The organism is Xanthomonas sp. WCS2018Noco2-27 (assembly GCF_031843525.1).
Lineage (GTDB): Bacteria > Pseudomonadota > Gammaproteobacteria > Xanthomonadales > Xanthomonadaceae > Xanthomonas.
Window position 1 is genome coordinate 1 of sequence record NZ_JAVTIK010000010.1, and the last position, 56,488, is coordinate 56,488.

The 56,488-nt window shown below is 64.5% G+C and carries 52 protein-coding genes, 3 other RNA genes and 1 pseudogene (1 of these 56 cut by a window edge); 26 read left to right on the forward strand and 30 right to left on the reverse strand.

All coding sequences use genetic code 11. The features are described 5' to 3' along the window. Positions 1-13: 13 nt before the first annotated feature. The 4 genes from RQH86_RS15640 to RQH86_RS15655 all read right to left on the reverse strand — a co-directional run bounded on the left by RQH86_RS15640 (position 14) and on the right by RQH86_RS15655 (position 4,679). Positions 14-1,453 (reverse strand): UdgX family uracil-DNA binding protein, encoded by a 1,440-nt coding sequence (locus RQH86_RS15640; RefSeq protein WP_311239095.1) that lies wholly within the window; start codon positions 1,451-1,453, stop codon positions 14-16. Positions 1,454-1,817: 364 nt separating this feature from the next. Continuing rightward, positions 1,818-3,062, reverse strand: a complete 1,245-nt coding sequence (locus RQH86_RS15645) for a putative DNA modification/repair radical SAM protein (RefSeq protein ID WP_311239094.1) — start codon at positions 3,060-3,062, stop codon at positions 1,818-1,820. Positions 3,063-3,422: 360 nt separating this feature from the next. After that, positions 3,423-4,229, reverse strand: a complete 807-nt coding sequence (locus RQH86_RS15650; RefSeq protein WP_055847870.1) for a class III extradiol ring-cleavage dioxygenase — start codon at positions 4,227-4,229, stop codon at positions 3,423-3,425. A 39-nt stretch (positions 4,230-4,268) separates the two neighbouring features. Then, entirely contained in the window at positions 4,269-4,679 is a 411-nt protein-coding gene (locus tag RQH86_RS15655; protein ID WP_311239093.1) for a DoxX family protein, read from the reverse strand. 106 nt (positions 4,680-4,785) lie between these two features. On the opposite strand from RQH86_RS15655, the gene RQH86_RS15660 reads away from it, so the two are divergent. The 5 genes from RQH86_RS15660 (at position 4,786) to RQH86_RS15680 (ending at position 11,324) form a co-directional block, all read left to right on the forward strand. Next, positions 4,786-5,682, forward strand: a complete 897-nt coding sequence (locus RQH86_RS15660) for a LysR family transcriptional regulator (protein WP_311239092.1) — start codon at positions 4,786-4,788, stop codon at positions 5,680-5,682. Positions 5,683-5,992: 310 nt separating this feature from the next. Then, complete coding sequence (locus tag RQH86_RS15665) at positions 5,993-6,562, forward strand: flavodoxin family protein (protein WP_115513992.1); 570 nt, start codon at positions 5,993-5,995, stop codon at positions 6,560-6,562. Between the two features lie 626 nt (positions 6,563-7,188). Next, positions 7,189-8,184 carry an aldo/keto reductase gene (locus RQH86_RS15670; protein WP_311239091.1) on the forward strand — a complete coding sequence of 332 codons (996 nt, stop codon included), beginning with the start codon at positions 7,189-7,191 and terminating at the stop codon, positions 8,182-8,184. Positions 8,185-8,409: 225 nt separating this feature from the next. After that, positions 8,410-9,105, forward strand: a complete 696-nt coding sequence (locus RQH86_RS15675; RefSeq protein WP_311239090.1) for a glycosyltransferase — start codon at positions 8,410-8,412, stop codon at positions 9,103-9,105. 149 nt (positions 9,106-9,254) lie between these two features. Further along, positions 9,255-11,324, forward strand: a complete 2,070-nt coding sequence (locus RQH86_RS15680; protein ID WP_115554680.1) for a M13 family metallopeptidase — start codon at positions 9,255-9,257, stop codon at positions 11,322-11,324. 614 nt (positions 11,325-11,938) lie between these two features. Here the strand turns inward: RQH86_RS15680 and RQH86_RS15685 are convergent. Beyond that, positions 11,939-12,859, reverse strand: coding sequence for an oxygenase MpaB family protein (locus RQH86_RS15685; RefSeq protein ID WP_311239089.1), 921 nt, complete (start codon positions 12,857-12,859; stop codon positions 11,939-11,941). 545 nt (positions 12,860-13,404) lie between these two features. Between RQH86_RS15685 and RQH86_RS15690 the strand changes: the two are divergent. Further along, positions 13,405-14,094, forward strand: a pseudogene (locus tag RQH86_RS15690) (hypothetical protein). A gap of 203 nt (positions 14,095-14,297) precedes the next feature. Here the strand turns inward: RQH86_RS15690 and RQH86_RS15695 are convergent. The 5 genes from RQH86_RS15695 to RQH86_RS15715 all read right to left on the reverse strand — a co-directional run bounded on the left by RQH86_RS15695 (position 14,298) and on the right by RQH86_RS15715 (position 18,903). Next, complete coding sequence (locus tag RQH86_RS15695) at positions 14,298-14,588, reverse strand: hypothetical protein (RefSeq protein ID WP_311239088.1); 291 nt, start codon at positions 14,586-14,588, stop codon at positions 14,298-14,300. A 29-nt stretch (positions 14,589-14,617) separates the two neighbouring features. Continuing rightward, the gene (locus RQH86_RS15700) at positions 14,618-16,213 is read right to left on the reverse strand and encodes an APC family permease (protein ID WP_055847846.1); all 1,596 of its coding nucleotides are present in this window, start codon (positions 16,211-16,213) and stop codon (positions 14,618-14,620) included. A gap of 195 nt (positions 16,214-16,408) precedes the next feature. Next, a complete protein-coding gene (locus tag RQH86_RS15705) occupies positions 16,409-16,792 on the reverse strand; it encodes a hypothetical protein (protein WP_311239087.1) in 384 nt (127 codons plus the stop codon). Positions 16,793-16,837: 45 nt separating this feature from the next. Continuing rightward, positions 16,838-17,614, reverse strand: a complete 777-nt coding sequence (locus RQH86_RS15710) for a LytTR family DNA-binding domain-containing protein (protein ID WP_311239086.1) — start codon at positions 17,612-17,614, stop codon at positions 16,838-16,840. Continuing rightward, entirely contained in the window at positions 17,611-18,903 is a 1,293-nt protein-coding gene (locus RQH86_RS15715) for a histidine kinase (RefSeq protein ID WP_311239085.1), read from the reverse strand. The genes RQH86_RS15710 and RQH86_RS15715 overlap by 4 nt, the downstream gene beginning before the upstream one ends. Positions 18,904-19,242: 339 nt before the next feature. Between RQH86_RS15715 and RQH86_RS15720 the strand changes: the two genes are divergently transcribed. Further along, a complete protein-coding gene (locus RQH86_RS15720) occupies positions 19,243-20,451 on the forward strand; it encodes an FAD-dependent oxidoreductase (RefSeq protein ID WP_311239084.1) in 1,209 nt (402 codons plus the stop codon). A gap of 44 nt (positions 20,452-20,495) precedes the next feature. On the opposite strand, the gene RQH86_RS15725 is transcribed toward RQH86_RS15720, so the two are convergent. Then, on the reverse strand, positions 20,496-20,690 hold the full coding sequence (locus tag RQH86_RS15725) for a hypothetical protein (RefSeq protein WP_311239083.1): 195 nt from the start codon (positions 20,688-20,690) through the stop codon (positions 20,496-20,498). A gap of 507 nt (positions 20,691-21,197) precedes the next feature. Between RQH86_RS15725 and RQH86_RS15730 the strand changes: the two genes are divergently transcribed. Continuing rightward, positions 21,198-21,704, forward strand: coding sequence for a ferritin-like domain-containing protein (locus tag RQH86_RS15730; protein WP_311239082.1), 507 nt, complete (start codon positions 21,198-21,200; stop codon positions 21,702-21,704). 573 nt (positions 21,705-22,277) lie between these two features. On the opposite strand, the gene RQH86_RS15735 is transcribed toward RQH86_RS15730, so the two are convergent. After that, the gene (locus tag RQH86_RS15735) at positions 22,278-22,460 is read right to left on the reverse strand and encodes a hypothetical protein (RefSeq protein WP_311239097.1); all 183 of its coding nucleotides are present in this window, start codon (positions 22,458-22,460) and stop codon (positions 22,278-22,280) included. 68 nt (positions 22,461-22,528) lie between these two features. Next, the gene (locus RQH86_RS15740) at positions 22,529-23,809 is read right to left on the reverse strand and encodes a sigma-54 dependent transcriptional regulator (protein ID WP_115529002.1); all 1,281 of its coding nucleotides are present in this window, start codon (positions 23,807-23,809) and stop codon (positions 22,529-22,531) included. A gap of 540 nt (positions 23,810-24,349) precedes the next feature. Between RQH86_RS15740 and RQH86_RS15745 the strand changes: the two genes are divergently transcribed. The 3 genes from RQH86_RS15745 (at position 24,350) to cydB (ending at position 27,344) form a co-directional block, all read left to right on the forward strand. After that, on the forward strand, positions 24,350-24,631 hold the full coding sequence (locus RQH86_RS15745; RefSeq protein ID WP_311239081.1) for a hypothetical protein: 282 nt from the start codon (positions 24,350-24,352) through the stop codon (positions 24,629-24,631). A 296-nt stretch (positions 24,632-24,927) separates the two neighbouring features. Further along, positions 24,928-26,337: a cytochrome ubiquinol oxidase subunit I gene (locus RQH86_RS15750; protein WP_311239080.1), complete on the forward strand. Its 1,410-nt coding sequence runs from the start codon at positions 24,928-24,930 to the stop codon at positions 26,335-26,337. Continuing rightward, positions 26,328-27,344: a cytochrome d ubiquinol oxidase subunit II gene (gene cydB / locus RQH86_RS15755; protein ID WP_311239079.1), complete on the forward strand. Its 1,017-nt coding sequence runs from the start codon at positions 26,328-26,330 to the stop codon at positions 27,342-27,344. The genes RQH86_RS15750 and cydB overlap by 10 nt, the downstream gene beginning before the upstream one ends. A gap of 108 nt (positions 27,345-27,452) precedes the next feature. On the opposite strand, the gene RQH86_RS15760 is transcribed toward cydB, so the two are convergent. After that, the gene (locus tag RQH86_RS15760) at positions 27,453-27,638 is read right to left on the reverse strand and encodes a hypothetical protein (RefSeq protein ID WP_055850226.1); all 186 of its coding nucleotides are present in this window, start codon (positions 27,636-27,638) and stop codon (positions 27,453-27,455) included. A gap of 136 nt (positions 27,639-27,774) precedes the next feature. Continuing rightward, positions 27,775-28,416 carry a DUF6766 family protein gene (locus RQH86_RS15765; RefSeq protein ID WP_311239078.1) on the reverse strand — a complete coding sequence of 214 codons (642 nt, stop codon included), beginning with the start codon at positions 28,414-28,416 and terminating at the stop codon, positions 27,775-27,777. 249 nt (positions 28,417-28,665) lie between these two features. On the opposite strand from RQH86_RS15765, the gene RQH86_RS15770 reads away from it, so the two are divergent. Next, positions 28,666-29,532: an SDR family oxidoreductase gene (locus RQH86_RS15770; protein WP_311239077.1), complete on the forward strand. Its 867-nt coding sequence runs from the start codon at positions 28,666-28,668 to the stop codon at positions 29,530-29,532. 521 nt (positions 29,533-30,053) lie between these two features. Here RQH86_RS15770 and RQH86_RS15775 read toward each other — a convergent pair. Next, positions 30,054-30,683 carry a DUF4142 domain-containing protein gene (locus RQH86_RS15775; RefSeq protein WP_311239076.1) on the reverse strand — a complete coding sequence of 210 codons (630 nt, stop codon included), beginning with the start codon at positions 30,681-30,683 and terminating at the stop codon, positions 30,054-30,056. Between the two features lie 255 nt (positions 30,684-30,938). Between RQH86_RS15775 and RQH86_RS15780 the strand changes: the two genes are divergently transcribed. Continuing rightward, positions 30,939-32,102 (forward strand): zinc-dependent alcohol dehydrogenase, encoded by a 1,164-nt coding sequence (locus tag RQH86_RS15780; RefSeq protein ID WP_311239075.1) that lies wholly within the window; start codon positions 30,939-30,941, stop codon positions 32,100-32,102. A 115-nt stretch (positions 32,103-32,217) separates the two neighbouring features. Here RQH86_RS15780 and RQH86_RS15785 read toward each other — a convergent pair whose 3' ends face one another. Beyond that, complete coding sequence (locus RQH86_RS15785; RefSeq protein WP_311239074.1) at positions 32,218-32,385, reverse strand: hypothetical protein; 168 nt, start codon at positions 32,383-32,385, stop codon at positions 32,218-32,220. Positions 32,386-32,858: 473 nt separating this feature from the next. On the opposite strand from RQH86_RS15785, the gene RQH86_RS15790 reads away from it, so the two are divergent. Together RQH86_RS15790 and RQH86_RS15795 are read left to right on the forward strand one after the other, a co-directional pair. Next, a complete protein-coding gene (locus tag RQH86_RS15790; RefSeq protein ID WP_055847802.1) occupies positions 32,859-33,110 on the forward strand; it encodes a YkgJ family cysteine cluster protein in 252 nt (83 codons plus the stop codon). A 9-nt stretch (positions 33,111-33,119) separates the two neighbouring features. After that, on the forward strand, positions 33,120-33,335 hold the full coding sequence (locus RQH86_RS15795) for a hypothetical protein (RefSeq protein WP_115529010.1): 216 nt from the start codon (positions 33,120-33,122) through the stop codon (positions 33,333-33,335). A 243-nt stretch (positions 33,336-33,578) separates the two neighbouring features. Here the strand turns inward: RQH86_RS15795 and RQH86_RS15800 are convergent, their stop codons facing one another. From RQH86_RS15800 to paoC, 4 genes are all read right to left on the reverse strand, one after another. Continuing rightward, complete coding sequence (locus RQH86_RS15800) at positions 33,579-33,896, reverse strand: hypothetical protein (protein WP_311239073.1); 318 nt, start codon at positions 33,894-33,896, stop codon at positions 33,579-33,581. Positions 33,897-34,213: 317 nt separating this feature from the next. After that, the gene (locus RQH86_RS15805) at positions 34,214-34,426 is read right to left on the reverse strand and encodes a hypothetical protein (protein ID WP_055847794.1); all 213 of its coding nucleotides are present in this window, start codon (positions 34,424-34,426) and stop codon (positions 34,214-34,216) included. 321 nt (positions 34,427-34,747) lie between these two features. Beyond that, positions 34,748-34,823: non-coding RNA, sX9 sRNA (locus RQH86_RS15810), on the reverse strand. A 228-nt stretch (positions 34,824-35,051) separates the two neighbouring features. Next, complete coding sequence (gene paoC / locus RQH86_RS15815; protein WP_311239072.1) at positions 35,052-37,265, reverse strand: aldehyde oxidoreductase molybdenum-binding subunit PaoC; 2,214 nt, start codon at positions 37,263-37,265, stop codon at positions 35,052-35,054. A 461-nt stretch (positions 37,266-37,726) separates the two neighbouring features. Between paoC and RQH86_RS15820 the strand changes: the two genes are divergently transcribed. The 4 genes from RQH86_RS15820 to RQH86_RS15835 are packed head-to-tail and all read left to right on the forward strand — an operon-like array spanning position 37,727 to position 42,447. Then, positions 37,727-38,464, forward strand: a complete 738-nt coding sequence (locus RQH86_RS15820; RefSeq protein WP_311239071.1) for a DUF3348 domain-containing protein — start codon at positions 37,727-37,729, stop codon at positions 38,462-38,464. Positions 38,465-38,474: 10 nt separating this feature from the next. Continuing rightward, positions 38,475-41,132, forward strand: coding sequence for a DUF802 domain-containing protein (locus tag RQH86_RS15825; RefSeq protein WP_311239070.1), 2,658 nt, complete (start codon positions 38,475-38,477; stop codon positions 41,130-41,132). Next, positions 41,129-41,794: an OmpA family protein gene (locus RQH86_RS15830; RefSeq protein ID WP_115514018.1), complete on the forward strand. Its 666-nt coding sequence runs from the start codon at positions 41,129-41,131 to the stop codon at positions 41,792-41,794. Before RQH86_RS15825 ends, RQH86_RS15830 begins: the two co-directional genes overlap by 4 nt. Beyond that, positions 41,791-42,447: a DUF2894 domain-containing protein gene (locus tag RQH86_RS15835; protein ID WP_311239069.1), complete on the forward strand. Its 657-nt coding sequence runs from the start codon at positions 41,791-41,793 to the stop codon at positions 42,445-42,447. The genes RQH86_RS15830 and RQH86_RS15835 overlap by 4 nt, the downstream gene beginning before the upstream one ends. Positions 42,448-42,814: 367 nt before the next feature. Here the strand turns inward: RQH86_RS15835 and RQH86_RS15840 are convergent, their stop codons facing one another. From RQH86_RS15840 to RQH86_RS15850, 3 genes are read right to left on the reverse strand one after another with little or no spacing between them, the layout of a single operon-like run. Beyond that, complete coding sequence (locus tag RQH86_RS15840) at positions 42,815-44,092, reverse strand: DUF3526 domain-containing protein (RefSeq protein ID WP_311239068.1); 1,278 nt, start codon at positions 44,090-44,092, stop codon at positions 42,815-42,817. Then, positions 44,092-45,528: a DUF3526 domain-containing protein gene (locus RQH86_RS15845; RefSeq protein WP_311239067.1), complete on the reverse strand. Its 1,437-nt coding sequence runs from the start codon at positions 45,526-45,528 to the stop codon at positions 44,092-44,094. The genes RQH86_RS15840 and RQH86_RS15845 overlap by 1 nt, the downstream gene beginning before the upstream one ends. Positions 45,529-45,538: 10 nt before the next feature. Then, complete coding sequence (locus tag RQH86_RS15850; RefSeq protein WP_311239066.1) at positions 45,539-46,279, reverse strand: ATP-binding cassette domain-containing protein; 741 nt, start codon at positions 46,277-46,279, stop codon at positions 45,539-45,541. A gap of 578 nt (positions 46,280-46,857) precedes the next feature. Between RQH86_RS15850 and RQH86_RS15855 the strand changes: the two genes are divergently transcribed. Continuing rightward, the gene (locus tag RQH86_RS15855) at positions 46,858-48,717 is read left to right on the forward strand and encodes a M14 family metallopeptidase (RefSeq protein ID WP_311239065.1); all 1,860 of its coding nucleotides are present in this window, start codon (positions 46,858-46,860) and stop codon (positions 48,715-48,717) included. Positions 48,718-49,034: 317 nt separating this feature from the next. Here RQH86_RS15855 and RQH86_RS15860 read toward each other — a convergent pair whose 3' ends face one another. Further along, positions 49,035-49,973, reverse strand: coding sequence for a LysR substrate-binding domain-containing protein (locus tag RQH86_RS15860; RefSeq protein WP_311239064.1), 939 nt, complete (start codon positions 49,971-49,973; stop codon positions 49,035-49,037). Positions 49,974-50,097: 124 nt separating this feature from the next. Between RQH86_RS15860 and RQH86_RS15865 the strand changes: the two genes are divergently transcribed. From RQH86_RS15865 to RQH86_RS15875, 3 genes are all read left to right on the forward strand, one after another. Then, on the forward strand, positions 50,098-50,499 hold the full coding sequence (locus RQH86_RS15865) for a Rid family hydrolase (RefSeq protein WP_311239063.1): 402 nt from the start codon (positions 50,098-50,100) through the stop codon (positions 50,497-50,499). 88 nt (positions 50,500-50,587) lie between these two features. Next, positions 50,588-50,719, forward strand: a complete 132-nt coding sequence (locus tag RQH86_RS15870; RefSeq protein ID WP_311239098.1) for a hypothetical protein — start codon at positions 50,588-50,590, stop codon at positions 50,717-50,719. A gap of 582 nt (positions 50,720-51,301) precedes the next feature. Next, entirely contained in the window at positions 51,302-52,039 is a 738-nt protein-coding gene (locus RQH86_RS15875) for a DNA/RNA non-specific endonuclease (RefSeq protein WP_055847762.1), read from the forward strand. Positions 52,040-52,255: 216 nt separating this feature from the next. On the opposite strand, the gene RQH86_RS15880 is transcribed toward RQH86_RS15875, so the two are convergent. The 4 genes from RQH86_RS15880 to RQH86_RS15895 form a co-directional block, all read right to left on the reverse strand. Then, complete coding sequence (locus tag RQH86_RS15880) at positions 52,256-52,591, reverse strand: hypothetical protein (protein WP_115529022.1); 336 nt, start codon at positions 52,589-52,591, stop codon at positions 52,256-52,258. A 49-nt stretch (positions 52,592-52,640) separates the two neighbouring features. Continuing rightward, positions 52,641-52,871, reverse strand: a complete 231-nt coding sequence (locus RQH86_RS15885) for a DUF1653 domain-containing protein (protein ID WP_055847756.1) — start codon at positions 52,869-52,871, stop codon at positions 52,641-52,643. A gap of 279 nt (positions 52,872-53,150) precedes the next feature. Then, positions 53,151-53,339, reverse strand: a complete 189-nt coding sequence (locus RQH86_RS15890; RefSeq protein WP_311239062.1) for a hypothetical protein — start codon at positions 53,337-53,339, stop codon at positions 53,151-53,153. Positions 53,340-53,580: 241 nt separating this feature from the next. Continuing rightward, positions 53,581-53,650: non-coding RNA, sX9 sRNA (locus RQH86_RS15895), on the reverse strand. Between the two features lie 158 nt (positions 53,651-53,808). On the opposite strand from RQH86_RS15895, the gene RQH86_RS15900 reads away from it, so the two are divergent. Beyond that, on the forward strand, positions 53,809-54,024 hold the full coding sequence (locus RQH86_RS15900; RefSeq protein WP_311239061.1) for a hypothetical protein: 216 nt from the start codon (positions 53,809-53,811) through the stop codon (positions 54,022-54,024). A 138-nt stretch (positions 54,025-54,162) separates the two neighbouring features. On the opposite strand, the gene RQH86_RS15905 is transcribed toward RQH86_RS15900, so the two are convergent. Further along, positions 54,163-55,962 carry a chloride channel protein gene (locus RQH86_RS15905; RefSeq protein WP_311239060.1) on the reverse strand — a complete coding sequence of 600 codons (1,800 nt, stop codon included), beginning with the start codon at positions 55,960-55,962 and terminating at the stop codon, positions 54,163-54,165. Positions 55,963-56,083: 121 nt separating this feature from the next. Between RQH86_RS15905 and RQH86_RS15910 the strand changes: the two genes are divergently transcribed. Then, positions 56,084-56,157: non-coding RNA, sX9 sRNA (locus RQH86_RS15910), on the forward strand. Positions 56,158-56,344: 187 nt separating this feature from the next. Then, positions 56,345-56,488: the beginning of a hypothetical protein gene (locus RQH86_RS15915; protein WP_311239059.1), read on the forward strand. Its footprint extends 405 nt past the window's final position; the window shows 144 of its 549 coding nt (coding positions 1-144); the start codon lies at positions 56,345-56,347; its stop codon lies beyond the right edge, outside the window.

Below are 56,488 nucleotides of genomic sequence, written 5' to 3' on the forward strand. Positions count from 1 at the left end.
GCACGCGCTTTTTTTATGCCTTGGCCAGATCGCTTGCCGCACTCGGCGGCGCCAACAATAGCCGCAGGTCCTCCACAAAGCCGCGATAACCTTCCTCGCGCGCCGCCTCGGAGCCTTGTCGCAGCACCCAGGACGGATGCACCGTCGCCAGTACCGGCGTGCCGTCGTCCAGCCGTTGCCACTGCCCACGCTGCTGCATCAAACGAAAGCCCGGCCCCAGTACTGCCTGTGCCGCAGTCGCTCCCAGACAAACGATGTGTGCGGGCCGCAGCTGCGCGCGCTCGGCCTGCAGCCAGCCACTGCATGCCTGCACATGCGCACGTTCCGGATTGCGATGCAGGCGCCGTTTGCCGCGTTGCTCGAAACGAAAATGCTTGACCGCATTGGTCACGTAGAAGGCCTGGCGATCCACGCCCAGTTCGCCGAGCGCCATGGTGAACAGACGCCCGGACGGGCCCACGAACGGACGCCCGCTGAGATCCTCTTCGTCGCCGGGTTGTTCCCCGATGACCATCACCGATGCATCGTCCGGCCCTTCGCCGAACACCGTTTGCGTCGCCGGTTGCCACAGCTCGCAGCGGCGACAGTCGCGCGCGGCCGTACGTAACTGCGCCAGACTTTGCGTTGCAACTTCCACGGCAGGCGCGGGCGCCGCTGGCACGCGCCGCCGCACCGGCTCGGGCGCACGCTCGGCCATCTCGCGTACGCGCACACCCGCCTCGCGGATCAACTCCGGCAACAGCGCCGCTTCGGGCAGGTTTTTCCAGTATTTCTGCGGCATTTCCTGCCGCATCATGGTGGGGTTGAGCCGCGCAGGATTGAAGATGTGCGCGTAGTACGTGCGCCACAAGGTCTCCTGCGCGTCGTCGGCCGGCACCTGCGACCGTACCGCCGCATCGCCAAACGACAACGCCTCGCCATCCCAGCGCACGCTGCGGTATGGCGTAAGGATTGCCCACTGCATGCCGGCAAACCGCCGCGCGAAGAATGGCGCCACCAGATCCACGATGCAGTGCTCGGGTTCGAACCAGGCCACGAAATCTTCCTCTTCTCCAGGCAACCGCCGAAAGCGCACGAATGCCTTCATCTTGTGCGTATCGCGCTGCACCGCCTTTTGCCATTGTCGAAGCCGGTGTACATCCACATCGGTGGCGCGCTCCAGCAGCGCCTTTTCGCCAGAAGCGATTCGCCACAACAACCGGTACAGCACCGCGTGCCGCTGTGGATCGCGATGACACAACACCGATGCAGCCAGCTGCATGAAGTCCGCCGACACCCGCGGCGGCGGCACGGTCAGCGGCAACTCCAGCAACCCCTGCCCCATCAACAACCCGCCCTGCGCCCCACCGTTCCACGCCACATCGTCCGGTTCTACCTGCGCACACCACCCCGCCCGCGCCAACGCACGCCACGCCTCGAAACTCCACGGTGGTTCGACCTCAGCGCTGAACATTACGTACACCCGACCTCAAGATTTCCGATCCGGCCGTCGCTTCGTCGCCGGCACTCTGGTTGTGTCTTGCATCTTTACTGCTGTTTTTTTGCAGTGGTATCGCTGCTATCGCTTTGTCGCTTTGTCGCTTTGTCGCTTTGTCGCTTTGTCGCTCCCGCGCAGGATTGCATCAGGCGATGGCGGTTTTGGTGACGTTTGCCAAGACACGTCACCCGCGCCGCAAGGCGCCCAACCGCTTGAAACATGGATCCGGCGACCGAAGTTGGAGATTCGTAGTAGCCATCAAGAACGTCCAGCTCATACCTGCGGGCGCACCCTCATCCGCCCTTCGGGCAGCTTCTCCCGATGGGAGAAGGCAGGGGCATCAATCGAACAAACTTGCCTGCCGCGGTGCGGGCGCCAACTGCGCACGTAACCGCGCCGGATCATCCAGCCGCTGGCGCGGATGATGATCCAGCACACTCACAAACGGCAGCAGCTTCTTCATCGGCACCCGCAGCCGCGCCAGATCGCCCACCCGCAACCGTGCATGCTGGCGCGACAACAGCAGCCGCTCCACATTGCGGGTACCCAACCCTGGCACCCGCAACAACATCTCACGCGGCGCCACATTCAGATCCACCGGAAACCGCTCCGGGTTACGCAGCGCCCAGGCCAGCTTGGGATCCACATCCAGGTCCAGCATGCCGCTGGATTGTGCAGGCGCGATTTCCTCTACCGAAAATTCGTAGAACCGCAGCAACCAATCGGCCTGATACAGCCGATGCTCGCGCTGCAACGGCGGCGCCTGCAACGGCAGCTTGGACGATGCATCCGGGATCGGGCTGAAGGCCGAGTAATACACCCGCCGCATGCGGTAATTGCCATACAAATTATGGCTGGTGTCCAAAATGGCGCGGTCGTTGGCATCGTCGGCGCCAACGATCATCTGCGTACTCTGGCCTGCCGGCGCAAAGCGCGGCGGCTTGGCCCGGCGCACCTTTTCGGCCTTGCGCTCCAGCTGGTTTTCTTCGATGCGCCAACGTAGCTCGCCCATCGCAGACCGAATGCCGCCGACGCTTTTTTCCGGCGCCAGCAAGGTCAGGCCCTGCTCGGTCGGCAACTCCACATTGATGCTCAGACGGTCCGCATAGCGGCCAGCCGCAGCCAGCAGCTCGGGTGCGGCGTCGGGAATGGTCTTGAGATGGATGTAGCCGGCAAAACGATGCACCTCGCGCAACTGCCGCGCCACTTCCACCAGCTGTTCCATGGTGTAGTCGGAGTTGCGGATGATGCCGCTGGACAGGAACAGGCCTTCGATGTAATTGCGCTTGTAGAAATCCAGCGTCAGCGTGACCACTTCTTCCGGCGTGAAGCGCGCGCGGCGCACATTGCTGGACACGCGATTGACGCAGTACGCGCAGTCGAAGATGCAGAAGTTGGTCAGCAATATCTTCAGCAGCGACACGCAGCGGCCATCGGGCGTGTACGAGTGGCAGATGCCCATGCCCTCGGTACTGCCGATCCCGCCGGTACCGAGCGAATTGCGCTTGTTCGCCCCACTGGAGGCGCACGAGGCATCGTATTTGGCGGCGTCGGCGAGGACGGCGAGCTTGTCGAGGATTTTCACGCGGGCAGCATGCAGCGAGGGCGTCTCAGCCTATGAGACTGCACCGCAGCAGATCGTGAATGCTTCAGAGCGCTGCGGGGCAGCGGTGATGCCTCAACGCTGCGGTGTTGCGGTCATGCCTCAACACTGAGGTGTTGTGGTGATGCCTCAGCACTGAGATGTTGTGGTCATGCCTCAACACTGCGGTGCTGCGGTGATGCCGTCAGCGCTGCGGTACGGCCGAATGCTCTTATCGCTGCGGCGTCGCATTAATGCACTCGACGCTGCGGGACGGCAGTCACGCCGTTACCGCCGTCGGCCAAAGGGCCGCCGTGAGTGCTCCAATGCCGCCGCGGCAGCGGCACTGCCTTCACACCCCGATCAAGCGGCAATCGCGGCATCGCCGTCGAAGCGATATAGATCCATCGCCAGAAAGCCCAGATCGATCCCGGCATCGATCCGCTGCGCGCCGAGTTGGTCGCCACCGGCTGCACCCATCGCGACATAGAGCGGCAACAGGTGCTCGTCGCTGGGATGCGCGCGCTCGGCGTATGGCGCCTGTCGGCGATAGTCGAGCAGCGCGGGGATGTCGTTCTCCAGCAGTTTGCGCTCGGTCCATTCGATGAAGGGGCGCACATATGGCGCCTCGCGCTCCACGCTGTAGCCGTGGCGAAAATCGTGCAGGTTGTGGGTGATGCTGCCCGAGCCGATCACCAGCACGCCGTCGTCGCGCAGCGGCGCCAGCGCGCGCCCCACCGCAAACTGGTGGGCAGGGCCGAGTTCGGGCTGGATCGATACCGACACCACCGGGATGTCGGCCGCCGGGTACAGCAAGCGCAGCGGCACCCACACGCCGTGATCGAAGCCGCGTTGCGGGTCCAGCTGCGGATGCAGGCCGGCCTGTTCCAGGCGACGGGTGATCTGCTGCGCCAGCGCAGGCTCGCCGGGGGCGGGATACTCCAACTCGTACAACGGCGCAGGAAAACCGCCGAAGTCGTGAATGGTCGCCGGCCGCGCGGCAGCGCTGACCAGCGGGCGACGGCCCAGCCAGTGCGCGGTGGCGACAACGATCGCGCGCGGCCGTGGCAGCAGCTGCCGCAGTTCTTCCAGGCGCAGCCCGACCTGGCCAGGCTGCAACGCCGTCATCGGCGATCCATGCGAGATGTACAACGATGGCATGCGGCTCATGCGTGGCTCCTTAAATGACAGGCTTCAAAATGACAGGCTTCAGCGCGCCCGCTTCAGCGCAAGCGCGCCATCGCCCAGCAGCGATTGCACGATCAGTAACACCGCCCACAGCGCCGGATATTCCCAACCGCCACCCGGGTTGGAGAAACCGAACCCGTTGGCGCCATGCACGCTGACGATGGTGCCCAGCAGCAACGGCACGCCCAGCAGCGCCACCCAGCGCGCGTAAAGGCCCAACAGCAACGCCAGGCCCAGGCCGAGTTCCAGCGCCATGCTGAGATAGGCCAGCGCGGCGGGCAGGCCGAGCGACTGGAAGTAGCCCACGGTGCCGGCCGGGGTGAACACCAACAGCTTGGTCAGACCGTGCACCAGAAACAGAGTACCCAGGCTGATACGCAGCAGTGCCGCGCCGTAGGCAGCAGTCCCAGGCGGTGCGAGGTGGGTGGACATGACGGGCACTCCGTTGAGGACCCACACAGCCTATTACTTACTAAAATCTGATAAATACATCGGATTCGGATAATTTATTGCAACCAAAGAAACAATCGGAGCGGTCATGGATACCCTCGATGCGATGCGCGTGTTCACCGCGGTGGCCGAACGCAGCGGCTTCAGCGCCGCCGCCGATGCGCTGGACCGTTCCACCGCCAACGTCACCCGCCAGGTCGCCGCGCTCGAACAACGCCTGGGCACGCGCCTGCTCAACCGCACCACGCGCCGGGTCAGCCTGACCAGCGCCGGCACGGCGTACTACCAGCGTTGCCTGCAGTTGCTGGCCGATCTGGACGACCTGGAAGCCACCATCGGCGCGCAGGCGCTGGAGCCGTCCGGTGTGCTGCGAGTCAATGCGCCGGTGAGCTACGGCATCGAGCGTCTGGGCGCGCTGCTGCCCGGCTTTCGCGCACGCTACCCGCAGGTGGAGCTGGACCTGTCGCTGACCGATCGCCTGGTCGATATGGTCGAAGAAGGCTTCGATGTGGCCATCCGCATCACCCGCCAGCCGGCGCCGATGCTGATCGCGCGGCAACTGGGCAAGGTCCGGCTGCTGCCCTGCGCAGCGCCGGCGTATCTGGCGCGCGCCGGCACGCCGAAGCACCCTTCCGACCTGGCCGGCCACGAATGTCTGCTGTACCAATACTCGCCCAGCGGCGACGAGCTGCGCTTCCATGGCCCGGACGGCGATGTCGATGTGCGTATCCACGGCGGGCTGCGCGCCAACAACGGCCACGTGCTCAATGCGGCCGCGCTGGCCGGCCAGGGCATCGTGATGCAGCCGGACTTCCTGGCCGATGCGCATATCGCCAGCGGTCGCCTGCTGCGCATCCTGCCCGGCTACCAACTCGGCGAGATCGGCATCTTTGCGGTGTACGCCAGCCGCAGCCATCTGGCGCCGAAGGTGCGCAGCTTCATCGACTACCTGCTCGAATGCCTGGCCGAGCCGGCGGCCGGCTAAGCGCGGTTGGCAATACGCGTCAGTTATCGTCGGTTGGAGTGGGTGGCGCGCCTGGCACACGCCGCACCTGACGCCGGCTGCTGGCTAAAGCGGCCGGCAACACGCGCCAGCAATCCTACGTTGGTGTGGGTGGCGCGCTCAGAACCAGGACATGTGAGCACCGAACGCCGGCTGCGCCTGTCCGGTGGCTGTGCAGTGGTTGTATTGGCCGCCCCAAGCGGCCGCGGCAACAGTTCGTCCCGCACGTGGTCATTCATCTGTCGCGGCTGGTGTGCGCACAATCGGCCTCCCTCGTTCAGCAGGAGCGTCCATGAGCAAGATCGCCATCGTGTATTTCAGCGGCTACGGCCACACCGTCAAGCAGGCCGAAGCCGTGCATGCAGGGGCCGCCAGTGTCGGCGAGGCCACGCTGTACCGCATCGACCAGGACGGCAAACTGCCCGACGACGCCTGGGAGGCGATCGGCGCAGCCGACGCGATCATCTATGGCAGCCCCACCTACATGGGCGGGCCGGCCTGGCAGTTCAAGAGGTTTGCCGACGACAGCTCCAAGCCGTGGTTTGCGCAGGCATGGAAGGACAAGGTAGCCGCCGGCTTCACCAACTCTGCCTCGGTGAACGGCGACAAGTACGCCACCATCCAGTATTTCTGGACCCTGTCGCAGCAGCACGGGCAGGTCTGGGTCGGCACCGGTCTGCCGCCGTCCAACACCAAGGCGCACGGGCCGCAGGACATCAACTGGACCGCCGGTTGGGGCGGCGCGCTGGCAATCTCGCCCTCGGACGCATCGCCGGACGAAGCCCCGCGCAGCGGCGATCTGGAAACTGCAAAGCTGCTCGGCAAGCGTGTCGCCGAGTTCGCCAACAAGCTCAAGGGCTGAGGCCACCATCGCAGCGCCCGCGCGTTTGGGCCGGCTTGAGGCGGCCCGATACGCGCGGGCGTTGGTTTGTTTGACGGTACGGTTGCAGGCGTGGCGCCGAGAGCAGGCGTGCAGCTTGGCCGATGTCGTTGGCATTGACTGCGTCGTGTGACCACGCTGGCGGATCGCTGGGGCTGCGCGCACTGCACTCAGTGATACCTAAATCGCGTGGCAATGCTAGATCGCGCCGTGCGTCGAAACAGCATGATGTTCTGCAACATCGCGCGTGCAGTGTTCGACATCAGGCCAGAGTGCCCATGGCGGCGTCTGTAACGCGTCACGCGTGATGGGTGATACGGGGAGCGCAACGCGACGCAGACGCTGTGTGTCGCCACAGGTCATCGAATGCTGCAGCAAACGCTGTTCACTACGCGACGCTGCCTTGCAATCAGTACCCTCAACAACTGGACTCTCGCTGAGCGCATCCGCCGTTAAACCGTGGAAACCGCACGTCGCTGCAATTCCCAAGCAAAAAGGCATCGCCACCCCAACTCACCGGCCTCAAGCATTCGCGCGTGGGCTACATCGCGCTAACGCACGCCGCGCCACTCTCCCCGCCTACCTCGCTGCACGGAGCTTCCCCCACCATGCAAACCCGCACACTTGGCCGATCCGGCCCCACCGTTTCCGCACTCGGCCTCGGCTGCATGGGTATGAGCGCGTTCTATGGCGATCGCAGCGATGAGGCCACCTCGATCGCGGTGATCCATCGTGCGCTCGACCGCGGCATCAGCCTGCTCGACACCGCCGACATGTATGGCCCGCACACCAACGAAGTGCTGGTGGGCAAGGCGATCGCATCCCGCCGGCACGAAGTGTTTCTGGCCACCAAATTCGGCATCAAGCTCGACCCCAACGACCCATCGGTGCGCGGCATTGATGGCAGCCCGGCCTACGTGCAGTCCGCCTGCGAGGCCAGCCTGCGCCGTCTTGGCGTGGAGCACATCGATCTGTACTACCAGCACCGCGTGGATCCCAACGTGCCGATCGAAGACACCGTCGGGGCGATGGCGCGTCTGGTCGAACAGGGCAAGGTGCGCTTTCTCGGGCTGTCGGAAGCGGCCGCAGACACCATCCGCCGCGCACATGCCGTGCACCCGATCACCGCGGTGCAGACCGAATACTCGCTGTGGTCGCGCGAGCCGGAAGACAACGGCGTGTTCGCTACCGTGCGCGAGCTCGGCATCGGTTTCGTGCCGTACTCGCCGCTGGGCCGCGGTTTTCTCACCGGCGCGTTCTCATCGCCCGACGACTTCGACGCGGACGATTACCGCCGGCATTCGCCGCGTTTTCAGGGCGACAACTTCACCCGCAATTTGCAGTTGGTGGAGCAGGTCAAGGCGATCGCCACCGACAAGGGCATCACACCCGGGCAACTGGCACTGGCCTGGGTGCTGGCGCAGGGCCAGGACCTGATCCCGATCCCCGGCACCAAGCGTCAGGCATATCTGGACGAGAACATCGCCGCGCTGGAGGTGGCACTGATGCCCGACGAACTGGCGCGCATCGATGCGATTTTCCCGGCGCAGGCTGCGGCCGGTACGCGTTACCCCGAAGCGATGATGGGCGCAGTCAACCGCTGAGCCATGACCGCGAGACCGCAGCGATCGCTGCGGTTTCGCGCTGGGCGACTGAAAGCGTCTGTGCACAGCGCCGGAGCGAAGAAATACACGTGGGGCAGACATGCGTGCCTCGCCCCGACGGCCACGTCCGGCCGAGCACGCTATGGCTGTGCCGATCGCATGCACTCACGCCATCGCACCACCGTTGCTTGCACACTCGGCGCATCATCGCTCACACCACGTCCCATGCTGTCCTTCGTGATTCCCGCGCATAACGAGGCTGCACTGATCGGCGAAACGCTGCAGTGCCTGCATACCTGCGCACAGGCGATGCACCTGGACTACGAAGCGATCGTGGTGGCCGATGCTTGCGAGGACGACACCGCACGCATTGCGCGCGACAACGGCGCACAGGTGCTGGAGGTCGAGCTGCGGCATATCGCCGCCACCCGCAACGCGGGCGCACAGGCCGCACAAGGCGAGCGCCTGCTGTTTCTGGATGCCGATACCTTGATCAACCCGCAGGTGGTCGGCGCCGCACTGGCCGCGCTGGAGGCCGGCGCGGTGGGCGGCGGTGCACAGGTGCATCTGCAGGGCGACCGGGTGTGGTTCGAACGTGCAGCGCAGGCTGCGTTCGGCTGGTTCTTTCGCGTTGCCGGCATCGCGCCCGGCTGCTTTCTGTTCTGCACGCGCGTGGCCTTCGTCAGCGCGGGCGGCTTCGATACGCGGTACTACGCCGGCGAAGATGTGGCCTTGAGCCGTGCGCTAGCACGGTGCGGGCGCTTTGTGATCCTGTGCCAGACCGTGCACACCTCCGACCGCAAGCTGCGCAGTTTTTCCAAGCGCGAGCACCTGGGCTTGCTGCTGCGTTTCTTGTGGCGCGGGCGCCGCATGCTGCAGACCCGCGACGCGCTGGGTTTTTGGTATCAGCGACGGCGCTGAACCGAGCGTGTCCACGACGCGCCAGGATGCCTGGGCGCCTGCCCTCAAATCGGGACGTGGCACCGCATGCCACTTACACTGCGGTCCTTGTTCCTGTTTCCGAGTTGCGCCGCATGGCTTCTTTGCACCGCCCTGTCCTGATCGCTGCCATGGCTGCTGCGGCATTGACCACTGCAGCCTGTCACCGCGATGGCGCGGCGCCAGCGGCCGACACCCGCACCACGCCCGCCCCCAGCACGCCCAAGCTCGGTGATTTCGGCTTCGATATGGCAGGCATGGATCGCAGCGTGGCGCCGGGCAACGATTTCTTCAGCTACGCCAGCGGCAACTGGGTCAAGACCACGCAGATTCCCGACGACCGCTCCAGCTTGAACAGCTTTGTCAGCATCGCCATCGACACTGAGCGCCACAGCCGCGACATCATCGAAGGCGCTGCCGCCAACGACCGCGTCACCGGTGAGGACAAGCAGATCGGCGACTATTACGCCGCCTATATGGACGAAGCCAGCATCGAGACCAAGGGCGTGCGGCCGGTGCAGCCGGAGCTCGACGCCATTGCGCAGCTGGAAGACAAGCAGGCGCTGGCACGCACCCTGGGCGGGCAGCTACGCGCCGATGTGGACCTGCTCAACTCGACGAATTTCTACACCGACCGTCTGTTCGGCCTGTGGGTCTCGCAGGATCTGCACAACCCCGGCCGCTACGCGCCGTACCTGGTGCAAGGCGGCCTGGGCATGCCCGAGCGCAGTTTCTACCTGGACGGCGGGCGCATGGCGCGGCTGCGCGATGCCTACCGCGCCCACATCGTCAAGTTGCTGGAACTGGCCGGCATCGACGATGCTCCGGCCAAGGCCGAGCGCATCCTGGCCCTGGAAGTCGCAATCGCGCGCGTGCACGCCACGCCCGAGCAGACCAACAACGTGCAGGCGGGCGCAAATGCCTGGAAACAGGCCGATTTTGCGCGGAACGCTCCCGGCCTGGACTGGCCGCTGTTCTTCGATGCCGCTGGTCTGAAAGCGCAGCAGGACTTCATCGTGTGGCAGCCGCAGGCCGTGCGCGGGTTGTCGGCGTTGGTGCAGTCCGAGCCGCTGCAGACCTGGAAGGACTATCTGCGTTTTCGAGCGCTGGATCGTGCATCGCCGTATCTGTCCAAGGCGTTCGCTGATGAGCAGTTTGCGTTCTACGGCACCACCCTGGAAGACACGCCGCAACAACGCCAACGCTGGAAGCGTGGGATCGATGCCACCAACGCCGCATTGGGCGAAGCGGTCGGCAAGCGCTACGTGCAGAAGTACGTCAGTGCGCAAACCAAGACCCGCGTCGAAGAGATGGTCAAGAACCTGATCGCTGCATTCGGTAAGCGCATCGATGCGCTGGAGTGGATGACGCCGGAGACCAAACAGCACGCCAAGGCCAAGATCGCCGGATTGACCGTGGCGGTGGGCTACCCGGACAGCTGGCGCGACTACAGCGCGCTCGACGTGCGCCGCGACGATGCGCTGGGCAACGTGGAACGCGCCGGCCTGTTCGAGTATCGCCGCAACATCGCCAAGCTGGGCAAGGCGGTCGATCATCGCGAGTGGTACATGCTGCCGCAGGAGGTCAACGCGTTGAATGTGCCGCTGGAAAATCGCCTGCTGTTCCCGGCCGCGATTCTGCAACCGCCGTTCTTCGACCCGGCCGCCGACGATGCGGTGAACTACGGCGCGATCGGCGCGGTGATCGGGCATGAGATCAGCCACAGCTTCGACAACACGGGCGCACTGTTCGACGAACACGGCGAGCTGCATAACTGGTGGACGCCGCAGGATCTGAAGAAATTCGAGACCGCCGGCAATGCGCTGGCCGCGCAGTTCGGCGCGTACAAGCCGTTCGACGATCTGGCGGTCAACGGCAAGCTGACGCTGGGCGAAAACATCGCCGACGTTGCCGGCCTGGCCACCGCGTACGACGCCTACCAGTTGTCGCTGCAGGGCAAGCAGCCGCAGACCATCGATGGCTTCAGCCCGGATCAGCGCTTCTTCCTTGGCTTTGCGCAAGCATGGCGTGGCAAGTACCGCGACGCCGCACTACGCAACGCCGTGCTCACCGATGTGCACGCGCCCGGACGCTTCCGCGCGCAGACCGTGCGCAATCTGGATGCGTGGTACCCGGCTTTCGATGTGACGCAGGATCAACAGCTGTATCTAGCGCCCGAGCAGCGGGTCAAGATCTGGTAAGTGCTGGCGTTGGTCGTGAAGCGGCGATGTAAACGCAACTGTCAGCGTGCCTGCCGTCATCGGATGGTCATGCTGCTCACTCGGCCATCGCTCACAACGCGGCCTGTGCAGTAGGTTGCAGTGTCGGCCTGATGTCGGCCCGATATGCCTGGCGTTGTCGCTCAATGCGCGCTATTCCCTCAGCCAAACGCATCTCTCGTTTGGAGAGGGTCTTGGCTGCTGATTGCTCTTTACTGGCGTTGTCGCTCCACGCGCGCTATTGCCTCACCCAAACGCATCTCTCGGGGGAGAGGGTCTTGGCTGCCGATTGCTCTTTACATGCAGGTCAATCACCGCGAGAGAGGACGTTGCAGGCCGCTCGCTCAGGCATACCGCAGGTCAAATCGCTGCGTGAGACAAACTTGGTGCCGGATGCGCAGGCACATCGCAGGTCATTCACTGCAGGATTGATCGGTTATTGCAGCCTTGTGAGAAGACGCCGCAGACAAGCCCCTCTCCCACCGGGAGAGGGGTTGGGGTGAGGGTCGGTAGTCGCGGCGATGTAACCGCACCCGCAGCGCCATGCAGCACTAAACCAGCACGCAAGCCGCACACAACTCCCACCTGCCAAACCGCTACTCAGGCCACTGCAGCAACGTCGCCGGTTCCAACTGCATGCGCCGGCAGGCACGGGCCGATAAGCCGTCGCGCAACGCGGTGCGGAACAACGGCGACAGGCTACGCAGCAGGCGGGCGGATGCGCGTGCCTGTGCGCGCTGGGTGGTGGTACGGCCCAGCATGTCGCTGGCCCAGACCGGCAACAACGCAGTGCCGGCACCGAGGAACACGCCGCGCGACAGCCCTGCCGCAGGTACCGGCAGCTGGATGCTGGTGAGGATGTCGAGCACCTCGCGCGAGCGTGCGTCCATGCGCAGCTCGCCGCGCACCGACGCAAAATACGCCTCTACCTCGGCCTCGCTGGCGGGCACGTCGGTGGCGCCGAGGGCTTCGGCCACGCGTCGCGCTTCGTCGTAATAGCGGTCGGCAATGGCACTCGGTACGTCACGGCAATAGCGCCGGCAGCCCTGCAGAAATCCGTAGGCTTCGGTGACATGCACCCAGGTCAGCAGCGCAGGATCGTTGGCCTCGTACGGCACGCCGTCGGCGGTGTGGCCGCGGATATGCGAATGGATACGGCGCACGCGCGCGATCAGCTGTGCGGCTTCGGCCTGCGGCGCGTAAGTCGTGCCGGCAACGAAGTTGGTGGTGCGCCGCAGCCGACCGACCAGATCGGCGCGGAAGTTGGAGTGGTCGTAGACCCCGGCCAGCGCGCGCGGGTGCAACAGTTGCAGCATCAATGCGCACAACCCGCCGGACAACATGCCGGGAAATTCGGAGTGCACGCGCCAGGTGACGCTGTCGGGCCCGAAGATGCCGGGATCGCCGAGCGGCTGATCGTATTCGATGGTGCTCTGGCCACGCGGAAACGCGCCCAGCACCCAGCGGCGGATCTGTTCGGCGGCGGGGGCTGTGAGGGTACGCAGGACGGCTGACATGCCGCCATGATACGGATGCGCCTGCATGATCACGTCAGTGCGCGGCTAGCCTGCCACAGCTGCCTCATCCACCGGTCAGCCACAGCGACGCGCCGTCGTTTTTGTTTAGCCGGCTGCGTGGGCGCAGCGCCCGCGCTTGGAGCCACCATCACCTCATAGAGCAGTCGTCAGGTGGACGCGGACGGCGCGGGCGCGCCGGACGCGTCCGCAGTGCAGTGCCAATGATGAGCACCGGCCGCGCTCACGCCGAGGCGGCGCCGTCGTCTTGGTAGCCGCGCTCGCCCACCCCCGCCGACGCGCCCCACTCCCCAGCCTGCAAATCCCCAGCCTGGCCAAGCCAGTCACGCGCGGGATCGCCGCAGTAGCAAGTGTGCAGTGCAACAAGAGTGGCGATGCAACGCGCGCGCGATGCCATGGTACTGCAGACAAACCGCCTGAATTCAGCGTTTTGTGCGCAAGTGCGCAACTTTGCGCGGCCACAGGTTCGCCGCAGGCATTGCCATGCACAGCGAAAGTGCTAGAACTAGAGCCGTCCGACCTCTGTCATGCATCGCAAGGCGCGTCGGTCGCTCCAGGGCACCGGCAACCGCCGATGCAGCAAGTCGTTCGTACCAGTCATCCGTTAGGAGCTTGTCATGATCGCTTTGTTTCAGGGTTTAGGCCTGCTATTGCAGGACAACGCACTCCATCGACGCTCCTTCGACGAGCAGGTCGTTTACTGGCGCGACAAGACCGACACGCAGCTCGACGAAGAGCTCGATCTGCTCAAGGTGGCCAAAAAACAATGGGTGATCGCCTCGATCATCGGCTGGCAGGCGATTTCGCTGGTGCTGCTGGGCGTGATCACGCATCAGCTGTGGCAGAACGACTACCACCTGACCTTCAGCCGCGTGGTGATCATCTTTACCTCGTGGGCGTCGATCCTGTTCATCATGTGGTACATCGCCGATCTGTTCGATCACAGCGCCGGTTTCGAGCGTTGGTTGCGCGCCTTCAACAGCCGCGCGCGGGTGGCGCCGGATGCAGACTCGGTCGAGTGCGTTGCCGACGCGCTGGACATGACGCGTCGCTACCCGGAAGTGCTGCACTACAAGCAGGAAGTGACCTCCAAGCGCGAACTGCGCCACGAGGACATCGTCAACATGCGTGAGATGGGCCGCCTGCGTCGCTACACCGAATTGCTGCGCGACCTGGACCGCTTCGATGGCGCGCCACGGCTGGTGGCCAACGCCTGAAGCATTGCGCACAGATCGCAAACCAGAACGCGCGATTGAACTGCAAGACGGCCGAAGGAATTCCATCGGCCGTCTTGCATTTGAACACCGACCAGTGCCCTGATCCTGACGCACGCCAGGTCCTTCGAGTCGCTGTGTCATGGCCCTACTGCGCCTTTGAAGCAAGAGTTGCATGACGCGGTGGCGCCAGCATGTTCGAACGACTAGAACTCAATCACACGAACCGGGCCTGCAAACTCATCGGACAGTAGCTGCGCCAAGGACACAGCATCCTCCAGAGACCCGTCCGGGCCATGCGCCGCTGTGAGCATGAAGTACGGTGCCGAACCATCTCCCACGCACAAGTCATCGATCAGGTCCTCGATGCGGTCGGCATCGACGCCGACCACACCGACGTAGTTGACACCTTCAGCGATCCAGTCGGCGACCAGAGCGGCTAGCCCTGACCGTTCGCCGTGCAGTGAATGCAGGACGATCTTGCGTGGATTCCGCATTGCGCTTCAGGCCAGGTGCGCAGCCCTACTCAAGCCCGCGCCACCGCCTGCTCCACCGACGGGGTGCGCCAGCCGCTGCGGACGCCCCAGATGTAGAACACCACGCCGACTGCGGCGACCACCGCCAGGTCGGTACCGTAGCTGAGGTAGCCATGGCCGCCGAAATCGCTGCTGCCGGCCCAGGACAGCAGCGCAATGATCGGCAGGTAGCAGATCATCCAGGCCGCGCCCTTGAGATTGCGGCGCAGATCCGGCCAGCCCTGCTTGGCCTGGTAGTAGCAGTACACCGGCAGCGCCACGACCATCAGCAGGATGATCTCGCCGGTCAGCGGCCAGCGCGCCCAGTACAGCAGCTCGGTCGCCATCACGAACGCGACGCCGGCCAGCACCGGCAAGGCGGCGATGCGCAGCGGGCGATGCAGTTCCGGCGCGTGGCGACGCAGCGCCATCGCACTGATCGGCCCGGTGAGATAGGAAATGATCGTCGCCACCGAGATCACAGCCGCCAGCGTGCCCCAGCCGCGGAAGAAGAACAGGAACACGAACGACACCGCCAGGTTGAAGAACATCGCCATGCGCGGCACGCCCCACACCGGGTGCAGCTTGCCAAGCGCGGCCGGCATGGTGCCGTTCTTTTCCATGCCGTACACCATGCGCGCGGTGGTGGCGGTGTAGGTAATGCCGGTGCCGCTGGGGCTGACGAACGCATCGATGTACAGCAGCATCGCCAGCCAATGCAGATTGACGATGATGGCCAGCTCGGCGAATGGCGAGCGGAAATCGATACCGTGCCAGCCGGCCTTGGCCAGCAGATCCGGCGGCACCGCGCCGATATAGGCCACCTGCAGGATCACGTAGACCACCGTGGCCAGCGCGATCGAGCCGAGCACCGCGAACGGAATGCTGCGGCCCGGGTTACGTGCCTCGCCGGCCAGATTCACCGGGCTCTGGAAGCCATTGAAGCTGAAGACGATGCCTGCGGTGGCTACCGCAGTGAGCACTGCTGCCAGGTCGATCACATGGGCATCGCCATGGATGCCGACGCTGAAGTTTTCGCTGTGAAAGCCACTGGCGATCAAGGCCACGCCGGTCGCCGCCGGCACCACCAGCTTGAACACCGTGATCAAGGTGTTGGAGCGCGCAAACAGCTTGACGCTCCAGAAATTGAGGAAGAAATACACCAGCACCAGCACCGCCGAAATCAGCAGCCCGGGCACCGACAACTCGCCAGCTCCGCCAGGTGCCTGCACATACAGACCCTGCGCCCAGGCCCACGGCCACGAGGCCATGTACTGCACCGAGGCTTCGGCTTCGACCGGGATGACCGAGACGATCGCGATCCAGTTCGCCCAGCCGGCGATGAAGCCCACCAGCGAGCCGTGCGAGTAATGGCTGTAACGCACCATGCCGCCGGATTCGGGGAACATCGCGCCCAGTTCGGCGTAGGACAGCGCGATGGTGGTGATGATCGCCGCGCCCAGAATCCAGGCCCAGACAGCGCCCGGACCGGCCAGCCCAGCCGCGCGCCAGGCGCCGAACAACCAGCCGGAACCAATGATCGAGCCCAGCCCGGTAAGCATGAGCGCAAAAGGGCCGACGTCGCGGCGCAACGAATGTTCGGACATGAAAAGCCTGACAGTGAGGGCGCCGCAAACCGGCAACAAGCCGACAATGATCGCAGAAGCGGCCGCTTGTCGTCAGTGCGTATTCAGGCTCTACGCGACGCCGCGATGCGACGGCGCGCGCACCCGTGCGCCCGTCGCAGTTGTTGCTTGCACTACGCAACACTGCCGCGCTGCCGCGCTGCCACGCGCCGCGGCTTACCCGTGGCACTCGGCAGCGGGCACGCTGCGGTCCACGCAGGTGTGGGCTGCCGCCGGAAGACCGCGTAGCGCGCGGACCTGCCCGGGCAGCAGCGCAAAGCTGTCCAGCGTCTTGCGCGCACACACCGGCGCCGGTGTGCCGCCGCTGGCCGTGGCGGCGGTCGTGGCAGCCGGGCACTGCTCTTCATAGATCAGGTAATGGCACTGGCCGCTGCTGCTGGCCAGGCAATGCACATTGGTCTCGGCGTCGGTGACCAAGGTCTTGCTGAAAAGCACGTCGCGGCCATCGCTGGTGGCGCGGGTGATCGAAGTGGTGCCGTTGCGTTCGTGGCAGCCGGCCAGGGCGAGCAGGCAATACACCAGGGAGGCGATCAGGCGCATGGAAGCAGTCCTTTCTTGTCGATGCGGTATGGGGGAGACGGGGGATTACATGCCGCGGAACAGGCTCATAAACGGCTGGCTGACGGTGAGCGTTTCGCTGCGCCCGCGCAGCGCCAGCCGGCCCTTGCCGGTGTCGTCGCGCACTACCGAAGCCACCGCCTTCATGTTGACGATGGTGGAGCGGTGGATCTGCTTGAACACCTGCGGATCGAGCACATCGAGCAACTCGCGCAGCGGGGTACGCAGCAGCGCCTCCGCGCCGGCCGTCATCACCGTGGTGTATTTCTGATCGGCCTGGAAATACGCCACCTCATCCAGTGCGATCAAACGCGTCTCGCGGCCGCTGGTGGCAGTGAGCCAGGCCAGTGGCGGCGCGACGCCGGGCGCTGCCGGGCGTGCAGAGAGACGCTGCAAGAGCGCTTCCAGCAAGCTGCCGTCCGGCTGCCCGGCGGCGGCGCGTTGCTGCACGCGTTGCCAGGTGGCCTGCAGACGTTCGCGGTTGATCGGCTTGAGCAGGTAGTCCACCGCACCGTGTTCGAACGCATCGATGGCGTACTGATCGTAGGCGGTGACAAACACCACCTGCGTGCGCGGGCTGACCTCGCGCATCGCGCGTGCCACCTCGATGCCGGTGAGGCCGGGCATGCGGATATCCAGAAACACCACATCCGGCTGCTGAGTGGCGATGGTCTCCAGCGCGCTGGCGCCGTCTTCGCATTCGCCCACCACCTGCAGTTGCGGGCACACCTCGGCCAGCAGCGCGAGCAAGGACTGCCGCAGCAGCGCTTCGTCTTCGGCAATCACCGCACGTAGCGCGCTCACGCCTGCACCTGCTCGGTGGTGGCGGCGTCAGGCAGCGGCGGCGGGCGCGGCGCGGCCGGTTGCGCCGGCAAGGGCAGCGTGAGCGTGGCCGCCACACCGCTGGGGAAATTGGACACGATGGCAAAGCTGGCGGTGCCGGCATAGATCAACTGCAGCCGCTCGCGCAGATTCTTCAGCCCGATGCCGGTGCCGTGGCTATGGGTGTTGAACCCCTGGCCGTCGTCGGCAACGGTCAGTGTGGCCTGGCGCTCGTCCAGGCAGCGCGCCAGGATCCACACGGTACCGCCGCCGGGCTTGGGCTCCAGCCCGTGCTTGATGGCGTTTTCCACCAGCGTCTGCAACATCATCGACGGCACCTGCAGGGCGCGCAGCTCGTACGGCACTTCCACCTGCAGCGCCAGCCGCGTGCCCATGCGGATGCGCAGGATTTCCAGATACGCCTGGGTGCGTTCGAGCTCTTCGCCCAATGTGGAAGTGGCATCGTCCGCGCTGGGCAGCGAGCGGCGCAGGTACTGGATCAAGTGGCCGATCATGATGTCGGCGCGCGGCGGGTCGGTGCGCGCCAATACCTGGGCGCTGGCCAGCGTGTTGTAGAGAAAGTGCGGCTCCACCTGCGCATGCAGCAGGTTCAAGCGCGCCACGGCCAGTTCCTTCTCCATCACCGATTGCTCGGCGGCGGCCTGCTCGTCGCGACGCTGCTCACCGACCCGGCGCACCACCGCGCGATTCATCGCTTCGGCATTCTCGAAGTTACTGCCTTCGTCCACCGCAAACAGGTCCACCCAGGCGCCGGCATCGGGCTCGCACAACACGGTGACGCTGCTGGTGCCCTGCCCCGGCGCAATCGTCACCAGCACCTGGTTGTGGGTAATGGCAAAGCGCGCAAACAGATTCCAGCGCGAAGGCTTGCGGCCTGCGTATGGGTCGAAGCGGCGGATCTTGGCACGGATCAGCAAGCTGCCCGGCGCGCATTCGACATCCTGCACGCGAGGCAGCGCACGCACCGCCTCTTCCACCACCGCAAAGCTGGCCTGCGCCTCCAGCGGCACTTCGATCTGGCGGCGCTGACGCGTGGACAAGGTGTCGTGGTCCAACCGTCCGGCGATCAGGCGGACGCGCCGCACATGGGTAATCGCGCTCATCAACGCCAGCGTCAACAGCACCATGCAGATCAGGCCGAAGAACGCGCCGGTAGAGCCGAACAGCTGTGCCCACATGCTGCCCGCCACCACCAGCGCTGCAGCCCAGGCGAACACGATACGCACGATCAGAAAGACGCTGGCAGACACGGTAGGGACTCGTCGGAGATGGGACGGGAGCGAGCATAGCCGGCACGTGCGGCTGCGAAAGCCCCGGGCGACGAATGGCCGTCAGCGCCACCTCAAGTACCGGGATCGCAGGACGAAACCCGACCTGGCTGGTCGGCAGGCCAAGGCCTGCGCGGTATGCTCGACACACGCAAGCAACAGACCGCTTGCCTGGTTGCCGTAAAGCAGGCGGCCTAGCACGCTGTCGTGCCAGGTCGGCGTGCGTTGCCATCGGGTGGCCCCGCTGTGTTGCTGCGGGACGCCGGCGCGTCTTACATCGCAGTCGGTCGACCACCCTCCACACCACCGCGCAGGAGTCGCATGCACCGCCGTCATTTTCTGCACAGCGCAGGCCTTGCGCTTGCGGCCGCTTCGACCGGCAGTTGGGCCGCCACCGGCAAGGCGGCCATTGCGCCGTCCACACCGCTGCCGCCGCCCGATGCATTGCCGATTCCCTTCGCTGCCACGCCCGCACTGACGCCGATGCGCGCATCGGTCGATCGCATCATCGCCATCGACGGCTGCACGCGGCCGTTCCGCGCGCAGGGTCCGCGCATCGAGGCAGAACGCATCGGACGCAAGACCGTGGTGCACAACTACGGGCACGGCGGCAGCGGTTGGTCATTGTCGTGGGGCGCGGCCGAACACACGTTGCGACTGGTGCGCGCGGCCGATGCAAACGTGCGCGAGCTGGCAGTGATCGGCTGCGGCGCGATTGGGCTGACCACGGCGGTGGCAGCGCAACGCGCCGGCCTGCGCGTGCGCATTTATGCCCGCGAGCGGCTGCCGGACGTGCGCTCGTTCTATGCCACCGGCGTGTGGTCGCCGGATTCGCGCGTCTGCACCAGCGAGCACGCCACAGCCGATTTCAAGACGCGCTGGGAAGAGATGGCGCGGATCTCGTTTCGCCGATATCAGACCCTGCTCGGCCTGCCCGGCGAGCCGATCGAATGGCGCGATGGCTATGCCTTGTCGGATGTGCCGTTCGATCAACCGGTCACCTCGGCCGAGGCGCACGAACCAGACTACCCGCCACTGGAACGCACGCTGCTGCACGACCTTGGCCCGCGCTCGCAAGCACTGACTGCCGGCAGCCACCCGTTCCCGGTACCGTTCGTGCGGCGCTACAGCCAGCTGACCTTCAACATCAGCGCATATGCGCGGCTGTTGCTACAGGATTTTCTGCAGGCGGGCGGCGAGCTTTACACACGCAGCTTCGACGATCCGCGTCAGTTTGCCGACCTGCGCGAAAAAATCGTGATCAACGCCACCGGCTACGGCGCGCGTGCACTGCTGGGCGACGACAGCGTGATTCCGGTGCGTGGCCAGACCGCACGCCTGCTCCCGCAACCGGAGGTCACCTACGGTCTGGTCTGGCGCGGCCACAATCTCAACGTGGTGCCGCGTCGCGACGGGCTGCTGGTACAGGCGCAGGGCGCCAACGACTTCAATAATGCCGATGCAACTCCCGACCGGGCCGCAACCGAAGCGGCAGTACGCACGCTGGCGCAGTTGTTTCCGACGACCTGAGTCAAGCGGGTCGTCGCGGTGCTATGCACGGCGCCTTGAATGCCTCACCCATCGCCGAGTGAGGCATTCAAGGCGATGGCCAGTGCGGCATCGCCGTTGATCAGCGCGTCCCAGCGCAAGCGCACGCCCTTGCGTTTTCCTTTCTCGACCAGCTTCAACCCGTCGGGGTCAATGATCAACGTATATGCCTGGTCGCCGATCTGTAGTTCGCGACGTAACGGTTTATCCAGCGGAGTCATAGGACATCTCGTGCAGGTGTGTGAACTGCGTTGTAGCGCATCCGTCTATGCCGCATGCACACACGCCACCCACATGCATGCCATCGCCGATATGTTGCCTGCGCATGGCCTGTCGTTATCTCAGTAAGACGGCATTCGTAGTAATGCCGCGTCGCATCTATACAGCCCGATGCAGGCGACCGCGATGCACGCACGATCATGTAGAAGCATCTGCTAGCCAGCTGGCGTGCTCTAACGCGCGCCCACGCGAGCGATTCGTGCACGCACTCGTTACGGCACAGGCCGCCATCGCATCGGGATCACCGTTTCCACTAATCGCGCTAACACTCGCAAGACTAGCTTAGCGATCACGCGATACGGCCTGAGGCCAGACGCTTTGGCCGGCTGGCTAATCACGTATCAGAAAACCATCGTGCTCGCGTTTGTCGAACGCGAGCAACCAAAACGCGTAACCGCCAGGCGGCGAACGCGACATTTCAAACCTCTGACCAACAACGGGAACCACCCATGGCGATCAAGACGATCGAAGAACTTTTCATCCACGAGCTGTCGGACATCTATAGTGCCGAGAAACAACTCACCAAATCGCTGCCGCGTCTGGCACGTGCGGCGACCGAGCCGAAATTGAAAGCCGCGTTCGAAACCCATCTTGAAGAAACCCAGGGTCAGATCGAACGCATCGACCAGGTGGTCGAGGTGCTGGGCATCAAACTCAAGCGCATCAAGTGCGCGGCGATGGAAGGCCTGGTGGAAGAAAGCCGCGAAGTGATCGATGAAATCGAAGCCGGCCCCGTGCGCGACGCCGCACTGATCGGTGGCGCACAGAAGGTGGAGCATTACGAGATCGCTTCGTACGGCACTATTGCGGCAATGGCCAAGCAACTCGGCTATAGCGATGCGCTGCCGCTGCTGCTGGCCACGCTGGAAGAAGAAAAGGCCACCGACGAAAAGCTGACCCTGCTTGCCGAACAAGGCGGCAACCAGAAAGCAGCCAGGACCAGCAAGGCGGCCTGATCGACCATGCGGGGCGGCGCTATTGACAGGGGCGGCGCTGTGCATCAAGGACAGCACCGTACCGCCAGTGGAAGCGGCACGCGCTCTACACCACAGCACGCACGCTTTTCAGCGCGCGTGCTGTGGCCGGGTTCGCCACTTGGCGGCGTAGCATGGGCACGGTGCGTATCGTTCGGCGTCCACCGCTCTTCAGTTCGGCGATAGAAACGCTTTACTGGACGATTCAATCGTTTGGTTGGCGTCACTCAGCTCTTCGAGATTGACTGCAAACGTCCGTGGGTCATATCCAGCTCGTTTCCAGTATCTGCACAAGGTCACTATCTACCAATGCATAGTGCGGACAGGCCAGCTTCCGCACGAAGCGTGCTTCCATCTCCTGAGACAGCACCACCTCGTCACGCGAAACCTTCGACTCCGAAGGGCGGTTATACGAGTAGGGCCACCACTGAAGCATCGATGGGCTTGTGCATCTGGATGCAGTTGATCTGCACGCGCAGGGCTTCCGCATCGGCACGACTGCTAACCGTCACCAGATCGCAGACCCAGCACACCCAGTCAGAAGAGCACGACGGATCAGTGGTCGCCAGGCGGCAGTGCTGCCGGCGATGCCTCGGGGTGCGGGTCGTCGGCCAGTTGCTGGGCACGCTCTTGCTCGCCCAGCTGGTTGAGCAGTTCAGTGGCGGACTGATGCGCGTTACGCAGCGTCTCCATTGGCTTGGAGGTGTCGCTGCGCAAGGCGTACAACGCAAAACCCATCACGTTGAGACGGTTACGCAACTGATGCAGCAGCTCGCGCTGCCGTCCCTGCAATGCAGCGTCCGTCACTACGCGTCCTTGTCGCTCAACCGGTTGTGCAGCGTCCGCACGCTGATCCCCAACTCGCGTGCCGCCGCCTTCTTGTTGAAGCGCGTACGTGCCAGGGCCGATTCGATCATGGCGTCCTCGGCCTGACGCATGGTCCAGCCGGCCGGAATCAGCAACCCGTCTTCGTCGGCCTGCGGCACGGTCTGCTCCACATCCGGCGCAGTCAGCAGATCGCCGTCCGAGCGCAGATACAGATAGTGGATGAACGAGCGCAGCTCGCGCACGTTGCCCGGCCAGGTGTGATACGCCAGATAGCGCAGCAGCGACTTGGTCGGCAGCTTGCGCTTGCCGTATTTGACGTTGAGTTCGTTGATCACGCGCAGCCCCAGCACGCGCGCATCGCCGCGGCGTTCGCGCAGCGCCGGCACCTGGATCGGGTACTCGTTGAGGCGGTAGAACAAATCCTCGCGCAGCACCGCGTGCTCACGCTGCACATGCTGATGCGTGGCCGCAACCACGCGGGCATCCAGCGCAATCTCTTCGTTGCCGCCAATACGCATGAAACTACGCGACTCGATCGCCCGCAGCAGATAGACCTGCAGCCGCTTGGGCATTTCGCCGATCTCATCCAGAAACAGCGTGCCATCGGCGGCCTGTTCCAGGAATCCGGCGTGACGACGGTCGGCGCCGGTGAAGCTGCCGCGCTCGTGGCCGAACAGCTGGCTGGCCAGCAACTCTTCCGGAATCGCACCGCAGTTGACCGGCACGAAGCGACCGCGACGGCCGGACACCCGGTGGATGGCACGAGCGACCAGATCCTTGCCGGTGCCGGTCTCGCCAGTCACCAGCACATTCAAATCGGTCGGCGCCACGCGCACGATGTCCTTGCGCAACAGCACGATGCTGTCGCTATTGCCAATGATGCCCAGATTGCCCTGCTGCGCCTCACGCAGGCCACCCAGCACGCGCTCCAGGCGCTCCGGCGCGAACGGCTTGGTCAAGAACTCGCTGACGCCGAACTGCTGCGCGCGGCCCTGGGTTTCATAGGCGTAATCGCCCGACACCACCACGATCTTCGGTGTGTGGTCCGGGTCCAACCGTTCGATGAGATCGAAACCGCTGCCGTCGGGCAGGCCAACGTCCACGACCAATAGATCGGGGAAATTGCTGTCCAACCAACGGCTGGCTTCGCCAAGAGTGTGAATACCCTTGGCACGGAAGCCGCTATCGGTGGCTAACTCCACCACCTGATCGCAGAACTCCACGTCGTCGTCGATGATGGCGCAGGAAAGACGGTCCATGAGCGCTTCTGTCCGCAATGACTAGTACATGTTCAGTTGAGAATTGTGACGGCGGCGCGAAGAGTGCGCCTGCGTATCACCACGAGATTGCACGCTGCAGTCACGACCATCGTGATCGAACGGCGCCCTTCCCCCCCTAAGTCGAGCTCGCCGCGTCATACGCGAAGTACGCACGGCTGGGCCTGAATTTGCCAGTGCCAAGCGTCATGGTCGGGGTCGGTCGCCGCGCCGTGCATGCCGAAACGCCAAACAGTGCAAGGTTTGCCAGCACGGTTGCCGCGCATTCTTGGAGTGCGCAGCCGGGCTGAACTCAATGGATCAGTTCGCTTGTGCTGTTGCATCGCAACCGGTGGTTTGGCCGGAAGTGATGTGAGCTGATGCCGACAGCTGTATTAAACCAGCCGGCCAGTGAACGTAGTGGCCTGAGACGTGATCCACTGCCGGCGCGTGCCGTGTGGAGACGGCGTGCAGGCCATCCTCACAGCAACGTACTTTCAACGCGCAAACATTGCTCCCTGACCTAGCCGAGCGAGGTGTCTCATGCATGCAGTGTCGGTACATCGCCACGCCGATGTGCAAAACGAATTGACGTATTGGCGGGACCAGCATCGGCGTGGCCAGCTTGGCTATCACTCCTTCGATGGCATCCCCGAAAGCACCGTGCGCGCCGTCTGCGATGCCTACAACGCGCAGCCGGATCTGACCGAACATCAGGCGATCAAGGCAGTGCGCGACGCACTGTGTCTTACCCCGGGTTCGACCAATGCGGCCCTTGCCGACTGGTTGGCACCACGCTGCCTGCGGCACTTACGTAGTACGTAGTCGGCGCGCCGTTGTAGGCAACCCTACGGCAGGCACGCGGATAACGGGCGCGGCAACGCGGCACTGCCACCTTGCAGTTGCGCTCGCTATGCCAGATTAACCTTCAGTGCCGCATGCGCACACGCTTGCGGTCCGCAGCATGACGAGGCGCAACGCAATAGCGCAGCGCTTTCCCGAGATGCTGACGTTGTACGTCAGCCCCGATCCCACGATCACGATCACCAATGACCATCACCTTTGCCACGCCAGTGTCGCCGTGAACGTACCCACGCTCGTCCGGCACTAGGGAGATCCCTGTGGAAGCGCTGTTGTTGTCCCGCATCCAGTTCGCCTTCGTCATTTCGTTCCATGTGTTGTTCCCCGCCTTCACCATTGGCCTTGCGAATCTGCTGGGCTTTCTGGAATGGCGTTGGCTACGCACGCACGACGAGGGGTGGAAGCGGCTGTACTTTTTCTGGTTGCGCATCTTCGCCGTCTCCTTCGGCATGGGCGTGGTCAGCGGCATCGTGATGGCGTTCCAGTTCGGCGCCAACTGGCCGGAGCTCAGCCGCATTGCCGGCAGCGTGATCGGGCCGCTGCTGAGCTATGAAGTCCTCACCGCGTTTTTTCTGGAAGCGAGCTTTCTTGGCGTGATGCTGTTCGGCTGGGGTCGCGTGTCGGAGAAGCTGCACTTCTTTGCGACCTGCATGGTGGCGATCGGTACGCTGGTGTCCACCTTCTGGATCCTGTCGTCCAACAGCTGGCTGCATACGCCGCAGGGCTACGCGATGGTCAATGGCATCGTGCATCCAGTGAGCTGGATGCAGATCATCTTCAACCCATCGTTTCCGTATCGGCTTGCGCATATGGCGCTGGGCTCGTTCATCACCACCTGCTTCGTGGTGGGCGGTGTGGCGGCGTATTACTTGCGCAAGGGCGTGCATCTGACCGAGGCGGCGCGCATGTTGCGGCTGTCGGTGGCCTTTGCGGCCATCGTGCTGCCTATCCAGGTCATGGTCGGCGACCAGCACGGCCTCAACACGCTCGAACATCAGCCGCTCAAAGTGGCGGCCATGGAAGCGCACTGGCATAACGAAAAAGCCGGCGCCGGCGTGCCGCTGGTGGTGTTTGCGTTGCCCAATGCCGAGGCCGAGCGCAACGACTATGAAGTCGCTATTCCGCGTCTGGGCAGCCTGATCCTGACCCACAGCATCGATGGCGAGATCACCCCGCTGACCTCGGTGCCGCGCGATCAGCGGCCACCGGTGGCGCCGGTGTTCTTTGCGTTCCGCATCATGGTCGGCCTGGGTATGGCGATGCTGTTGCTGTCGTGGATTTCCGCCATCGCCTGGTGGCGCGGCCGACTGCATGCAAAAGCGCTGATCCTGGCCTGGAACGTGATGCTGCCGGCCGGCTTTATCGCCCTGGTCGCCGGCTGGTTCGTCACCGAGATCGGGCGACAGCCGTGGGTGGTGTATGGACTGCTGCGCACCGCCGACGCGGTGGGCCCGCAATCGACAGCCACCGTGGCGGTGTCGCTGCTGGTGTATGTGCTGGGCTACGCGTTCGTGTTCGGTTTCGGCATCTTCTATCTGACCAAGCTGGTCCGCGCCGGCCCGCAGCCCAGTCACGACGGCCCGGACGTGGCCGGCGGCGAACACACCCCAGCACGCCCGTTGTCGGCAGCAGACACCGCGTTGGAGCAGGAGAACGCACCGTGGAACTAAGTTACTGGTTGCCGGTGGCGTGGTTCGGCGTCATCGGCTTTGGCGTGCTGATGTACGTGGTGCTCGATGGCTTTGTGTTGGGGTTGGGCATGCTGGCGCCTTTCGCACGCGACGAGCAGGAAGTGGACCTGATGATGAACACTGCCGCGCCGATCTGGGACGGAAACGAGACCTGGCTGGTGCTCGGTGGCGCAGGGTTGTTCGCGGCATTTCCAGCGGCGTACGCGGTGATCCTGTCCGGGCTGTATCTGCCGGTGCTATTGATGGTGATGGCGCTGGTGTTCCGCGGCGTGGCCTTCGAGTTCCGCTTCAAGGCGCAGCGCTCGCGACGGCTGTGGACGCTGTCGTTCATCGCGGGCTCGATCCTCACTGCATTCGCGCAAGGCATCATTCTGGGTGCGCTGGTAGAAGGCATGGCGTTGGAGAACGGGCGCTATATCGGCGGAGTATTCGGCTGGTTCAGCCCGTTCACCATGCTCACCGGCGCGGCCTTGGTGTTTGGCTATGCGCTGCTCGGCAGCACCTGGCTGATCCTCAAGACCGAGGGGCGCACGCACACCCTGGCGCGTCAGCTGACCAAGCCGCTGGTCGGTGTGGTGGTGACTTTCTTGGTGCTGGTCAGCGCGTGGCTGCCGTTCCTGAGCTCGCACGTGATGGCGCGCTGGTTTGCGGGTGGAAACTTCTGGTGGTTGTCTCCCATTCCGGTGGTGACCGCGGCAGTAGCACTGGCGCTGTGGCGTAGCAGCGACAGCTCACGCAGCGATGCCTCGCCGTTCTTGCTGACGCTGGCGATCTTCGTGCTGGGCTTCATCGGGCTGGTGCTGGGCATGTGGCCGTATCTGGTACCGCCGAGTTACACCATCTGGCAGGCGGCCGCGCCACCGTCGTCGCAGATCTTTCCGATGGTTGGCCTGATCGTGCTGTTGCCGCTGGTGTTGGGATATACGGTGTGGTCGTATCGCGTGTTCCGCGGCAAGATCGCGGCGGATGTGGGCTATCACCATTGAGCCCGCTCCAGCGCTGCGCGGCGTGGAGTGCGGGCATGACATCACAACGCGGCAGATAGCACAACGTCAGCATTTGCGGGCGCTGTGCTATCCAATTGCGAGAAGATCTCAGCGCTTTTCCGATCCATCCGGTCGTTCGTAATCGTGCTCCGGGTCGGCCTTGTTCACGTCACGGTCCTCGTCGGGCATGTCGTGCACTTTCCAGTCCGCATCTTCGTTGCGTTTTTCCTGCGGCGTAAATGGCTTGCTCTGATCGGCGTCAGGGCCCCATGGCTTTTTCGGTTCGGTCCCCATCTGCATCTCCTGCGTCGCGGTGTGATGTCACGCTAGGCCAAGGCACATTGCAGTGCGGTGAACGACGCTGTGTGATGGCGTGAAGTGCTCTCTAGCGGGTCCGCCTAGTGTCTGCGCAGCGGGCTTGCCACTGCCATCATCCGCCGGTTTGCGAATGTGGCGCCTCGACTGGTTTGGATTGTGGCGAGTCCTTCTGGCGCAGCCAGATCGTCAAGACCACCAGTGAAAACACCGCCAGAAATTCGCTTTGCCAGTTTTGCATCGACTCGAACCAGAACCCGGCATCGGTGAAATGGTCGAGCATGCTGATCGGTGGCAAGCCCTTCTGTGCACGTTCCAGCAGCTCCAGCCGCCAGCTGCCGATCAGATGCAACACAAAACTCACCAGGAACAGGATGCCAAACGCGATCGCCAGCGAATGCTGGTACAGGCGCAGCCACAGCCCACCGGCACGTACCGGCCACGGCGCAGGGCCTGACTTGATCGACGTGTGCTCTTCATTGGGGTCGAGCGGGCGCGATTCCGCGGACCCCACCTGACGCAACTTGACCGTCAGCAATACGTACATGCCCATCTGCAAAAATTCGCTTTCCCAATTCTCGAACAACGCAGACATGAAGTGCGGGCTGTGCAGATAGGCCGCCAGCTGCAGCGTGGGCAATCCATGCTCGCGCAGCTCCGTGTTGTAGGCGTGGAGCCCGGTATAGATCTGGCAGCCGATGAAAAACAAGGTCAGCGCAAGCAGACACAGCGACAGCCCGTTACGGCGCAAAAACATGGGAGGTCTCCTGACAATGCGCTCAGTATCGAATGCAGTGAGCAAGAACACATGAAGCTCGCAACGACGCGCACGCCGATCAATGCAACTCCGTAACCGAGCAGACAGCTGCGCTACCCACGCGTGGGTCGCCAGCACACGCGCTGCCGACATCGCCTAGTCCTGATGTTTACGTTTGCATGCCCACACTGGCTTTCAGCGCAGCACTCGCGCGCTGCCTGTCAGCAAACCCACCGTCAGGAGACGATCATGCCCGTACCCAATTACCCGCGTCCGCCATTCAAGCCCCAGCAGCAAAGCTTCCCGGGCCGCACCGAAAAGATGGACCCACGCCCGGACCACGGCGAAGACAGTTATGTCGGCCATGGGCAATTGAAGGGCAAGCGTGCCTTGATCACCGGTGGCGATAGCGGCATCGGTGCGGCCGTTGCGATCGCCTATGCTCGTGAAGGCGCCGATGTGGCCATCGCATTTCTGCCTGATGAGCAGGAAGATGCCGCCAAGATCGGAGCACTGATCGAGAAAGCCGGCGTCAAGGCATTGTTGGTGGGGTGCGACATCAGCGACCCTAGCCAGGCAGCCGCATTGATCGACAAGGTCAACAGCGCCTTCGGCGGCCTGGATATCCTGGTCAACAATGCCGGCTATCAGAAATATTTCCAAAACTTCGAAGACATTACGTTGGACGAGTGGCGCAAGACCTTCGACACCAACGTACACGCCGTCTTCAATCTGGTGCAGCTGTCTGCGCCCTTGATGAAAGATGGTGGTTCTATTATCAACACTGCATCGGTGCAATCGAAGAAGCCAACCCCCAACATCCTGCCTTACGCGGCCACCAAGGGTGCCTTGGCCAATCTCACCATCGGCCTAGCCGGCGTACTCGCCGAAAAAAAGATCCGCGTTAACGCAGTGCTCCCAGGCCCGATCTGGACGCCATTCATTCCCTCTGGCATGGACGAAGAATCGGTGGAGAATTTCGGAGCGCAGACACCGATGGGACGTCCTGGGCAGCCGGTGGAATTGGCCTCGGCCTACGTCATGCTCGCAGCCGACACGGCCAGCTACACCTCGGGCACGCTGCTGACGATCTCCGGCGGCGCTGTCACGCTTTAACGCGCGCGTGATGTGATCGTGCCCGCGTCACCCATGAGGGGGATGCGGGTATGTTTGACAGAAATAGGGTTGCCGCTGGCTTCGAATCATGCTGGCACCTGCGACAGCATGAGAAGCACATTACTCGGCTTGCCGATTCAATCCAACGCAAGACCGCACTGCGTCAGTTGCGCCAGGTGACTACAGTGCGCAGTCGCGTACCGTACTTCAGTCAAAAAGACAGGCAGCTTTGGCTGCCTGTCTTATTTACGCTGCGCGATGATCACCTTGGAGTTCAATACTCGCGCCCGACGGTCACTTGATCCAGCATTCAACAGTCCACCGAAAACCCTGGTCGAACATAACGATGTTGCTGGCTCTAGAGCGGCTAGCAGAGTGTCACTGACTTCTGCCAGATGGGGCGTAGAAAGTACTTTCAAAATCGGTTGCACGAGTGGCACATGCCTCATTGAGCGACCATCACGTCTGCCTAGCCACAACGCAGCCGTTTATTAGCTGCTCTGCAGTACCGCTAGCTGATCTCAGTGCGGCTGGGTCTGCTTCGCGCTGAGTGCCTTCGCATGGTCCAGATGCTCGGCGATGGTTTCGCGCGTGCGCTGCAGCTCCTTACCCAGATCGCTGGAGCCCGGCTCGCTGCTCAATTGTTTGTCCAGCAGTTCCAGTGCCTGCGAGTGGCTGCGCACGGCAGTTTGCAGATACTGCGTTTCGAATGCCTGCCCGTGCAACGCTTGCAGCTGGTCGCGTGCGCTCTTCGAACGCGCGGATGCGGCTTGTCCCAGCGGACCGCTACGATCTGGTGCGAAACGGCTGAGGTCGGTCAATGCAGTGCTATGTGCTTCATCCATCTTGCGTGCGAAATCCAGCAGCTCGCCTTCGACGCCTTTGACCACGGCCAGCTGCGCTAGCGTGCGCTCTTGCTCGTTGAAGATGGCCAACGCGCCCAGCGCCTGCTGGCGGTCGCGTGCATCACCAACACTGGTGCGCAGCGGGTCTCCATGCGGCGGCGTCCCGATGGCAGATTGCGCGGTTTGCCGATCCTCGCGTGCGCCCTGCTCGAGTTGCGTGTTTGCTGCCAGACCCTGACTACGCTGCCAAGCTCTATATGCCACATAACCCACAGCGCCGGCCGTCACCATCTTGAAAAGTCCCATACCTGTCTCCTGAGTGATCGCACGTGGCGATCATGAATTGTCGGGGTTGCATCACCACAGTTGCGTTGCAACGCAGTGATGCGCGTGAAATCAGCCTGCGAGCGCGCGGGTTATCCAGACGTGACATGCGCATCAACGCGATGTCGTCGAGCAAGCGCGTGCACACCGTGCGCACGCACCGTGCTGACTGGCTTAACGACCAGATGCAAACACTGCTCTGCGTTGCCGCGCCCCGTCGGCCTTCAGGAGATCCACATGCTTGCCCTCAACTACCACGGCTCACGCGATGTGCGGGTCGAAACCGTACCGGACCCGGTTCTGGTCGAACGCGATGATTTAATCTTGCGCGTCACCGCCACGGCGATTTGCGGCTCGGATCTGCATCTGTACCGCGGTAAGATTCCGGACCTGCGCCATGGCGATATTCTCGGCCACGAGTTCATGGGTATCGTTGAAGAGGTCGGCCCGGACGTTACCGCAGTCAAACCGGGCGACCGCGTAGTGATTCCGTTCGTGGTGGCGTGTGGGCGCTGCTTCCACTGCATGCTGCAAGAATTTTCTGCGTGCGAAACTACCAATACCGGCAAGGGCGCCGCGCTGAATCACAAAGACATGCGCCCGCCTGCGGCCTTGTTTGGTTTCAGCCATCTCTACGGCGGCTTGTCTGGCGGGCAGGCCGAATTTGTTCGTGTGCCCAAGGCCAACGTCGGGCCGCTGGTGGTGCCGGATGCGCTGCACGACGAACAAGTGTTGTTCCTGTCCGACATCTTGCCCACCGGGTACCAGGCTGTTGTCGATGCGGGCGTCAAGCAGGGCTCCACGGTGGCGATCTTCGGCGCCGGCCCGGTGGGCCTGATGGCTGCAGCGTGCTGCCGCATGCTGGGCGCAGAACGCATCTTCATGGTCGACCGGCATGCGTACCGTCTGGACTTCGCATCCAAGGCCTACGGTGTGATCCCGATCAACTTCGACGAAATCGACGACCCGGCAGACGTGATCGTGTCGCAGACCGACGGCCGTGGCGTGGATGCCAGCATCGAGGCGGTGGGCTTTGAGGCCGAAGGCAGTGCAATCGAAACTGCGCTCACCAACCTCAAACTGGAGGGCAGCAGCGGTGTGGCGATCCGCCAATGCATCGCGGCTACGCGGCGCTGCGGCGTGGTCAGCGTGCCCGGCGTGTATGCCGGATTCATTCACGCTTTTATGCTGGGCGATGCCTTCGACAAGGGGCTGAGCTTCAAGATGGGCCAGACGCACGTGCAAAAACACATGCCGTACCTGCTGGAGCGTATCGGCAACGGTGAGCTCAAGCCCAATGCCATCATTTCGCACCGCATGCCTTTGGCCGATGCAGCGCAGGGCTACGCGTTGTTCGACAAGAAGCAGGACGACTGCCGCAAGGTGGTCCTGACGCCGTAAGCGTTGCATCCAACTACACGAACCAGGAAGGCCCGGTCAGTGATCGGGCCTTCCTGGTTGTGATCGCCGCCAGCGTTATCACTCCTCGGCAGTTGAGTGGTCGTAATCGCAGCGCTCAGTCCAGCGGTTTGGCGGGCACGAACGGCGATACCGGGTCGCTGGCCGGGAAGGTTTCTTCCACCGCCTCGTCCTGCAGCGCGTCCTGCTTCTGCTTGGCGCTGTGGTCCTGGTCGCGACCTGCGGACTGGTCGTGCGCGGATGGAGGCTGCCTGGATGTATTCATGGCGGTGCTCCTGATGCGTGCTATGGACACAACCACGCTACGGTGCGCCATCGATGGCACAAGTGAAACCCGTCTTCGCACTGGCGTGACAAAGGCAAGGCGGCGCGGGCCTGTTCTTCAGGCCAGTTGCTTAGCGACCGTGACGACCAAGGTCAGCACAACGCGTCACCTGCATCGATCAAGCGGCGCGTCCAGGCGCCAATGCCGCTCGTCATCTCGGTGCATCCGCGCTTTGCCGAGTCGACGGCGTGCGTTGCTGCCGGCGGGCAGCTCGCCGAGACGCGCCGCTCGGCCCGCACATCCCTTGGTGCGCGGTCAGAGCGGGTCCTGCGGGCGCCGGTTCACATCCGGCCGCGTGCAGGGTGTATGGTGCAAGTGCGGCCGGAGCCCGGTGTCGCCTTCACTTCAATCTGGCCTTTTCCATCAAGAATCTCTGCGAACGCTGCGATGCCGTCTGTTGCCGGCTCACCGTCATGGTCGATCCAACCGACCGTATCCCCGAGCATCTGACCAGCGTGACACCGCAAGGCTGGCACGTGATGGCGCGCGATGAGGAAGGTTGGTGCGTGGCGATCGATTCCGCGCGCATGTGCTGCTCGATCTATGAAACGCGCCCGGCGATCTGTCGGCGTTTTGTCATGTCCGGCCCGTACTGCCGCGACGTGCGTGCCACCTACGACGATCAGCGCCGGCGGGGCATCCCCTTGACGCTCTACAACGCATGAGGATTCGCGATGAATAACTCCCGCCGCCAGTCGATGACCGTGAGCAACCAACCGGGCAAGCCGCGTTTGTCCGAACAGCGTCTGGCTGCCGACCTGGAAGCGTTTCAGCAATCCGGTGGCGCGATTGAGCGCCTGGGCGACACGCCGCTGCGCCGTGAGAAGAAGCGCGGCGCGCCAGACAATGCCGTGGTCACACCGGCCAAGACGCCAGCCGACGCGGAGTAAGCCTTACCTGCCAAGCGCGCGACATTGCGCTTGCGTTTGCCTTTGACGCCGCGTATTCGCTGCGGATGTCGCCCCACATGCAGGCCCGCGAATCCTTCAGTTAGTGAATCGATCGCGCCTTGTCTAGCGCCCGGCTGCCGCATGCACGCGACCGCTCCACAGCGAACGCGCTACGCGTCCTCCGCCTCGCCAACAATGTGTGTCCTACGCAGAAAGCGGCGCACTCGGCCGGCGCCACCGTCATCACACCAGTGCCGTCTTCGCGCACCCGTTGGCAACGTCGGCGTCCTTGCCTGCGGCGGCTTGCTGCCGACGGGTCGCCAGATAGCGACGCCATTGCGCACCCAGCGCTGCACACACTTCATCTGCCGCCAGCGCCCCATGCACGCAAGCCAGATTGAGCTCACGGTGCCAATGAATGCCGGATTGGCCGCCCGGCCAGGGCGTCATGCGATACCCCACCGGCAGCATCACGCCCGGCAATGATGTGCCACATAGCATCTGCCCATCGTGCGGGCCACCGACCAGATGCACACGCACGCCTTCGACTGTTTCGCTCACACCTTGGCTCCTCAACGAGGTGCCGGATCACCGCATCCGGCACGGGGCTGGGGGCGCCGCTGCATTGGCGGACAACGCAGGCGCGTCGCATCTCCACTGCCCAGCGCATTGCGATAGCGCCCCGACCGACACTGCGTGACCGGCGAAGATCACGAACGTGCCATCGATGCGCCAACCGTAAAAATGCGCACAGCAGGCGCGCGTGAAAACGACAGAAAGATGAGGTGAGCACGCGGATCCTCACGCATGCGACGGTGGCACAACGTGCACGGTGCAGTGGCGGCAGCCGCACGCCAGCACCAGACCGCGAGAGGCAGTTACAGCAGCTGCGCGCGATCGATGGCGCCGAGCCCTTGTGCCAGTGAGGCCATTTCGTTGGCCAGATTGATCATGTTGCCGCCGGCCTGCGCCGCCACGCCCATGATGCGTTGATAAGCGTCCCAGAAGTCCGGTCCACTGCCATAGGCGTCGTGGAACCCTTGCAGCTCCAAGACCAGCAGATCGGACACTTGCATGTCGGAGTGGTCCATTGCGTTCCTCGTTGGGGTGTTCCCCGGCCGGCAGCTTATACCCGTTCACCTTACAAAACAGAAGTAATTCGGCGACGGTGCGCGACAACCTGAATTGGTTAGAGAGACAGATACAGAGGCAGCTGGAACGGTGTGTCCATCGCGCCCAGCTTGCCCAACGGCACGGTTTTTATGCTGCGTAGAGCAGTGCATAGCTCAACTGCACGGTCGTGCTCGTTAGTGTGCGATCACAGGCACGCGGTCGCCAGAGACGCACATGACAGGTGATCTGGCGCTGCCCGACTTGCATCGGTATCGATGCGGAAAACTTCCAATCAGAGCGACTACACAACGGCGCGAGCAGTCGTGAGGTGGGTGCGGCTGGCGTGCTCAGAACCGCAGTGTACGAAGGGCACATGCGCATCGAGCACCGGCCGCGCACACCTGGCGATGAGCACCTTAGTTTTGTTAGCAGCGCGCAGTGTCAGGTGCGCTCAATCGCACGCATAGCAGCTAGCACATGGATGCATCGTCCGCGGCTTGATGCATCGCCTCCATCGCCAACCCAACGCGCGATGGCTCGCTGACGGCACTGGCGCTGGTGCATACACCGGCCGGCGCCACACCGCTTTTTTTCCTTCTGCACTTACCCCGTTCTGCGCGGCAGCTGCGCCAGCAGCTTGTCCAGCGTGATCGGATAGTCGCGCACGCGGATACCGGTGGCGTTGTAGATCGCATTGGCCAGCGCCGGCGCCACGCCGGTCAAGCCCAACTCGCCCACGCCCTTGGCCTTCAGCGGCGACATGGTGGGGTCCACCTCGTCGATGAAATGCGCCTCCAGATGCGGGATATCCGCATGCACCGGCACTTCGTAGCCGGCCAGGTCGTGATTGACGAACAGGCCCAGCCGCGTATCCACCGCCATCTCTTCCATCAACGCCGCGCCCACGCCCATCACCATGCCGCCGATCACCTGGCTGCGCGCGGTCTTGGGATTGAGGATGCGTCCGGCCGCGCAGACCGCCAGAAGCCGGCGCACGCGAATTTCGCCGGTGTCGGCATCCACCGCCACCTGCGCAAAGTGCGCGCCGAAGGTCTGCTGCGCGTACTGCTGCTTGAGCGTGCCGTATTCCATGGCGTCCTCGGCGACCAGCTCGCCATGCTCGGCGGCCTGCGCCAGCGGGATGGCGCGGCCGCCCACGTGCACCATGCCACCGGCAAACCGGGCCTGGTCTGCGGCAATGCCCAGGCGCTGCGCCACTGTCTCGCGCAGCTGCATGCAGACGGCATAGACGCCGGCAGTGACCGACGCAGCGCCCTGCTGCCCGCCCGAACCGGGCGTTTCCGGAAAGCTGGAATCGCCCAGCCGCACCACCACCTGCTGCAGCGGCACGCCGAGCAGTTCGGCTGCGGTCTGCGCCACGATGGTGTAACTGCCGGTGCCGATATCGGTCATGTCGGTTTCGATGGTCAGCGTGCCGCTGCGGTCCAGCCGCGCACGCGCGCCGGCCTTGGAGATCGGCGCGCCGCGAATGGCGCTGGCCATGCCCATGCCGATCAGCCACCGGCCATCGCGCACGCTGGCGGGGGTGGGATTGCGTTGCGACCAGCCGAAGCGCTGTGCGCCGCTGCGCAGGCAGGCCACGAACGGCCGCGTGGAGAACGGGCGCTGCGGCTGTTCCGGGTCCACCTGGGTGTCGTTGACGATGCGCAGCTGCACCGGGTCCATGCCCACGCGTTCGGCCAGTTCATCCATCGCCACTTCCAGCGCCATCATCCCCGGCGCCTCGCCGGGCGCGCGCATGGCGTTGCCTTCGGCCAGATCCAGCACCGCCAGCCGAACCGCAGTCATCCGGTTGGCACCGGCATACAGCGCGCGGGTGGACAAGGTGGCCGGCTCGCTGCGACCGCCGCGCAGATTGCCCGACCAACTCTCATGCCCGATCGCGGTCAGCCGGCCGTCGGCGGTGGCGCCCAGGCGCAGGCGTTGGATGGTGGCGGGCCGGTGGATGGTGTTGTTGAACATCAGCGGACGCTGCAGGGCCAGCTTGACCGGCCGTGCGGTGATACGCGCAGCCAGCGCGGCCAACACCAGATCCGCCTGCGCGGTGCCCTTGCCGCCAAAGCCACCGCCAATGAACGGCGACAGCAGCCGGATGCGCTCCTTCGGCACGCCCAGTGCCTTGCCCAGATCGCGCGTGCCCCAGTTCATCTGCTGGATGGCGGTGTGGCAGATCAGCTGCTCGCCTTCCCAGCGCGCGATAGTGGCGTGCGGTTCCAGCATCGCGTGCGCCTGGTCGGGGGTGCGGTAGGTGGCATCCACGGTGAACGGCGCGGCGGCATAGGCGGCGGCGAAATCGCCTTGTGCGGTCTGTGGCGGCCCACCGAACGGGGCCTGCGGCGCCACCGGGGCGCTGGCCTGCTGGGCGGCCAGGTCGTACTGCCCGCGCTCGCGCGCGTAACGCACCCGCACCAGCGCCGCACCCGCACGGGCCTGCTCGAAGGTGTCGGCCACCACCACGGCCACCGCCTGGTGGTAGTGGTCCACCTGCGGCGCTGCCAGAAACCGCTGCACGTAAAACTCGCCGGTGCCCAACGTGGGCACGTTCTGGTAGGTGAGCACAGCGATCACCCCGGCCGCCGCCCGTGCGGCGGCGGTGTCCATCTCGGTGATACGGCCCTTGCCGATCGCCGCGCCGACGATGTAGCCGTACGCCATCTGCCCAGGCTGGTCGTGCCATTCATAGGCGTAGCGGGCCTGCCCGGTCACCTTGAGCGGCCCGTCCACGCGGTCGACCGGCTGGCCCAGCACCTTGAGTTGGTCGCTGGGGTTGAGTCCTGCGGGAGTGTCGAACTTCATGCGGATGCTCCTGAGGGGTGCGGGCGGCCTGCGCCGCAGCGGCAGGTCTGCGATGGCGCCAGATCCGGCGATAGCGAGTGCCTGGGCGCGATGGCTAGTGCCTGGCGCGCGACGGCAGCCTTGCATGGCGGGCGCCGGCTGCTCTGCTGTGGTTGTAGCAAACCCGCGCGCCGCGCGATGCCATGTAGGCGGCATGCGGTCATGAATATCGTTCATGAATCGGCGCAAGCGCAGGCGCCGCAACCATCTCACCTGACGCTGCCGGCTCGACCGATTACAGCGGCCGTCTGCGCTGACAACGCTCCGGCCAGTCACCTGCCGCCACCGCCCGACTCCCGAATACCACCCTGACCGCAGTTCTGCGCAACCATGAACGTCACCAGCCACCGCAGCGCACGCCCGGTGTCGCCGGCCGACCCGCTGTCATTCCCGTGTAAAATGCGCGGTCTTTGACCGGAACAATGGCGAAAGCTGCTCCACGGGCGCCCCTCTCGGGCCCGGCGTTCATTCGCCTGCTCGCACGCCTCAGCGATGTCCGCGTCGCCCACTCCAACCATGCGCTGGCCGACCGGCTGAGCCAGTGGATCGACTGGACACGCGCAGTGGCCGTGTCCAAGGCGCTGGATGGCAAGCTGCCCGAGACCGACGACCTGCCCGAACCGCGTCCGCTCGATGCCGACGCCTGCGCCCGCGTGCGCGCCGGCCTTGCGACCAGCAGCGTGGCCGGTCTGGATGCGCTGGTCGCGCGGTTGCGCAGCGAAGCGCGCGCTGCGACGGACACGGAGGCAGCGCCGCCGGTGCCCGACTACGCGCCGTTTCGGCAGCACTACCTGGCGATGCAACGTGCCATGCGCACCGCCACCGGCGATCTGCGTGGGCGGCTGCGCGACCTGCTGGCGCTGGTGTCCAGCGACATGGCACGGCTGGCCGAAGTGGATGCGGTAATGGAGCTGACCTTGAGCCCGCGCGAGCAGACCTTGTTGAACACCGTGCCGGGCCTGCTGGGCACGCATTTCGACCGCCTGCGCGAGGCCGCGTACGCGCACAGCGCGCCAACCGATCAGGAGATCGCGCCGCGCGCGGTGTCCGATGGCTGGCTGGATGTATTTCGCAAAGACATGCAGAGCGTGTTGCTCGCCGAACTGGATGTTCGTTTTCACCCGATCGAAGGCCTGCTTGCAGCGCTTCGTACCCGCTAACTGGGACGTCATGTTCAAAACTCTTGTACACGTGTGTGTGTTTCTTGTCGGCCTGTTGGCGGTTTGTTGGGTCGGGTTCGGCTATCTGGGTAACAACCCGTTGGGTGCCTGCGTCGCGGCGCTGATCGGCGCGTGTTATCTCGCCGGTGCGTTGGAGCTGTATCGCTATCGTCAGGCCAGCGCCACGCTGGATACAGCAGTGACCGGGCTCACCGCCGCGCCGTCGGCGCTGGACGCGTGGCTGGAGCAGCTGCACCCGAGCCTGCGCAATGCGGTGCGTCTGCGCATCCAGGGTGCGCGTGTGGCGTTGCCGGCGCCGGTGCTGACGTCGTATCTGGTCGGTCTGCTGGTGTTGCTGGGCATGCTCGGCACCCTGCTCGGCATGATGGCCACGCTCAAGGGCACCGGGTTTGCGCTGCAAAGCGCCACCGACCTGCAGGCCATTCGCGGCTCGCTGGCGGCACCGGTGGAAGGCCTGGCATTCGCCTTCGGCACCTCCATCGCCGGTGTTGCCACCTCGGCCATGCTGGGTCTGTTGTCGGCGCTGTGCCGCCGCGAGCGCCTGCAGGCCGTGCAGCGGCTGGATCTGAAGATCGCGTCTGAATTGCATCCGCATTCGGACGCGCACCAGCGAGGTGAAGTGTTCAAGCTGCAGCAGCAACAAAGCGCGTTGATGCCGGCGTTGATCGATCGCCTGCAGGCATTGATGGGCAGCATCGAGCAGCAGAGCATTGCCGCCGACGAACGTCTGGCCGCACAGCAGGCCGAGTTCCATGCCAGAACCGAAGCCGCCTACACACGGCTGGCCACCTCGATGGAGCAATCGCTGCAGGCCGGCGTTGCAGACAGCGCGCGCGCGGTTGGCGCGGCGTTGCAGCCGGCGATGGAGACCACCATGGCCAGCATCGCGCGCGACACCGCCGCGCTGCACGCGCAGCTTACCCAGGCCGTGCAACAGCAGCTGGACGGCATCAGCAACGGATTCGATCGCAGTGCCAGCAGCGCCGCGCAACAGTGGACCACCGCGCTTGCCGCGCAGGAACACGCACAGCTGGCGCTCGACACGCAGCTGCAGACCACGCTTACGCAGATCGCCCAGCACACCACTGCATTGCAGGAGGGCGTGAGCACAGCGGTGCAGCAGCAACTGCATGGCCTCGACGCCGGCTTCAAGGACAGCGCACGCACTACGGCCGAGCACTGGCAGGCCGCACTGGCCGCGCAGGAGCGTACGCAGCAGGCGCTCATCGAGCAGATGCAGGCCATGCTGGCGCAGGTCGAGCAACGCAACAGCGCCCTGCAGGACAGCGTCGGCTCCGCCGTGCAGCAACAGTTGCGTGCACTCGATGACGGCTTTGCGCGCAGCACCGCCGCCAATGCCGACACCTGGGCGTCGGTGCTTGCCGAACAACAACGCACCACCCAGTCGCTCGGTACGCAGTTGCAGGCCACGCTGGAACAGCTTGCCGAGCAGACCACCACCTTGCAGCACGGCGTGCAGCAGGCGGTGCTGCAGCAGCTGGACGGGTTGACCAGCGGCTTTGAGACCAGCACCGCTGCCACCGCAGCCACCTGGACCGCTGCGGTGGCCGAACAGCAGCGCGCCAATCACACGCTCACGCACGACTTGCAGAACGCACTGACGCAGTTCGCCAGCACCTTCGATGCGCGTTCGACCGCGCTGGTGGATGCGGTATCCAAGCGCATGGAGCAGTCCAGCAGCGAGACCGCCACTGCCTGGAGCGACGCGCTGGCACAACAGCAAGACGCCAGCGCCGCGTTGGCCACCCAGCACCAGAACGCGCTGGCCGCCGCAACCGCCAGCTTCGATACGCATGCCGCGGACCTTGTCGGCACCTTGCAGCACTCGCACACCGAGTTGCAGGCCGCGCTGGAAGCGCGCGATGCGCAGCGTCTTGCAGTGTGGAGCGAGCGCTTCACCGCGATGAGCGCCACCTTGGCCACGCAGTGGGAACAGACCGGCGAGCGCGTCACCCAGCAACAGCAGGCCATCTGCGACACCCTGGCCAGCACCGCCAGCGAACTGTCCACGCAGGCGCAGGCGCAAACCAGCGCCACGATTGCCGAGGTCTCGCGCCTGATGCAGATCGCCTCCGAAGCGCCCAAGGCCGCGGCCGATGTCGTGGCCGAGCTGCGCCAGAACCTGTCGGAAAGCATGGTGCGCGACACCGCCATGCTGGAAGAACGCAGCCGCCTGCTGGCCACGCTGGACACCTTGCTCAACGCGGTCAATCACGCCTCCACCGAACAACGCGAAGCCGTCGATGCGCTGGTCACCACTTCGGCAGATCTGCTGCAGCGCGTGGGCAGCCAACTCACCGAACAGATCGGCAGCGAAACCGGCAAGCTCGGTGCGGTGGCCGCGCACGTCAGTGGTAGCGCGGTGGAAGTGGCCAGCCTGGGCGAAGCCTTCGGCATGGCGGTGCAGTTGTTCAGCAGCTCCACCGGCGAGCTCAACGAACGTCTGCAACATGTGGCCACCGCACTGGATGCTTCGCTGGCGCGCAGCGACGACCAGCTGGCGTATTACGTCGCGCAGGCGCGTGAAGTGGTCGACCTCAGCATGCTGTCGCAGAAGCAGATCATCGAAGAACTGCGCCAGCTTGAGGGCCGCCGCAGCGATGCCGGCGCAGCGGAGCCGGCATGAGCGACGAGATCGAAAGCGACGGCGAATCGGGCACCCCGATCTGGGCCGCATTCGGCGACCTGATGTCGGTGCTGCTGGGCGCGTTCGTGCTGATCCTGGTCGGGGTGATCGGCGTGCAGCTGCAGCTGTCCAGCCGTCTCGATCAGGAGGTCAAACAGCGCCAGGCCGAAGCGCAGCGCCGCAAGACCCTGGAACAGGCGCTGGCCGCACCGCTGGCCGCTGGCCGCGTCACGCTGGTCGATGGCCGCATCGGTATTCGCGGCAACGTGCTGTTTGCGTTCAACTCCGATCAACTGCAACCGGAAGGACGCGAAGTGTTGAAGTCACTTGCGGCGCCGTTGGCGCAGTATCTGAGCGCGCGCGAGGAACTGCTGATGGTCAGCGGCTTTACCGACGACCGCCCGGTGCTGGGCGGCAACCGCCGCTATGCCGACAACTGGGAATTGTCCGCGCAACGCGCGCTCACCGTGACCCGTGCACTGATCGCCGAAGGCGTGCCGGCCGCATCGGTATTCGCTGCGGCGTTCGGCGCGCAGCAACCGGTGGACTCCAACGCCGACGAAGCGCGCCGCGCCAAGAATCGCCGCGTAGAGATCGCCCCGATCGCACGCCCGTCCGGTGCGCAGCGCGCCGCGCCCACGCAGGCCGCCGCTACACGATGAGCACGCCGGCATCCGCACGCGCGCGCCTGGAGCGTTGGCGCAGCCAGGGCGCCGATCGGCTGGACCCGGTGCGCTTCCATCTGATGCAGACCCTGGCGACGCGTGCCGAAACGCAGGCCGATGCAGTGCGTGCGGTGCTGGAACAAACGCTTGCCGGCCTGGTCGATGCGTATGCGGCCACCATCAAAAAAACTGCGCGCAGCGCGAAGGCCAGCGTTGCGTCGCAGCCAACGCAGCGTAGCCCGCTCGGTGCCCTGACCGATCAGCTGGCAGGCCACGCCGCGTTGATGGAGGTGGACAGCAGAAAGACCGCGGCCGCCGATGCGCAGCTGTTTCCGGAGCTGCCGGCGCTGGACGATTTCCGCCGCACCTGGACCACCGTGCGTACCGCCAGCCAGGTGCGTCAATCGCTGCAGGACGCCCCCAAGGATGCCGGCCCGCTCAATTCCAGCGTACTGGTGCATCGCTGCATCACCCTGATGCGCGAACGCTCGCCCGGCTATCTGCAGCACTTCCTCGGCTATGTCGATGCGTTGTCGTGGCTGGAGCAGATGCAACACGGCGGCGTGCTGGCCGACGAAACGGCCGCACCGCTGGCCGCCGGCAAGAAGCGCAGCCGTAGTGGCACCTCGAAGCGGCGCAGTACTGGGTGATTGCGGTGCTTGTGTCATTCACCGTGCAAGGTGTTTACCCACCACCACATGTCACGCAGCACTGCTGCGCTAGCGTCAAAGCATCTTGATCGAGCCGCCGACGCTGCATCGTCTACGCGGCTGATAGAGACACCGACCGATCAAGAGATCGCAGCGAGCTGCATCGTTAGGCCCCGGCATACCTTCCACGACGCGCAACGCAGGCGCATGTCCTGGCGACTACTTGGAGCGGGTAAAAAACTGATAGCCCCATCGTCGGGTGAGTATGGGCGGCGCGCGTGAAACCGGAGCCTGCGAGTTGCGCAAGCCACACCGGGCATCGACCGCGCACGCCTGGCGCGGAGCGCAATTGTTTCGTTAGCCGCCCTTATCTGCCCTGCGGCGCCGGCTTGGCGGCAGCATCGAAACGCGGCGCACGCGGGAAGTCGTCGCGTGTAAACGGCCGGTCGCGGAACAGGTATCCGTAATAGAACGTACGCAATGCCTGGTGATAGGCGCGAATGCGATCCTGATAGGCCAGCTGCGCCTGCAGATCGGTGTGCGCCAAGCGCGTGAGCGCGGCCTGCACTGCCACCGGCGGCAACACACTGGCCACGCGCCGCGCGAGCGCTTCGCGGCGCAGCAAGCCCTGCCGATAGGCGGCGACCTGCGGGGCGACCTGCTGATCGCCGTTTTCGTGGAAGGCGAAATACCACTTGTAGTGAAACGCATCGGTCAACGGCGGCGAATCCGCCCACTGTGGATTGCCTGCGTAGAACCGCTGCAACGTGGCCTGGCGAGGAATATCCCAGGCATGGTTCACTGCCTCGCGTTGCAGCCGCGCGATTTCGGCGCCCTGATTGACCGGTACTGCCTGATTGATCGCCACATGCGCCAAGGCCGGCGCCACCAGCGCCAGCACCACCCAACAGGTGGCCAGCGCTGTTGCATGCGCGGCCGGCCGCCAACGGATGCGACCCACCACCACCGCCAGCAGCACCCAGAACAGCAGATAGGCGCAGGTCAGTGCCAGCACTGCCAGTTGCTGCAGCAGCGGCACCGCATTGAGGCTTGCAGCGATCGCGAACGGCACGCACAAACACGCCAGCACCGCCACCGCACGCACCACCACGCGGCGCACCAGCAAGGCGGTGCCCGCGCCTGGCAATGCCGCCAACATGCGCGCACGCCCGGCCTCGCGCTCGCCGGAGCGCAGATCGAACAGCAACGCGATCACGAACAGCGGCAACAGAAACACCAGCACAAAGGCGTAATCGAAACGTCCGGCCAGCGCCAGCTCGGGGTTATAACTGTCGCCATCGTAGATCTGCGCTTCCAGACCCAGCGCGCGTATCCGCAAGATGTACGGCGCCACATCGCGCATGCCCACTGCGGCGAAGGCCAATGGCGATGGCGTGTCCCAGGTCGGGTGGAAACTGTAGTACGCCGCGCTGCCGGCATCGTTGGAGCGCGCGACATACGCTTCCACTGCCGCGCTGTCTTCCTGTTGCAGCGGTGCGATGCGTGCGATGTTGGCGCGTTGCGCGTCGATGACGTGCTGCCCGGAGAGTAGGCTGCACACCGTCAGCAGGGTGAGCAGCAGCAATCCGGCCACGGCCGCGCGCGCGCGTAGCAACAACAGCGCTTCGTATTTCCACAGCACCATCAACGTGCCACTCCCACGCGCCGTCCGGCGGCCAGCAATATGCACAAGACAGCCAGCAGCCAGGCTGCGATCAGACCCAGCGGCGCAGCTGCCACGCCTACGACGTCGGCATTGGACGCCGGGGTAAAAGTAAAGACCGGAATGCGCTGCCAATGCGCCGACGCAATGCGCTTGCGCTGATCGGCACCGGCATCCTGCGCGGTGTCGTCGGCCATGCTCACCGCATCGGCCTGCAGCTGATTGAGCTGTTGCACCAGCGTGTAACGGTAACGCTCGGCCTGTGCGAGAAAGCGTTCGTGCGCACGCAGATCGGTTTCCGCCAGGGTCATCGAAACCTCGCGCAACGCCACCGTCGGGCTCAGCAAGGCAAACGTGCGCACCAGCAGGTTCTGCCGTTGCTGGATGCGTGCATCGCGCGCCGCGTAGCGTTCGAACAGGCTGGCGGTGAGCCGCTCGCCTTCCAGTGCCAGCAACCCTTTGTAATTGACCGGCAGGTCTTCCACCCGTTGCACGCCGTAACGCGCCAGCACCTGTTGTTTGAACTGCGCAAAGTGCGGGTCGTCCGGGTTATGGCTGTCGCCGAGCGTGCGCAGGTCGCGCTGGATCGCCACATCGGTCTCCAACCGCGTGGGCAGACGGTACGCTGCACTGGCCACATCCGGCGCCACGCGCGGCACCAGCAGGGCCAGCCACACCCACAGCGCCAGCGACACCAGCAGCGCATCGCGGCCGCGCCGGCACAGCATCGACACAGCCAACACCAAGCCACACCACACCAGCAGATACACGCCATAGGCCAGCACCAGCAGCGCGACCAGCGCCGCTTGGCCCGGCAATAACGCGATCGGTATCAGGCCGACCAAGGCCGGCAACAGACAGATGCCGGCCACGGCGGCCAGCGCGAGATATTTGCCGCCGAGCAGTTGCCGGCGCGTGGCGCCCTGCAGCAGCAACACGCGCAGCGTGCCGGCCTCCTGTTCGCGGGCCACCGCGCCATACCCCAGAAACACCAGCATCAACGGTGCCAGCACTTGCAGCACGAAGGCCGGTGTCAGTTGACCGAAGCGCACCAGCAGCGAGCTCTGACGCACATCGCCAAAGTTGGCGGTGTTCTGACGATGGCCTTCCAGAAACATGCTGTTGCCGGTGAAGGCATCCACGCCCGAATCGAACGCGGCCAGTGCCGGCAAAGGGCGATAGATGAAATGACCGTAATGCACCACCCGATGTGGGTGACGGTCCGGCTGCGCGTCGAAGGCCTGCTGCGCGGCCTGTTGCTGACGCGCACGGAATTCGGTGACCTCACGCTGGTGATGCGCGGCGGTCAATGACGCCACCAAGGTCAGCAGCATCAGCAACACCACGCCGATGGCTGCGGAGCGATTGCGGGCCATGAAACGCAGCTCTTCGCGCGCGACCAACCACACAGGACTCATGCATGCACGCTCATGCAGCGCGTTCCTGCGACCGTGCAAAGCGCGCGTGCAAGGTGCGCACATCGAAGCCGCTGTCGCCGGCGCCGAGGTCTTCGACGATGCGGCCGTCTTCGAGAAATCCAATCCGGTCGGCCACGTCCACCGCACCCAGCAGATCGTGCGTGACCATCAGCACCGCGCCACCGCGCTCGCGCACGCCGCTGACCAGATGGTTGAAGTCGGCAATGGCGCGCGGGTCCAGACCGGAGGTGGGCTCATCCAGCAACAGCACCGGCACCTGCCGCAGCGTGGCCACGGCAATCGCCACCTTCTGGCGCATGCCTTTGGAAAACCCAGCCAGGCGCTGGCTCCAGGCTTCGCGTTGCAAGCCTGCGGCCGCGAACGCCTGGCCGATGTCGGCCTGGCTGCAGCGCTGCCCTGCGAGCGCAAGCAAGTAGTCGGCATTTTCCAGCGCGCTCAGATGCTCGTAGAGCGCGACGTTTTCCGGCAGATATGCCAGCCGCGCGCGTGCCTTGCCAGGCGCGGCGACCGGGTCGATGCCGTCTACCCGCACGCTGCCGGAGACGGGTTTGACGAAGCCCAGCAGCGCCGACAGCGTGGAGGATTTGCCGGCGCCGTTGCCGCCGAGCAGCGCGTACACGCTGCCGGGCGCGATGTGCAGATTCAGCCCTTTCAGCACCGCGCGCCCGGCATAGGCGACGTGCAGATCGTGGATGGAAATCGCGGCGTTTGGCTGCAGGTTTGGGAGCATGGCATGGGGTGGGCGAGCAAATTGATACGTTATCACATAGCTCGGATTGCTTGAGTTTGTGGTTGCTGGACTGCGTTGACGCGCATGTCGGCAACCTTGTTTGAGGATGGTTCGGCGTCACACGTAACAAGCGTTGCATGAGTGGGCTTATTGCAGCATTGGGGCTTTGCGATAGCGGCGCTCAAAGCGCTTATCTGCGACCGATTGCCTGCTGGCCGACGGCCTCCTACCCCAGACCTTCTCCCAGTACAGAGGGAGCTTGGCTGCGATTGCTTCGAGGCAATCTGGTGTGCGTGCGTGGTCGCGAAGTGAGTCGGATGTGCCGTCCGTGAGATTCCAGCTGCAGTGCCGCTGCCTTGAGGGCGCAGACATATTTGTTACAATATTACGCAAACAGCACCGCGCTGCGCTCGTATTTCCAGGCATCGTCATAGCCGCCATGCAACGCGCTTGGTCAAGGCCGACAGGCTTGATCAGGACACCCGCTGTCCATCGAGCCCAATGTCCTTGCGCAGACCGCTACACCCGTCTCGCGCGTCATCACTGCAGCCTCTACCTACGGAATCACGACGCCCCACATGAGCCCCGATCCACGTACGACCGCTGTGCATCCTCCTTTGTTCGACGCACTGGCATCGCAACCGAGCACGTGCCCTGCGGTCAATCGCGCTACGCGCCGCATCAACGCTGCCTCCACCACCGTCCTGGTCGCAGCGCTATTCAGTGCCGCACAGCTCGGCGCGCAGCCCATCGATACCACCGCGCTGCTACCGCCGGTGCGCGCGTGGCAGGGTGCAAGCGAAGCATTGATTGCCGGGCCAGGCGATCCGTGGCGCACCCCGGTGGAACGCAGCGATTTTGCGAGCACACCCAGCTATGCGCAGACGCGCGAATGGCTGGAGCGCCTGGTCGCCGCCTCGCCGGTGTTGTCGCTGGAAGTGTTCGGCAAAACGGGCGAAGGGCGCGAGTTGCTGCTGGTCCGTGCGCACAAGGGCAAGCCCGGGAAGCCGGTGGTGTTGGCGCAGGCCGGCATCCATGGCGGCGAGATCGACGGCAAGGACGCGGGATTGATGCTGTTGCGCGATATCGCACAGCGCGGCAAGGACCATCTGCTCGACGATGTGGATTTTGTCTTCGTGCCGATCCTCAATATCGACGGGCACGAACAGCGCGGCCCGCTGATTGGTGCAGCACTGCGTGGCCCGCAACAGATGGGCTGGAATAGCACCACGCGCGGCCTCAACCTCAATCGCGACTATCTCGCGCTGGAAGCGCCGGAAACGCGTGCGATGGTGGCGCTGCTGCACGCACTCGACCCGGCGTTGTATCTGGATCTGCACGTCAGCGATGGGCTGGATCATCAATATGACATCACCTTTACCTACGCCGGTTGGGGCACCTACGCGCGTTCACGTGCCACCGCCGAGTGGCTGCAGCAGCGCTTCACGCCGGTGGTCAGCGACGCACTGCGCAAGCTAGGCCACTCCCCCGCCATCTACCCCAGCCTGGTCGACAAGGACAACCCGCGCTCCGGGCTGCGCAACGCGCCGGAAGGCCCGCGCTACTCCACCGGCTACGGTGACTTCGCCGGCATTCCCACCGTGCTGGTGGAAAATCACCACCTGAAGTCGTATCGGCAACGCGTGCTCGGCGATTACGTGCTACTGGAAGCGGCGCTGCAGTTGGTCGGCCGGGATGCGCATGCCATCGCAGCAGCCAAGCAGGCAGATCGCGCGGCGCGGCCGCAGGAGCTGATGGTGGCATGGGAACGCCTGCCGCAGCCGATAGCGCAGGTACCGTTCAAGGGAGTGAGCTATACCCGTGCGCTGTCGCCGGTTTCCGGTCGCCAGGAGCTGCGCTGGGAAGGCCGCGATGAAACTTGGACGATGCCGGTGATTGGCTACCGGCAAACGCAGGCAGTGCAGTATCCACTGGCGTGGTGGATTCCACCGGGCAACGACGACGTGGTGGACCTGCTCAAGGCCCACGGCATCCGCCACGAGCGTCTGTCCCAGCCACGCACACGCGTGGTGCAGCAGATCCGCATCCTCAAGGACGCCGACACGCAACAAGCGCATCCAAGCCGCGTGGAAGAAACCTTCCCGGCGGGGAGCGTTCGCGTGCCAGCCGATCAACCGATGCGCATGTTGGCCGCTGCATTGCTCGAACCGCAGAGCAGCGATTCGCTACTGGTCAGTGGGCGCTTCCGCAATGCCGGCAGTCCCGACAGCGGGCTGTATGGCACCGAGCTGGTGACTTTCACCGAAGGGCTGCTGCAACACGACGCCGCACTGCGCGCCGAATTCGACCGCAAGCTCGCCAGCGATGCCGCATTCCGCGCCGATGGCGATGCACGCCTGCAATGGATCTACGCGCGCTCGCCGTTCGCGGCGATCAGCGGCTGGCGTTATCCGGTCCGACGCGAACTGGCAGAGTAAAACAATGGAATTGGTCGTGCGTTGAACTGGCTGCGTCGTGCGCAGCGCACGATTGCATCTCTACGGTGCGTGCGTGTTCTCACGACGCGGCGCGTGCGTCCGGGCCTGCGTCGCTGCGTGCAAGTTGCAGATGAGGTCAAATCATCGCCTCGACATGCCGACTGTTGAAACGGAACGTCAGTCGTAGGAAGTGAGCTTGAACGCATACACCAGCGGCACCTGCATCAGACCCGCCAGTTCGTAGGCGCCGCCCAATTTTTCATGAGACATGAAGCAGCGCATGCCCCGCGCCATCGCTCTTGCGTAAACCGAACGCATCACGCGCGGCTCAGCGCAACCTCGGGCGCACCCACATGCACATGCGCGGCCATCAGCTCGATCACCCAATCGATGAACACCCGCAGTTTGGCGCTCACGTGGCGGTTGGGCGCAAACGCGATCGACAAGGGCATCGGCTCCAGCTGCCAGTCTTCGAACACCGGTATCAGTTCGCCGCTGGCCACGTGTGCGGCGGCCATGTACACCGGCAGCCACAACACGCCCATGCCGGCCAGCCCGGCGGCAAGATAGGCATTGCCGTCGTCGGCGGCGACGACATGCCGGCCGTGCACGGTCACCGCTTCGTCGCCGCGTTGCATCGCGTAGGGCACGGTGGTGGTGGTACCCCAACGCATGAAACCGACGCAGCGGTGGCGGGTGTTTTCCAGCTCGGAAGGATGCGCAGGCGTGCCCAGCCGTTGCAGATAACTTGGCGCTGCATACACGCCGGTCTGCAGATCACCCACCCGCCGCGCGATCAATGACTGATCGGCGATGGTGCCGCCGCGCACCACGCAATCCACGTTCTCGCCGATCAGATCCACGCGCCGGTCGCTGACGCCCATATCCAGCTGGATATCCGGATAGCGCGCATGAAACGCCGGTACCGCCGGCATCAGGATCAAGCGCGCAAAGGGGCTGGGCACATCCACGCGCAAGCGTCCGCGCGGTAGCGTCGATGCATCGGACAAGCTGGTTTCGGCATCGTCCATGTCCGCCAACAGGCGTACCACGCGCTCGTAATAGGCGGCGCCGTCGGCGGTCACGTGCACCCTGCGGGTGGTGCGGTTGAGCAGCGTCACCCGCAACCGCGCTTCGAGTTGCTGCACCAGATGCGTCACGCTGGCCCGGCTCATCTCCAGCGTGTCTGCCGCCTTGGTGAAACTGCCGGTCTCAACCACACGCGCAAACGCCTGCATCGCATCGAACCGATCCATCGCCACTCCTGCGCCAAGATTAGTTGGATTCTACAAACAGTGTTGCTCAAGGCTGCGGATTTATCGCGCGTGGCCAGGCGCTTAGGGTGGGCGTCCGTTCTGTCGCACTTTGAAGGAGAGTCCCATGGCCACACGTGACGTTGTTTTTCCGCAGGGCCGCCACGCGCTGTATGAGCGTCATCGGTATTCGCCCGCGGTGCGTGCCGATGGATTGATGTTCGTCGCCGGCCAGGTCGGCAGCCGCGACGACGGCTCGCCCGAGCCGGAGCTGGACGCAGAGATCGCGCGTGCGTTCGCCAATCTCGATGCCATCCTCAGCGCCGCCGGCTGCACATCGCAGGACGTGGTCGATGTCACCTGGTTCATGGTGAACCCCGAGGTCGTGTTCGATGCGGCGTGGGACCGCTGGGCCAGCTACTGGGGCCCGGCGCCCTACCCCGCCGTCACCGCCGTCGGTGTGACCTGGCTGGCCGGCTTCCGCTTCGAGATCAAGGTGGTGGTCAAGTTGCCGACTGCCGGTCAGTAAGCTCGTCCGACGCGCAGCATCGCGCGCTGCAGCCGGATCTGCAGCGATCGCGCTCGGTTGATGGCCGCAGCGGCACTGGCGAAAACGGATGAGTGCCGTTGATCGACTGGTGGAAAAAGCCATGGCCGTAGCACGCGCGATGGAAAAGCAGTCCGGCACGTTGACGCAGTTCCAGCTGGAGCCTGCAAGCGGACAGCACCTGGAAAGAAACGTCGCATAGCGCATCGACCACTCGAACGGCGTGCCTCACGACAGGCGCAAATGCCCCTCTTTCGCACGGACTGCGGAAGGGGAGTTTTTGTGTCTGCCGACGCGACGATGTGGTGATGCGGCGCCGTTCCCAGGCGAAGCGCTCGTGCTTGGTGGGTCGATGAGCTTCGCGGTTTGGAAACTGATCGTGTCCAAGCACCAGAGGGTACAGACGCCACTGCCGACTCTCGGCGTCCGTGGCTACCCAGACGCCAATTACGGCGTGCTTGTCGGTGCGCTGTGTGAAGTGTGAAGTGTGATCCAGTCGCGTATGCAGGTGCTCCAGGCATAACCGAAGGCTTATCACCTGCGCGACGTATGCACAAGAATGTGTGATCTCTATCGCACCTTCATCGAAAAAAATGGTGCAAGTGCACATTCCTCACGCTGACGTCACCAACGAGAAACATTTGCATGCGATAGCTGTTGTGCTCGCTAGAGACCGAGCCAACCTGTCCCCCGACCAGCGCACTTTCCGCTGAACGTCGATCTGCTCTATGAGCAATCGGCGGTGGCGTTGTGCGTCCGAACGATTCCTAGGAGATTCACTCCCATGCGCTTCAGGACCCTGCTTGCCGTTCTGCTACTCACCGGTTTCAGTGCCGCGGCCCAGGCACAAGTCGTCACCCTCAATAAGGGCGGTTACACGCTGCGCTACGACTGCACCAACCACACCGCGCTGCGCTACGAATACGTACTGCAAGCCGACACCGGATCGGCCGCGCGTCCATCCAGTTTCAATCTGGACACCGAGCTGCCCAGCGGTTGCGGCGGACAGACCACTGCGGCGTCGTATGCCAGCGTGCGCAGCGGCTACGACCGCGGCCACCTGGTGACCTCCAACCACATGGACTACAACGCGACTTACATCCGTCGCGCCAACCTGATGTCCAACATCGTGCCGCAGGTGTCCAGCTTCAATCAGGGCATCTGGGTGCGCGCAGAGAACGTGGCCGAGTGCTACCGCGATATCGCAAGCGTGCAGGTCTACGGCGGGGTGATCTACAGCGATACCAGCAACGACTATTTTCTGAGCAGCCACGGCATTCGCACGCCGGATTTCTTCTGGAAGACCATCATCACCGCCAACCCCGGCGGCGGCACGCGCGCCATCAGCTGGCTGATTCCCAACAGCGCCAATCTGGGTTCACTGGACAGCTACATCGTCAGCATCGACGAGCTTGAAGACCTGTACGGCGCCAGCACCATCGGCATCACCGCACCGGCCGCCGTCAAGGCGATGCTGCCCACCACCACCTGGCCGCAGCCGAGCAACTGCGACCTGGGCTGAGTCGCCTACGCAGGCAGCAACGACCCAGCCCGGCGGCATCGAGCTGGGTCGTTGCAACTGGTCGCGGCTGTGCGTGTGGCAGCTTGCGTACTGAGCCGACAGGTTCTTGCGAGGTTGCGCCACGCGGATATGCGCAGAGCCGTGCGGCACTGCCATCGCTGCGGTTCCGTCGCCTCTGTTGTCGATCACGCTCTGCAGCATGTTGCCGCGTGCACGCTAGTGCGCGGCATCAAGACCATCAAACCAGTCCGCATAGGGCGTGTTCTTGACCAAATGCCGAGTGAGGTCGTCGGCACCGTCGGTCCACCATACCGGGCCGCGCTCTCCCAAGGCGATCTTGGCGGCATCGACCTCGGCGCGTGCGCGCGCCAGCTGCTGCGCATCGTCGTGACGCTTGGCTGCCTTGACCGCACGACGTGCATCCATCAGCTCGGCGACCAACCTCGCGCGCACCGCTGCGCTCAGCTGTGGATCGGATGTGCGCCACAACCGGCCACGTACGATCAGGTAGCGCCCGTCGGGCGTGGTGAGCGGCGCTTTGGCCGTGCTCACGGCTGCCTTATCGGGCACATGCAAGCTACCGCATCACGACACACGCCGATCACGCCACAGGCGCAAAGCGCGGACGCATCACGCCATCCACGTCCACCTGTTGCATGAACATCGCGTACGGCCGCACCCACAGGCCGATCTCGCTGTCCAGCGGCCGATACAGCACCAGCGGCTCCAGGGTTTCACTGCTGCGCACAACGCCCAGCACCTCGTAGCGACCGCCCTTGAAGTGGCGATATTCACCCAGTGCGATTGTCGGTAATGGCGGCAACGTTTCCATGGCACTCAACAGTCTGGAAGGCTGTGCAGTGTAGGTCGGACGCTGCGTGCTTACGAGTGAGGTCGATGCGCACATGGCGGTTGCCGTATCCGCGTCCCATGCTGCACTGGGGATACCAGCGGGGCGCCACAGACGGCGAGAGGCCGATAGCGGCGTCTGGACTGTCGCAGCAGGATGCATCCGCAACAGCGGGCGGCGACATCCGCACAGCGGTGCTTCTCATCGATCACGCCCCCGCTGCACGTGTGCACGGCGCCGTGCAGCACCACGCGCCCAGGCCTATTGGTCTTCGTCGCCATCGCCATCGCCATCGCCATCGCCATCGCCATCGATGCTGTCGTCGTCATCGATCTCGCTGTCCTGCGCGGGGCCATCCTGCAGCAGATCATCGTTCTTGCCGGGCGCCTTGATCCCGGCGGGCGGGCTGGGATCGTCGATCCGGACGTTATCGTTCTCTTGAGTGCGCATGCGCGTCTCCTGTAGCAGAAAGCCGTACAGCCACCCTCCTCCCGCCGCCGTGACGCGCACGTGTGGCTTGCGCACGGCGGCGTGAGCGGCATGCAGCGTTATCACGTGCGCGCGCCGGCGAAGGCGCGGGCGCTCTGCACACAACGGTGGGCGGGCGCGAGAAGCCGGAGGGGCACACGGCCGATGTCGATTGCGATGTACCCAAATCGGGGGGCGGCTCGCCGCGCTGTGGCTTTAGAGCCGCTGACAAAACGTTGCGAGCAGTCGTCAGGTGAATGTGGACGGCACGCTCAGAACCGGCGTGTACGCATGCCTATACCGCACCGAGCACCGGCAGCGCCACCTGGCGATGAGCGCAGTCGTGTTGTTAGCCGCTGTTAAATAACCGAGTCAGCCTGGAACACAACGGTCTTGCATCCGTCCGCTGTCAGCCGCCGTAGGTACAGAACGCCCATCGGAGAACCTCCCCATGCCGAGCCTGCTCTGTGACCTGGAAGACCTGCTCGCCGCCTGGAAGGCGGAAGCGCACACCTTCGACGCCTGCAACATGCCGGCCTCCGCACTTGCCGTGCGCGACTGCCACCGCCGGCTCACCGCGCTGATGGCCGCGCATGCGCTTGCGCCACACCCATCAGACACCGCCGCGACAGCCAACGAACGAGCCAACTCGCCAGCTGCCGTGTAGTGGCACTCGCGTAGGCGCACGCGCGTCGCGGTGCACGCACTGGCCGGCGCGTGTCGCGTGGTCGTAGATGCCGCGCATCGCAGCACTGGTCGGCGCAATCCAGCACTCACGCGAGCGCACCGGGTTCGGCCCACGGCGTCAGTCGTCGCCGCTGGCCCGTTCGCCCATCAATTCGCGCTCGCGCTTTTCCAGCTCTTCGGCGTAGCGCTTGCGCACGAAGCCTTCGGACAACACGCCCAGCACCCGGCGGTCGGTATCGATCACCGCCAGTTCGTCGGCCTGCGTGGCATCGAAGACCTTCATGATCGCCACGATGTCGGTGTCTGCCAGCAACGCCGCATCGCGATGTCTGGCGTAGTCGCTCACCGGCGCATCCGGTTGCACGTTGTCGGCATACAGCACCGCCAGCGGCACCACGCCGGCATAGTGCCCCGCCGCATCTTCCAGCACCACGCGCTGGGTCGAGCCCAATGGGAAGCGCTGCCGAAACTCGCCAACGCTGATGTCGTGCGCGGTGTGGTTGGCGTCCTTGCGCATCATCTTGCCGGCCGACAGATTGCGGACCCAGCCCACGTCGCGTGCGCTGCGGATGTTTTCGCCACGCAGATGCAGCCGCCAGGTCGAGAACGAATAACCAAACACCTGACGCACTACCGTATTGGCCACCAGCACTGCCGCCATCACCGCGCTGGCCAGCACAAAGTCGTGCGTGCCCTCCAGGATCAGCATCGCCATGGTCATCGGTGCACCCACGATCGCCGCCGCCAGTGCGGCCATACCGACCAACGCGGCGCTGGTCGCATCCACCACCGCCGCGCCTACCAACAGGTTCACGGCCACTGCGAACAGGCTGCCGACCAACGAGCCCATGAACAGGGATGCAAAGAACAAGCCGCCACGGAAACCGAAGCCCAATGAAATGCCGGAAGCAATGCACTTGAGCACCAGCAGCGTGGCCAGTACCTGCAAGGTGGTGCTGCTGGTCATATCCAGGTGCAACGCGCCGTGGCCGGAGGACAGCACCTGTGGCGAGTACATCGCCAATGGAATCAGCAGCAACCCGCCGATGACCGGACGGCCCCACAGCGGCAAATTGAAGCGCCCCACGCTGCGTTCGATGCCGGCCACCAGACGCATCACAGCGATGCCGATCAACGCGCACACCAACCCCAGCGCAACGTAGATCGCGTAGTCGCGTGGCTGCAACTGGTACGCCACCGCCGCCGGTAACGAGTACGGCGCTGCACCCAGCGCGCTGGCCATGAACGCACCGGCCAATGCCGCAGCCGCCACCGGCGCCAACGCCGAGGGCGTGTAGGCGCCGATCACGATCTCAAACGCGTAGAACGCACCCGCCAGCGGCGCACCGAAGGCGCCGGCAATGGCACCCGCCGCACCGGCACCGACCAGGGTGCGCATGTCCGCGCGGCGCACCCGCAGGATGCGACCGAGCTGCGAGCCGGCGCCGGATCCCATTTGCGTATACGCCGCCTCCAACCCGACCGATGCGCCGAAGCCGTTGGACAACAAGGTCTGCACCGCAACGATCAGGTTATCGCGCATCGACATGCGCCCGCCGTGCAGCGCATTGGCTTCCACCGCATCCACCAGCGGCCGCTTGCGCCGTCGCGCCATCAACGCCACCAGGCCCACCAGCAGCCCGCCCAGCGGCAGCACCAGCAATTGCGTGGGCGTGATCGAGGTTGCCGTGCTGAGCCGCGCATCCGGCCCCAACCCGTACAACCAGGCCTGCAACGCGTGCGCGAGCCCGGCCTGCAGCACCATCAATGCCGCAGCGACCAATCCCACCAGCGCAGCCAGCCCGATAAACCACAGGTCGTTGGCACGCAACTGCCGGCGCAACCACTCGACGGGTCGGCGCAGCTGCGCGGCAGTGGACGACTGCGCAGGAAGGATATTGTGAGACTGTGGCTGCATGGCACCAGGGGGTCGCTGGATCGGCACGTCGCCAGTAGCGACCTCAACCGTGAAAATTAGAGTGGTTAACAATAACGACTGCGCAGCCGCCGAGCGGGTGTGGTGGTTGCTCGGAATCGGCATGTATCACTCGTACACTGCGGTTCTGCGTGCGCCGTCCACACCCAGCTGACGACGACTCGCTACATTTTTGCCGCCCTTAGTGTGCATCAGCTTCGCTGACCTGACGCAATCTGGCAGCCACAGCGCCCATGAGTGCTGCGCGCTGGATGCGCGATGGCCTGTGCCACATACGGGGTTGCTACAGTCAGCGGTGGCACCGAGTGACTGCAGTCCCTCGCCATACCCCGCAGCAGTAGCCGATACACGATAAGGAGCCTCGATGTTCAACCTGCTGCTGGTAGTGATCGCGATCGAAGGCGTTCTGTCGATCAGCTGGAACCGCATGTACTTCGGATGGGGATTGCCGGTGTTCCGGCGCCGGATTCCGGCAAGCCGTCAGGCACTGGACTGTTTTTCATTGGCA

Coding starts and splice junctions, on each gene's coding strand:
- RQH86_RS15765 (WP_311239078.1), bottom strand. CDS start 28,416: ATGTTTTTGCGCCGTAACGGGCTGTCGCTGTGTCTGCTTGCGCTGACC.
- RQH86_RS15795 (WP_115529010.1), top strand. CDS start 33,120: ATGAATAACTCCCGCCGCCAGTCGATGACCGTGAGCAACCAACCGGGC.
- RQH86_RS15685 (WP_311239089.1), bottom strand. CDS start 12,859: ATGTCAGCCGTCCTGCGTACCCTCACAGCCCCCGCCGCCGAACAGATC.
- RQH86_RS15700 (WP_055847846.1), bottom strand. CDS start 16,213: ATGTCCGAACATTCGTTGCGCCGCGACGTCGGCCCTTTTGCGCTCATG.
- RQH86_RS15885 (WP_055847756.1), bottom strand. CDS start 52,871: ATGGAAACGTTGCCGCCATTACCGACAATCGCACTGGGTGAATATCGC.
- RQH86_RS15745 (WP_311239081.1), top strand. CDS start 24,350: ATGCATGCAGTGTCGGTACATCGCCACGCCGATGTGCAAAACGAATTG.
- RQH86_RS15780 (WP_311239075.1), top strand. CDS start 30,939: ATGCTTGCCCTCAACTACCACGGCTCACGCGATGTGCGGGTCGAAACC.
- RQH86_RS15870 (WP_311239098.1), top strand. CDS start 50,588: ATGAGTGCCGTTGATCGACTGGTGGAAAAAGCCATGGCCGTAGCACGC.
- RQH86_RS15695 (WP_311239088.1), bottom strand. CDS start 14,588: ATGCGGAATCCACGCAAGATCGTCCTGCATTCACTGCACGGCGAACGG.
- RQH86_RS15830 (WP_115514018.1), top strand. CDS start 41,129: ATGAGCGACGAGATCGAAAGCGACGGCGAATCGGGCACCCCGATCTGG.
- RQH86_RS15860 (WP_311239064.1), bottom strand. CDS start 49,973: ATGGATCGGTTCGATGCGATGCAGGCGTTTGCGCGTGTGGTTGAGACC.
- RQH86_RS15865 (WP_311239063.1), top strand. CDS start 50,098: ATGGCCACACGTGACGTTGTTTTTCCGCAGGGCCGCCACGCGCTGTAT.
- RQH86_RS15740 (WP_115529002.1), bottom strand. CDS start 23,809: ATGGACCGTCTTTCCTGCGCCATCATCGACGACGACGTGGAGTTCTGC.
- RQH86_RS15720 (WP_311239084.1), top strand. CDS start 19,243: ATGCACCGCCGTCATTTTCTGCACAGCGCAGGCCTTGCGCTTGCGGCC.
- RQH86_RS15845 (WP_311239067.1), bottom strand. CDS start 45,528: ATGAGTCCTGTGTGGTTGGTCGCGCGCGAAGAGCTGCGTTTCATGGCC.
- RQH86_RS15900 (WP_311239061.1), top strand. CDS start 53,809: ATGCCGAGCCTGCTCTGTGACCTGGAAGACCTGCTCGCCGCCTGGAAG.
- RQH86_RS15640 (WP_311239095.1), bottom strand. CDS start 1,453: ATGTTCAGCGCTGAGGTCGAACCACCGTGGAGTTTCGAGGCGTGGCGT.
- RQH86_RS15650 (WP_055847870.1), bottom strand. CDS start 4,229: ATGAGCCGCATGCCATCGTTGTACATCTCGCATGGATCGCCGATGACG.
- RQH86_RS15850 (WP_311239066.1), bottom strand. CDS start 46,279: ATGCTCCCAAACCTGCAGCCAAACGCCGCGATTTCCATCCACGATCTG.
- RQH86_RS15660 (WP_311239092.1), top strand. CDS start 4,786: ATGGATACCCTCGATGCGATGCGCGTGTTCACCGCGGTGGCCGAACGC.
- RQH86_RS15790 (WP_055847802.1), top strand. CDS start 32,859: ATGGTCGATCCAACCGACCGTATCCCCGAGCATCTGACCAGCGTGACA.
- RQH86_RS15675 (WP_311239090.1), top strand. CDS start 8,410: ATGCTGTCCTTCGTGATTCCCGCGCATAACGAGGCTGCACTGATCGGC.
- RQH86_RS15730 (WP_311239082.1), top strand. CDS start 21,198: ATGGCGATCAAGACGATCGAAGAACTTTTCATCCACGAGCTGTCGGAC.
- RQH86_RS15835 (WP_311239069.1), top strand. CDS start 41,791: ATGAGCACGCCGGCATCCGCACGCGCGCGCCTGGAGCGTTGGCGCAGC.
- RQH86_RS15705 (WP_311239087.1), bottom strand. CDS start 16,792: ATGCGCCTGATCGCCTCCCTGGTGTATTGCCTGCTCGCCCTGGCCGGC.
- RQH86_RS15805 (WP_055847794.1), bottom strand. CDS start 34,426: ATGGACCACTCCGACATGCAAGTGTCCGATCTGCTGGTCTTGGAGCTG.
- RQH86_RS15905 (WP_311239060.1), bottom strand. CDS start 55,962: ATGCAGCCACAGTCTCACAATATCCTTCCTGCGCAGTCGTCCACTGCC.
- RQH86_RS15760 (WP_055850226.1), bottom strand. CDS start 27,638: ATGGGGACCGAACCGAAAAAGCCATGGGGCCCTGACGCCGATCAGAGC.
- RQH86_RS15735 (WP_311239097.1), bottom strand. CDS start 22,460: ATGGGTTTTGCGTTGTACGCCTTGCGCAGCGACACCTCCAAGCCAATG.
- RQH86_RS15770 (WP_311239077.1), top strand. CDS start 28,666: ATGCCCGTACCCAATTACCCGCGTCCGCCATTCAAGCCCCAGCAGCAA.
- RQH86_RS15670 (WP_311239091.1), top strand. CDS start 7,189: ATGCAAACCCGCACACTTGGCCGATCCGGCCCCACCGTTTCCGCACTC.
- RQH86_RS15820 (WP_311239071.1), top strand. CDS start 37,727: ATGGCGAAAGCTGCTCCACGGGCGCCCCTCTCGGGCCCGGCGTTCATT.
- RQH86_RS15785 (WP_311239074.1), bottom strand. CDS start 32,385: ATGAATACATCCAGGCAGCCTCCATCCGCGCACGACCAGTCCGCAGGT.
- RQH86_RS15680 (WP_115554680.1), top strand. CDS start 9,255: ATGGCTGCTGCGGCATTGACCACTGCAGCCTGTCACCGCGATGGCGCG.
- RQH86_RS15840 (WP_311239068.1), bottom strand. CDS start 44,092: ATGGTGCTGTGGAAATACGAAGCGCTGTTGTTGCTACGCGCGCGCGCG.
- RQH86_RS15665 (WP_115513992.1), top strand. CDS start 5,993: ATGAGCAAGATCGCCATCGTGTATTTCAGCGGCTACGGCCACACCGTC.
- RQH86_RS15775 (WP_311239076.1), bottom strand. CDS start 30,683: ATGGGACTTTTCAAGATGGTGACGGCCGGCGCTGTGGGTTATGTGGCA.
- RQH86_RS15655 (WP_311239093.1), bottom strand. CDS start 4,679: ATGTCCACCCACCTCGCACCGCCTGGGACTGCTGCCTACGGCGCGGCA.
- RQH86_RS15825 (WP_311239070.1), top strand. CDS start 38,475: ATGTTCAAAACTCTTGTACACGTGTGTGTGTTTCTTGTCGGCCTGTTG.
- RQH86_RS15725 (WP_311239083.1), bottom strand. CDS start 20,690: ATGACTCCGCTGGATAAACCGTTACGTCGCGAACTACAGATCGGCGAC.
- RQH86_RS15855 (WP_311239065.1), top strand. CDS start 46,858: ATGAGCCCCGATCCACGTACGACCGCTGTGCATCCTCCTTTGTTCGAC.
- paoC (WP_311239072.1), bottom strand. CDS start 37,265: ATGAAGTTCGACACTCCCGCAGGACTCAACCCCAGCGACCAACTCAAG.
- RQH86_RS15890 (WP_311239062.1), bottom strand. CDS start 53,339: ATGCGCACTCAAGAGAACGATAACGTCCGGATCGACGATCCCAGCCCG.
- RQH86_RS15875 (WP_055847762.1), top strand. CDS start 51,302: ATGCGCTTCAGGACCCTGCTTGCCGTTCTGCTACTCACCGGTTTCAGT.